At 45.2% G+C, this 57,671-nt stretch carries 63 protein-coding genes, 3 rRNA genes and 1 other annotated feature (1 of these 67 only partly in view); of the genes, 3 read left to right on the forward strand and 63 right to left on the reverse strand.

Annotated features, from left to right (window positions below; translation table 11 throughout):
- The 24 genes in view from map to rpsJ are tightly spaced (at most 60 nt apart) and all read right to left on the reverse strand, a layout consistent with a single transcriptional unit that may run on beyond the window.
- Nucleotides 1–30, reverse strand: partial view of a type I methionyl aminopeptidase gene (gene map, locus NST31_RS10475; protein WP_077111570.1) — the start only. It extends 717 nt beyond the left edge of the window; 30 of the gene's 747 nt are visible here — the first part of the coding sequence; it begins with the start codon at nt 28–30; its stop codon lies beyond the left edge, outside the window.
- Entirely contained in the window at nt 30–680 is a 651-nt protein-coding gene (locus tag NST31_RS10480) for an adenylate kinase (protein WP_077111569.1), read from the reverse strand. The genes map and NST31_RS10480 overlap by 1 nt, the downstream gene beginning before the upstream one ends.
- 46 nt (nt 681–726) lie before the next feature.
- On the reverse strand, nt 727–2,019 hold the full coding sequence (secY, locus tag NST31_RS10485; RefSeq protein WP_077111568.1) for a preprotein translocase subunit SecY: 1,293 nt from the start codon (nt 2,017–2,019) through the stop codon (nt 727–729).
- Nucleotides 2,019–2,459 carry a 50S ribosomal protein L15 gene (gene rplO / locus NST31_RS10490; RefSeq protein ID WP_077111567.1) on the reverse strand — a complete coding sequence of 147 codons (441 nt, stop codon included), beginning with the start codon at nt 2,457–2,459 and terminating at the stop codon, nt 2,019–2,021. Before rplO ends, secY begins: the two co-directional genes overlap by 1 nt.
- 28 nt (nt 2,460–2,487) lie before the next feature.
- The gene (gene rpmD, locus NST31_RS10495; RefSeq protein ID WP_077111566.1) at nt 2,488–2,670 is read right to left on the reverse strand and encodes a 50S ribosomal protein L30; all 183 of its coding nucleotides are present in this window, start codon (nt 2,668–2,670) and stop codon (nt 2,488–2,490) included.
- Between the two features lie 13 nt (nt 2,671–2,683).
- Entirely contained in the window at nt 2,684–3,184 is a 501-nt protein-coding gene (gene rpsE / locus NST31_RS10500) for a 30S ribosomal protein S5 (RefSeq protein ID WP_077111565.1), read from the reverse strand.
- 21 nt (nt 3,185–3,205) lie between these two features.
- Nucleotides 3,206–3,568: a 50S ribosomal protein L18 gene (gene rplR, locus NST31_RS10505; RefSeq protein ID WP_077111564.1), complete on the reverse strand. Its 363-nt coding sequence runs from the start codon at nt 3,566–3,568 to the stop codon at nt 3,206–3,208.
- A gap of 30 nt (nt 3,569–3,598) precedes the next feature.
- Complete coding sequence (gene rplF, locus NST31_RS10510; RefSeq protein ID WP_077111563.1) at nt 3,599–4,135, reverse strand: 50S ribosomal protein L6; 537 nt, start codon at nt 4,133–4,135, stop codon at nt 3,599–3,601.
- A gap of 28 nt (nt 4,136–4,163) precedes the next feature.
- Complete coding sequence (gene rpsH / locus NST31_RS10515; protein ID WP_077111562.1) at nt 4,164–4,562, reverse strand: 30S ribosomal protein S8; 399 nt, start codon at nt 4,560–4,562, stop codon at nt 4,164–4,166.
- Nucleotides 4,563–4,591: 29 nt separating this feature from the next.
- Complete coding sequence (locus tag NST31_RS10520; protein ID WP_077111561.1) at nt 4,592–4,777, reverse strand: type Z 30S ribosomal protein S14; 186 nt, start codon at nt 4,775–4,777, stop codon at nt 4,592–4,594.
- Nucleotides 4,778–4,801: 24 nt separating this feature from the next.
- Nucleotides 4,802–5,341 carry a 50S ribosomal protein L5 gene (gene rplE, locus NST31_RS10525; protein WP_077111560.1) on the reverse strand — a complete coding sequence of 180 codons (540 nt, stop codon included), beginning with the start codon at nt 5,339–5,341 and terminating at the stop codon, nt 4,802–4,804.
- An 18-nt stretch (nt 5,342–5,359) separates the two neighbouring features.
- A complete protein-coding gene (rplX, locus tag NST31_RS10530) occupies nt 5,360–5,710 on the reverse strand; it encodes a 50S ribosomal protein L24 (RefSeq protein ID WP_077111559.1) in 351 nt (116 codons plus the stop codon).
- 35 nt (nt 5,711–5,745) lie between these two features.
- Nucleotides 5,746–6,114: a 50S ribosomal protein L14 gene (gene rplN, locus NST31_RS10535; protein ID WP_077111558.1), complete on the reverse strand. Its 369-nt coding sequence runs from the start codon at nt 6,112–6,114 to the stop codon at nt 5,746–5,748.
- A 48-nt stretch (nt 6,115–6,162) separates the two neighbouring features.
- On the reverse strand, nt 6,163–6,426 hold the full coding sequence (gene rpsQ / locus NST31_RS10540; protein ID WP_077111557.1) for a 30S ribosomal protein S17: 264 nt from the start codon (nt 6,424–6,426) through the stop codon (nt 6,163–6,165).
- An 18-nt stretch (nt 6,427–6,444) separates the two neighbouring features.
- Complete coding sequence (gene rpmC / locus NST31_RS10545) at nt 6,445–6,648, reverse strand: 50S ribosomal protein L29 (protein WP_077111556.1); 204 nt, start codon at nt 6,646–6,648, stop codon at nt 6,445–6,447.
- Nucleotides 6,638–7,072 carry a 50S ribosomal protein L16 gene (gene rplP / locus NST31_RS10550; protein WP_077111555.1) on the reverse strand — a complete coding sequence of 145 codons (435 nt, stop codon included), beginning with the start codon at nt 7,070–7,072 and terminating at the stop codon, nt 6,638–6,640. The genes rpmC and rplP overlap by 11 nt, the downstream gene beginning before the upstream one ends.
- Nucleotides 7,073–7,074: 2 nt before the next feature.
- Entirely contained in the window at nt 7,075–7,731 is a 657-nt protein-coding gene (gene rpsC, locus NST31_RS10555; RefSeq protein ID WP_077111554.1) for a 30S ribosomal protein S3, read from the reverse strand.
- 3 nt (nt 7,732–7,734) lie between these two features.
- Nucleotides 7,735–8,076 (reverse strand): 50S ribosomal protein L22, encoded by a 342-nt coding sequence (rplV, locus tag NST31_RS10560; RefSeq protein ID WP_077111553.1) that lies wholly within the window; start codon nt 8,074–8,076, stop codon nt 7,735–7,737.
- A gap of 20 nt (nt 8,077–8,096) precedes the next feature.
- Nucleotides 8,097–8,375, reverse strand: a complete 279-nt coding sequence (gene rpsS, locus NST31_RS10565) for a 30S ribosomal protein S19 (RefSeq protein ID WP_077111552.1) — start codon at nt 8,373–8,375, stop codon at nt 8,097–8,099.
- Nucleotides 8,376–8,435: 60 nt separating this feature from the next.
- Entirely contained in the window at nt 8,436–9,269 is an 834-nt protein-coding gene (rplB, locus tag NST31_RS10570) for a 50S ribosomal protein L2 (protein WP_077111551.1), read from the reverse strand.
- A 36-nt stretch (nt 9,270–9,305) separates the two neighbouring features.
- Entirely contained in the window at nt 9,306–9,590 is a 285-nt protein-coding gene (gene rplW, locus NST31_RS10575; RefSeq protein WP_339165437.1) for a 50S ribosomal protein L23, read from the reverse strand.
- The gene (gene rplD / locus NST31_RS10580; RefSeq protein ID WP_339165438.1) at nt 9,590–10,213 is read right to left on the reverse strand and encodes a 50S ribosomal protein L4; all 624 of its coding nucleotides are present in this window, start codon (nt 10,211–10,213) and stop codon (nt 9,590–9,592) included. Before rplD ends, rplW begins: the two co-directional genes overlap by 1 nt.
- 30 nt (nt 10,214–10,243) lie before the next feature.
- A complete protein-coding gene (gene rplC / locus NST31_RS10585; protein ID WP_077111548.1) occupies nt 10,244–10,873 on the reverse strand; it encodes a 50S ribosomal protein L3 in 630 nt (209 codons plus the stop codon).
- Between the two features lie 35 nt (nt 10,874–10,908).
- A complete protein-coding gene (rpsJ, locus tag NST31_RS10590) occupies nt 10,909–11,217 on the reverse strand; it encodes a 30S ribosomal protein S10 (RefSeq protein ID WP_018708729.1) in 309 nt (102 codons plus the stop codon).
- Nucleotides 11,218–11,636: 419 nt separating this feature from the next.
- On the opposite strand from rpsJ, the gene NST31_RS10595 reads away from it, so the two are divergent.
- The 3 genes from NST31_RS10595 (at nt 11,637) to NST31_RS10605 (ending at nt 14,568) form a co-directional block, all read left to right on the forward strand.
- Nucleotides 11,637–12,383 carry a metal ABC transporter ATP-binding protein gene (locus NST31_RS10595; RefSeq protein WP_339165442.1) on the forward strand — a complete coding sequence of 249 codons (747 nt, stop codon included), beginning with the start codon at nt 11,637–11,639 and terminating at the stop codon, nt 12,381–12,383.
- Nucleotides 12,383–13,213 carry a metal ABC transporter permease gene (locus NST31_RS10600; protein ID WP_339165444.1) on the forward strand — a complete coding sequence of 277 codons (831 nt, stop codon included), beginning with the start codon at nt 12,383–12,385 and terminating at the stop codon, nt 13,211–13,213. Before NST31_RS10595 ends, NST31_RS10600 begins: the two co-directional genes overlap by 1 nt.
- Before the next feature lie 392 nt (nt 13,214–13,605).
- Nucleotides 13,606–14,568 carry a zinc ABC transporter substrate-binding protein gene (locus NST31_RS10605; protein WP_339165446.1) on the forward strand — a complete coding sequence of 321 codons (963 nt, stop codon included), beginning with the start codon at nt 13,606–13,608 and terminating at the stop codon, nt 14,566–14,568.
- A 730-nt stretch (nt 14,569–15,298) separates the two neighbouring features.
- Here the strand turns inward: NST31_RS10605 and tuf are convergent.
- The 39 genes from tuf to folP form a co-directional block, all read right to left on the reverse strand.
- Nucleotides 15,299–16,486, reverse strand: coding sequence for an elongation factor Tu (tuf, locus tag NST31_RS10610; RefSeq protein ID WP_077111543.1), 1,188 nt, complete (start codon nt 16,484–16,486; stop codon nt 15,299–15,301).
- Between the two features lie 129 nt (nt 16,487–16,615).
- Nucleotides 16,616–18,691, reverse strand: a complete 2,076-nt coding sequence (gene fusA / locus NST31_RS10615) for an elongation factor G (RefSeq protein ID WP_077111542.1) — start codon at nt 18,689–18,691, stop codon at nt 16,616–16,618.
- Between the two features lie 57 nt (nt 18,692–18,748).
- Nucleotides 18,749–19,219 carry a 30S ribosomal protein S7 gene (rpsG, locus tag NST31_RS10620; RefSeq protein ID WP_077111541.1) on the reverse strand — a complete coding sequence of 157 codons (471 nt, stop codon included), beginning with the start codon at nt 19,217–19,219 and terminating at the stop codon, nt 18,749–18,751.
- Nucleotides 19,220–19,266: 47 nt separating this feature from the next.
- Nucleotides 19,267–19,686: a 30S ribosomal protein S12 gene (gene rpsL / locus NST31_RS10625; protein WP_077111540.1), complete on the reverse strand. Its 420-nt coding sequence runs from the start codon at nt 19,684–19,686 to the stop codon at nt 19,267–19,269.
- A gap of 105 nt (nt 19,687–19,791) precedes the next feature.
- Nucleotides 19,792–20,040: a 50S ribosomal protein L7ae-like protein gene (locus NST31_RS10630; RefSeq protein WP_077111539.1), complete on the reverse strand. Its 249-nt coding sequence runs from the start codon at nt 20,038–20,040 to the stop codon at nt 19,792–19,794.
- A gap of 142 nt (nt 20,041–20,182) precedes the next feature.
- Complete coding sequence (gene rpoC / locus NST31_RS10635) at nt 20,183–23,782, reverse strand: DNA-directed RNA polymerase subunit beta' (RefSeq protein WP_205180088.1); 3,600 nt, start codon at nt 23,780–23,782, stop codon at nt 20,183–20,185.
- Between the two features lie 55 nt (nt 23,783–23,837).
- Entirely contained in the window at nt 23,838–27,392 is a 3,555-nt protein-coding gene (gene rpoB, locus NST31_RS10640; protein WP_077111537.1) for a DNA-directed RNA polymerase subunit beta, read from the reverse strand.
- Nucleotides 27,393–27,638: 246 nt separating this feature from the next.
- Nucleotides 27,639–28,241, reverse strand: a complete 603-nt coding sequence (locus NST31_RS10645) for a class I SAM-dependent methyltransferase (protein WP_077111536.1) — start codon at nt 28,239–28,241, stop codon at nt 27,639–27,641.
- Between the two features lie 68 nt (nt 28,242–28,309).
- Nucleotides 28,310–28,675, reverse strand: a complete 366-nt coding sequence (gene rplL / locus NST31_RS10650; RefSeq protein ID WP_077111535.1) for a 50S ribosomal protein L7/L12 — start codon at nt 28,673–28,675, stop codon at nt 28,310–28,312.
- Nucleotides 28,676–28,823: 148 nt separating this feature from the next.
- On the reverse strand, nt 28,824–29,324 hold the full coding sequence (gene rplJ, locus NST31_RS10655) for a 50S ribosomal protein L10 (protein WP_077111534.1): 501 nt from the start codon (nt 29,322–29,324) through the stop codon (nt 28,824–28,826).
- A gap of 31 nt (nt 29,325–29,355) precedes the next feature.
- Nucleotides 29,356–29,503, reverse strand: a sequence feature (ribosomal protein L10 leader region).
- A 46-nt stretch (nt 29,504–29,549) separates the two neighbouring features.
- Nucleotides 29,550–30,251, reverse strand: a complete 702-nt coding sequence (gene rplA / locus NST31_RS10660) for a 50S ribosomal protein L1 (protein ID WP_077111533.1) — start codon at nt 30,249–30,251, stop codon at nt 29,550–29,552.
- A gap of 89 nt (nt 30,252–30,340) precedes the next feature.
- Complete coding sequence (gene rplK, locus NST31_RS10665) at nt 30,341–30,766, reverse strand: 50S ribosomal protein L11 (protein WP_139345628.1); 426 nt, start codon at nt 30,764–30,766, stop codon at nt 30,341–30,343.
- A 131-nt stretch (nt 30,767–30,897) separates the two neighbouring features.
- Nucleotides 30,898–31,431: a transcription termination/antitermination protein NusG gene (nusG, locus tag NST31_RS10670; RefSeq protein WP_077111531.1), complete on the reverse strand. Its 534-nt coding sequence runs from the start codon at nt 31,429–31,431 to the stop codon at nt 30,898–30,900.
- Between the two features lie 154 nt (nt 31,432–31,585).
- Nucleotides 31,586–31,771 (reverse strand): preprotein translocase subunit SecE, encoded by a 186-nt coding sequence (gene secE, locus NST31_RS10675; RefSeq protein WP_077111530.1) that lies wholly within the window; start codon nt 31,769–31,771, stop codon nt 31,586–31,588.
- A 31-nt stretch (nt 31,772–31,802) separates the two neighbouring features.
- Nucleotides 31,803–31,952 (reverse strand): 50S ribosomal protein L33, encoded by a 150-nt coding sequence (gene rpmG, locus NST31_RS10680; RefSeq protein WP_077111529.1) that lies wholly within the window; start codon nt 31,950–31,952, stop codon nt 31,803–31,805.
- A 102-nt stretch (nt 31,953–32,054) separates the two neighbouring features.
- Nucleotides 32,055–32,693 (reverse strand): RNA polymerase sporulation sigma factor SigH, encoded by a 639-nt coding sequence (gene sigH / locus NST31_RS10685; protein WP_077111528.1) that lies wholly within the window; start codon nt 32,691–32,693, stop codon nt 32,055–32,057.
- Nucleotides 32,694–32,775: 82 nt separating this feature from the next.
- The gene (locus tag NST31_RS10690; RefSeq protein WP_077111527.1) at nt 32,776–33,285 is read right to left on the reverse strand and encodes an NYN domain-containing protein; all 510 of its coding nucleotides are present in this window, start codon (nt 33,283–33,285) and stop codon (nt 32,776–32,778) included.
- Nucleotides 33,286–33,289: 4 nt separating this feature from the next.
- Nucleotides 33,290–34,033, reverse strand: a complete 744-nt coding sequence (rlmB, locus tag NST31_RS10695) for a 23S rRNA (guanosine(2251)-2'-O)-methyltransferase RlmB (protein ID WP_077111526.1) — start codon at nt 34,031–34,033, stop codon at nt 33,290–33,292.
- Nucleotides 34,030–34,458 (reverse strand): Mini-ribonuclease 3, encoded by a 429-nt coding sequence (locus NST31_RS10700; RefSeq protein WP_339165524.1) that lies wholly within the window; start codon nt 34,456–34,458, stop codon nt 34,030–34,032. The genes rlmB and NST31_RS10700 overlap by 4 nt, the downstream gene beginning before the upstream one ends.
- A gap of 4 nt (nt 34,459–34,462) precedes the next feature.
- Nucleotides 34,463–35,860 (reverse strand): cysteine--tRNA ligase, encoded by a 1,398-nt coding sequence (gene cysS / locus NST31_RS10705; protein ID WP_077111525.1) that lies wholly within the window; start codon nt 35,858–35,860, stop codon nt 34,463–34,465.
- Nucleotides 35,857–36,510, reverse strand: coding sequence for a serine O-acetyltransferase (gene cysE, locus NST31_RS10710; protein WP_077111524.1), 654 nt, complete (start codon nt 36,508–36,510; stop codon nt 35,857–35,859). Before cysE ends, cysS begins: the two co-directional genes overlap by 4 nt.
- A gap of 402 nt (nt 36,511–36,912) precedes the next feature.
- The gene (gene gltX, locus NST31_RS10715; protein WP_077111523.1) at nt 36,913–38,370 is read right to left on the reverse strand and encodes a glutamate--tRNA ligase; all 1,458 of its coding nucleotides are present in this window, start codon (nt 38,368–38,370) and stop codon (nt 36,913–36,915) included.
- A 96-nt stretch (nt 38,371–38,466) separates the two neighbouring features.
- Complete coding sequence (gene ispF / locus NST31_RS10720; protein ID WP_077111522.1) at nt 38,467–38,946, reverse strand: 2-C-methyl-D-erythritol 2,4-cyclodiphosphate synthase; 480 nt, start codon at nt 38,944–38,946, stop codon at nt 38,467–38,469.
- Nucleotides 38,947–38,958: 12 nt separating this feature from the next.
- The gene (ispD, locus tag NST31_RS10725; RefSeq protein ID WP_077111521.1) at nt 38,959–39,651 is read right to left on the reverse strand and encodes a 2-C-methyl-D-erythritol 4-phosphate cytidylyltransferase; all 693 of its coding nucleotides are present in this window, start codon (nt 39,649–39,651) and stop codon (nt 38,959–38,961) included.
- Nucleotides 39,652–39,668: 17 nt separating this feature from the next.
- A complete protein-coding gene (locus NST31_RS10730; protein WP_339160572.1) occupies nt 39,669–40,766 on the reverse strand; it encodes a PIN/TRAM domain-containing protein in 1,098 nt (365 codons plus the stop codon).
- Nucleotides 40,767–40,960: 194 nt separating this feature from the next.
- Nucleotides 40,961–42,340: a DNA repair protein RadA gene (gene radA / locus NST31_RS10735; RefSeq protein WP_077111519.1), complete on the reverse strand. Its 1,380-nt coding sequence runs from the start codon at nt 42,338–42,340 to the stop codon at nt 40,961–40,963.
- Nucleotides 42,341–42,408: 68 nt separating this feature from the next.
- Nucleotides 42,409–44,844: an ATP-dependent protease ATP-binding subunit ClpC gene (gene clpC / locus NST31_RS10740; protein WP_077111518.1), complete on the reverse strand. Its 2,436-nt coding sequence runs from the start codon at nt 44,842–44,844 to the stop codon at nt 42,409–42,411.
- Nucleotide 44,845: 1 nt separating this feature from the next.
- Nucleotides 44,846–45,928 carry a protein arginine kinase gene (locus NST31_RS10745; RefSeq protein WP_077111517.1) on the reverse strand — a complete coding sequence of 361 codons (1,083 nt, stop codon included), beginning with the start codon at nt 45,926–45,928 and terminating at the stop codon, nt 44,846–44,848.
- Nucleotides 45,925–46,470 (reverse strand): UvrB/UvrC motif-containing protein, encoded by a 546-nt coding sequence (locus NST31_RS10750; protein ID WP_077111516.1) that lies wholly within the window; start codon nt 46,468–46,470, stop codon nt 45,925–45,927. The genes NST31_RS10745 and NST31_RS10750 overlap by 4 nt, the downstream gene beginning before the upstream one ends.
- A gap of 21 nt (nt 46,471–46,491) precedes the next feature.
- Nucleotides 46,492–46,953, reverse strand: a complete 462-nt coding sequence (locus tag NST31_RS10755) for a CtsR family transcriptional regulator (RefSeq protein WP_077111605.1) — start codon at nt 46,951–46,953, stop codon at nt 46,492–46,494.
- 547 nt (nt 46,954–47,500) lie between these two features.
- A 5S ribosomal RNA gene (gene rrf / locus NST31_RS10760) occupies nt 47,501–47,616 on the reverse strand.
- A gap of 192 nt (nt 47,617–47,808) precedes the next feature.
- Nucleotides 47,809–50,739 (reverse strand): 23S ribosomal RNA (locus NST31_RS10765).
- Between the two features lie 574 nt (nt 50,740–51,313).
- Nucleotides 51,314–52,864: ribosomal RNA gene (locus NST31_RS10770) — 16S ribosomal RNA — on the reverse strand.
- Together the 16S, 23S and 5S rRNA genes form the textbook arrangement of a ribosomal RNA operon.
- A gap of 305 nt (nt 52,865–53,169) precedes the next feature.
- Nucleotides 53,170–54,657, reverse strand: a complete 1,488-nt coding sequence (lysS, locus tag NST31_RS10775) for a lysine--tRNA ligase (protein ID WP_213089110.1) — start codon at nt 54,655–54,657, stop codon at nt 53,170–53,172.
- Nucleotides 54,658–54,767: 110 nt separating this feature from the next.
- Entirely contained in the window at nt 54,768–55,760 is a 993-nt protein-coding gene (gene dusB / locus NST31_RS10780) for a tRNA dihydrouridine synthase DusB (RefSeq protein ID WP_077111842.1), read from the reverse strand.
- A gap of 19 nt (nt 55,761–55,779) precedes the next feature.
- Complete coding sequence (locus NST31_RS10785; RefSeq protein WP_077111843.1) at nt 55,780–56,004, reverse strand: helix-turn-helix transcriptional regulator; 225 nt, start codon at nt 56,002–56,004, stop codon at nt 55,780–55,782.
- Nucleotides 55,956–56,483: a 2-amino-4-hydroxy-6-hydroxymethyldihydropteridine diphosphokinase gene (folK, locus tag NST31_RS10790; protein ID WP_077111844.1), complete on the reverse strand. Its 528-nt coding sequence runs from the start codon at nt 56,481–56,483 to the stop codon at nt 55,956–55,958. The genes NST31_RS10785 and folK overlap by 49 nt, the downstream gene beginning before the upstream one ends.
- Nucleotides 56,476–56,841, reverse strand: a complete 366-nt coding sequence (gene folB / locus NST31_RS10795) for a dihydroneopterin aldolase (RefSeq protein WP_077111845.1) — start codon at nt 56,839–56,841, stop codon at nt 56,476–56,478. Before folB ends, folK begins: the two co-directional genes overlap by 8 nt.
- The gene (gene folP, locus NST31_RS10800) at nt 56,834–57,655 is read right to left on the reverse strand and encodes a dihydropteroate synthase (protein WP_077111901.1); all 822 of its coding nucleotides are present in this window, start codon (nt 57,653–57,655) and stop codon (nt 56,834–56,836) included. Before folP ends, folB begins: the two co-directional genes overlap by 8 nt.
- Nucleotides 57,656–57,671: the final 16 nt, after the last annotated feature.

Below are 57,671 nucleotides of genomic sequence, written 5' to 3' on the forward strand. Positions count from 1 at the left end.
AATTTCTCGGGGTGTTTTTGTAATAATCATTATTTCAAATCCTTTAAAAGAGCATCAATGTCAGAGAATACTTGATCAATATGCTGCTGGCCATTGATGTTTTTTAAATAGCCTTTCCCGCGATAGAAATCCAGAAGCGGCTGCACCTGTTTCATGTTAACGTCGAGTCTGTTTTGGACCGTTTCTTCGTTGTCATCTTTGCGCTGATACAATTCTCCGCCGCAACGGTCACATACACCAGGCTCTTTTGGCGGATTAAAGATCAGATGGTAGGTGGTGCCGCATTCCTTACAGATTCGGCGGCCTGTTAACCGCTCTACCAATATATCTGCATCTACATCAATGTTAAAGACATAGTCGATTTTTTTTCCAAGCTCAGACAATATATTTTCAAGGGCTTCTGCTTGTGGCACTGTTCTGGGAAAACCGTCAAGAAGGAAGCCATGTTCGCAATCTGTTTTGCCTAAACGTTCACGAACGATACCAATTGTTACTTCATCGGGAACGAGCTCCCCTTTATCCATAAAGGATTTCGCCTTAAGTCCCAATTCCGTTCCCTCATTCATTGCTGCGCGGAACATATCTCCTGTTGAAATATGAGGAATTTGATATTTGTCAACAATCTTATCGGCCTGTGTACCTTTTCCAGCACCAGGAAGTCCCATTAACACTAAATTCATTCAAATCTCGCCCCTCTGCAACCACTCGGGCTTAACCGCCCGCATGTTATTTAATGAAACCTTTGTAATGGCGCTTTACTAGCTGAGCTTCCAGTTGTTTCATCGTTTCAAGCGCAACACCGACCACAATGAGCAATCCTGTACCGCCGATTTGGGCTGCCTCCGGCAAGCCGGCAAATTTAATAAAAAATACAGGCAGAATGGAAATCACCGCAAGAAACAGCGCTCCGACAAATGTCAGTCTATATAGTACACGCGTCAGGTATTCTTGCGTATTTTTCCCTGGACGTATACCAGGTATATAACCGCCTTGCTTTTTCAGGTTTTCGGAGACTTTTTCCGGATTCACCTGAACAAAGGCGTAAAAATAAGTAAAGGCGATAATCAAAACGACAAAAATAGTCATGCCGATAGGCTTTGTATGATCAAAATAAGATTGGATCGTACTGGCCGTATCACCTGAACCAAAAAATGTCACGACTGTTTGTGGTGCTACTAAAAACGCGCTTGCGAAGATAACTGGAATAACTCCAGCGGCATTCACCTTTAACGGCAAATGTGTATTTTGTCCGCCGACAGGGTTGCGTCCATCCATGCGCTTTGCATATTGGATTGGAATTTTACGCAATGCCTGCTGGACAAATACGACGCCAACAATGATTGCGACGACTGCGAGCAGGATAAGCAGCATGACGACAATTCGAATGAATAGTTGTTCTCCTGCACCTTCAAATTGCGTTGCATAGATCTGGTTTACTGCATTAGGAATGCCCGCGACGATTCCGGCGAAAATAAGAATGGAAATTCCGTTGCCGGCGCCATTTGCCGTAATTTGCTCGCCCAGCCACATCAGGAATGCTGTTCCTGCTGTCAGGACGACGGCAATCGTAACATACGTGCCAAATCCAGGATCCTTTATCAGTTGAAGCTGTGTCATTCGGTTAAAGCCAAAAGACATGCCTATTGCTTGTATAAATGCTAATACAATGGTGAAATAGCGGGTGAATTGTGCCAGTTTACGGCGCCCGACTTCACCTTGCTTGGACCACTCCGTAAATTTTGGCACAACATCCATTTGCAACAGTTGCACGATGATGGATGCTGTAATATATGGCATAATGCCCATCGCAAAAATAGAGAAATTTTGAAGGGCACCTCCACCAAAAATATTCATGAAACCAAACAAACTCGCCTGATCCTGCAATTTAAGCACATCGGCATCTACATTCGGTACGGGGATAAAAGCCCCGATTCGAAACACAACCAGCATTAACAGCGTAAAAATGATCTTTTTTCTAATATCCTTTACACGCAACAGGTTGGAGATTGTCTGGAACATTAAATCACCTCAGTAGTACCGCCTGCTGCTTCAATTGCTTCTTTGGCGGCAGAGGAGAATTTATTTGCTTTTACAGTCAACTTTTTCTCGATATTGCCTTTTGCAAGGATTTTAACTCCAGACTTTTCGTTGCGGACGACTCCTGTTTCAATGAGGAGCTCCGGCGTCACTTCCGTGCCTTCTTCGAAACGATTGAGTACATCAAGATTCACAATCGCATATTCCTTGCGGTTAATATTTGTGAAACCGCGCTTTGGTAAACGTTGGAATAAAGGTGTTTGGCCACCCTCAAATCCCGGCCGTACTCCGCCGCCTGAACGGGCATTTTGTCCTTTATGTCCTCTGCCGGCTGTTTTTCCGTTGCCAGAGCCAATTCCGCGCCCAACCCGGTTGCGTTCTTTGCGGGCTCCTTCAGCAGGTTTTAACTCATGCAATTTCATTCTGGACACCTCCTTCTTCCTTTTGCTCTTACTGTTCTTTGACCGTTACAAGATGGGAAACTTTGTTAATCATTCCCCTGATCGCCGGATTGTCATTATGCTCTACTGTTTGGTTGATTTTGCGCAAACCGAGCGCTTCGACAGTGTCACGCTGATCTTTCGTACGGCCGATCAAGCTGCGAGTGAGGGTGATTGTTAATTTTTGAGCCATGATCTTCCCCTCCTTAACCTAACAATTCTTCGACTGATTTGTTACGTAACTTCGCTACGTCTTCAGCTCGTTTTAGATTTTTAATTCCTTCGATTGTTGCTCGAACCATATTAATCGGCGTGCTGGAACCAAGAGATTTTGAAGTGATATCAGCAATGCCGGACAATTCTAATACCGCACGAACCGGTCCGCCGGCAATTACTCCCGTACCTTCGTTGGCAGGTTTGAGAAGAATTTGTCCTCCGCCGTAACGTCCGATAATTTCATGTGGAATCGTAGAACCAACGAGAGGCACTTCGATCATATTCTTTTTCGCATCTTCGATCGCTTTGCGGATTGCTTCAGGAACTTCCTGGGCTTTACCAGTACCGAATCCAACGTGACCATTTTTGTCACCGACAACAACAAGCGCGGTAAAGCGGAAGCGCCGTCCACCTTTCACAACTTTTGCGACACGGTTTACTGTAACTACACGTTCTTCTAAATCAAGTTTGTTCGCATCAATTTGACGCATGTAGTTCGTCCCTCCTTTTAATTAGAATTCTAGGCCATTTTCACGAGCAGAATCAGCCAATGCTTTTACACGTCCATGGTACAAATAACCACCGCGGTCGAATACGACTGACTTGATGCCCTTTTCAACTGCGCGTTTGGCAATGAGCTCTCCTACTTTTTGCGCGGCTTCCACGTTACCCGCCGCTTCGAGGCCGAGGTCTTTTTCTTGCGTAGAAGCACTGGCAATTGTTACTCCCTTTTCATCATCGATCAATTGGGCATAAATATTTTTATTGGAACGATACACGCTTAAGCGCGGGCGCTCTGCTGTACCGCTTAATTTCACACGGACACGCGCATGTCTTTTCTTGCGTACTTTATTCTTATCGAGCTTGGTAATCATGCGAGTCACTCCTTTCAGTACCTAGCGGCTTTATTTACCTGTTTTTCCTTCTTTGCGGCGGACGTATTCACCTTCGTAACGAATACCTTTGCCTTTGTACGGCTCAGGCGGGCGTACCGCACGGATGTCAGCAGCCAAGGCTCCTACTCTTTCTTTATTGTAACCTTTAACGACTACTTTTGTGTTGGATGGAACATCAATTTCGATGCCATCTTCCGGATTGAATTCAACAGGATGTGAATAACCTACGTTTAATACGAGCTTTTTACCTTGTTTTTGGGCACGGTATCCAACTCCGACCAGTTCAAGCGACTTTTCAAAGCCCTTTGATACTCCTTCCACCATGTTCGCAAGCAAAGAACGGGTTGTTCCGTGCATGGAGCGATGGTCTTTTGCATCAGATGGACGGGAAACCGTGATCGTATTATCTTCAATGTTGATGTTCATTTCGGAATGAAAGTTATTTGTAAGCTCACCTTTTGGACCTTTGACAGTAACTTTATTTCCGTCCTTTGTCACTGTTACGCCAGAAGGGATTTCAATTGGTTTGTTACCAATACGGGACATTTTTACACCTCCGTTCTTGTATGAGAAATTACCAGACGTATGCGAGTACCTCGCCGCCAACTTGTTTTGCTCTCGCATCTTTATCGGACAATACGCCTTGAGACGTAGAAACAATCGCAATTCCAAGGCCGTTTAATACTTTTGGCACTTCATTCGCTTTTGCATATACGCGAAGGCCTGGTTTGCTGATGCGTTTTAGTCCGGTAATAACGCGCTCGTTATTAGCTCCGTATTTAAGGAAAATGCGAAGGATACCTTGCTTGTTATCTTCTATAAACTCAACGTCACGAATGAAACCTTCTTTTTTCAATATTTCTGCGATTTCTTTCTTGATGTTGGAAGCAGGAACCTCCAAAGTTTCGTGACGAACCATATTCGCATTGCGAATTCTTGTCAGTAAATCTGCTATCGGATCAGTCATTACCATTTATATTTACCTCCTTCCCAGTTTCGGTCTTACCAGCTGGCTTTTTTGACGCCAGGAATTTGACCTTTGTAGGCCAACTCGCGGAAACAAATCCGGCATAGTTTAAATTTGCGAAGGACAGAGTGCGGACGGCCGCATCGTTCGCAACGAGTGTATTCTTGCACTTTGAATTTTGGTGTGCGTTTTTGCTTCACAACCATAGATTTTTTAGCCACTATTTCGCCTCCCTTTTATTTTGATTACTTTTGAAACGGCATTCCGAATCCGGCAAGAAGTTCACGAGCTTCTTCGTCCGTTTTAGCCGTAGTGACGATCACAATATCCATACCACGAACTTTGCTGACTTTATCGTAATCAATTTCTGGGAAAATGAGTTGTTCTTTAATGCCTAATGTATAGTTGCCGCGTCCGTCAAATGCTTTTTTGGAAATTCCACGGAAGTCGCGTACACGCGGAAGCGAAACGGAAACGAGTTTGTCGAAAAAGTCATACATGCGTTTGCCACGAAGCGTAACCTTCGCGCCGATCGGCATGCCTTCCCGTAGGCGGAAGCCCGCAATAGATTTTTTTGCTCTTGTGACAACCGGCTTTTGTCCTGTGATCAAAGCCAATTCTTCAACGGCGTTATCGAGCAATTTTGCATTCTGAACAGCATCGCCAACACCCATGTTCACAACGATCTTTTCAATTTTAGGTACTTCCATTACAGATTTATAGTTAAACTTGCTCATGAGAGCAGGAGTGATTTCTTTTTGAAATTTTTCCTTTAGGCGGCTCATGTCGTGTACCTCCCTTCACTAAACAGTTTTTACGTCATCTAATATTTCGCCTGATTTTTTGGCTACACGAACACTTTTTTCTTTTTCGCTGCCATCTTTCATTTTAATTGTTACTCTTTTATAGCCGACTCTTGTCGGTTCATTCGTTTTTGGATCAATGACCATTACGTTAGACACATGGATTGCTGCTTCTTTTTCAAAGATCCCGCCTTGAGGATTGTCTTGGGAAGGTTTGGCGTGTTTTTTCACAATGTTGACGCCTTCTACAAGTACACGTTCCTTTTTAGGGAATGCGGCAAGCACGGTGCCTGTTTTTCCTTTGTCTTTTCCAGTAATAATCATTACTTTATCGCCTTTTTTGACATGCATTCAAGCGCACCTCCTTATGACCTAAATGTAATTCCTTAAAGAACTTCAGGAGCCAAAGATATGATTTTCATGAAGTTTTTATCGCGAAGTTCGCGGGCAACCGGTCCGAAGATACGAGTTCCTCGAGGCGCTTTATCATCACGGATAATGACACATGCATTTTCGTCGAATTTGATGTAAGAACCATCCGGACGACGGGCTCCACTTTTTGTCCGTACAATAACAGCCTTTACGACGTCGCCTTTTTTGACAACGCCCCCAGGTGTTGCATTTTTCACTGTGCACACGATGACATCCCCAATATTAGCCGTTTTACGGCCGGATCCGCCAAGCACTTTAATGGTTAATACTTCACGGGCGCCAGAGTTGTCAGCCACCTTTAAACGGGATTCTTGTTGAATCATCTCATTTTACCTCCCTTCGGAAATCGTATATATCCGAAAAAATGTTGATTATATAATGACGGCTTTTTCTACGACCTCTACGAGGCGGAAGCGTTTTGTAGCCGATAGCGGGCGAGTTTCCATAATCCGGACGATGTCCCCTACTTTTGCTTCGTTTTGCTCATCATGAGCCTTGAGCTTTTTCGAGTACTTCACGCGTTTGCCGTACAAAGAGTGCTTTTTATACGTTTCGACCATTACTGTGATGGTTTTATCCATCTTGTCGGAAACAACCCGGCCAGTATACACTTTACGTTGGTTGCGTTCACTCATATCGCAAACCTCCTATCATTATCGATTGTTAACCCCAATCTCTCTTTCGCGGACGATTGTTTTCATCCGAGCGATATCTTTGCGTACTTCTCTGATGCGGGCGGTATTTTCAAGTTGCCCAGTCGCCAGTTGAAAGCGAAGGTTAAATAGTTCTTCTTTTAAAGACTTAATATTTTGTTCTATTTCGGCAGTGGTTAATTCACGTATTTCATTAGCCTTCATCTCGTTCACCACCAATTTCTTCTCGTTTAACAAACTTGCACTTTACTGGAAGTTTGTGAGACGCCAGACGAAGTGCTTCACGCGCAACTTCTTCAGGTACCCCGGCAATTTCAAACATGATTTTTCCTGGTTTTACAACAGCTACCCAGCCTTCTGGAGCCCCTTTACCGGAACCCATGCGGACCTCCAATGGCTTTGCAGTATAAGGTTTGTGCGGGAAAATTTTAATCCATACTTTACCGCCACGTTTCATGTAACGGGTCATGGCAATCCTGGCAGCTTCAATTTGGCGGTTTGTGATCCAAGAAGCTTCCAAAGCCTGTAATCCATATTCGCCAAAGCTTACTTCCGTGCCGCCTTTTGCCTGGCCACGCATTTTTCCGCGATGCTCGCGGCGATACTTTACACGTTTAGGCATTAACATGATTATTTTCCTCCTTCCTCGGACTTTTTCTTTTCTGGAAGGACCTCTCCACGGTAAATCCATACTTTTACGCCAAGCTTGCCGTAAGTTGTGTCGGCTTCCGCATGTGCATAATCGATATCTGCGCGAAGTGTATGAAGTGGGACTGTTCCTTCGCTATAATGTTCAGAACGGGCAATATCTGCTCCGCCCAAGCGCCCGGAAACCATTGTTTTGACTCCTTGTGCGCCTGCACGCATTGTCCGTTGAATCGCTTGTTTTTGAGCACGGCGAAACGAAATCCGGCTTTCAAGCTGACGAGCGATGTTCTCTGCGACAAGTTTTGCATCCAAGTCCGCTTTTTTAATTTCAACAATATTGATGTGTACCCGTTTGTTTGTTAATTTGTTTAATGCTTTACGAAGTGCTTCTACTTCACTTCCACCTTTACCAATCACCATTCCAGGTTTGGCAGTGTGGACCGTAATATTGAGGCGGTTTGCAGCGCGCTCGATTTCAACACTGGAAACAGATGCATCCGCAAGCCGATTTTCGATATACTCACGCACCTTTATATCTTCGTGCAATAAAGTTGCGAATTCCTTGTCAGCGTACCATTTAGATTCCCAATCACGAATGATGCCAATTCGCATTCCGATCGGATTAACTTTTTGACCCACGATTTATCCCTCCTTCTTTTCTGATACCACAATCGTAATGTGGCTTGTGCGCTTATTGATCTGGCTTGCCCGTCCTTGCGCACGCGGTCTGAAGCGTTTCATTGTCGGACCTTCGTCTACGTAAGCTTCGGATATTAAAAGATTGTCAATGTCCATATCATAGTTATGCTCTGCATTTGCTACAGCGGATTTCAAAAGCTTTTCCACGATGGGAGAGGCGGCTTTTGGTGTCAGCTTCAAAATGGCAACTGCTTCGCCTACTTGCTTTCCTCGAATTAAATCGACGACAAGGCGTGCTTTACGAGGAGCAATACGAACTGTTCTGGCAACAGCTTTTGCTTGCATCAGGGGGTTCCCTCCTCTCATTAGCGTCTAGTTTTTTTGTCATCTGCGGCATGGCCCCGATAAGTTCTTGACGGAGCAAATTCACCCAATTTATGGCCTACCATATCTTCACTGATATAGACCGGAACATGCTTGCGTCCATCATATACCGCAATGGTATGTCCGATGAATGATGGAAAAATGGTAGAACGGCGTGACCACGTTTTAATGACTTGCTTTTTATTATCTTCATTTAGCTTTTCGATTTTTTTCAATAAATGATCATCTGCAAAAGGCCCTTTTTTCAGGCTGCGTCCCATGCTAGTACCTCCCTTCGTGATTGCGCTACGGTCCGGCGATTGAACCGTAGGACAATCCCGTTACTTTTTGCGTCGGCGTACAATGAATTTATCCGACTTGTTTGTTTTCTTCCGTGTTTTGTAACCGATCGTTGGTTTGCCCCAAGGTGTAACCGGAGATTTAAGTCCGATTGGCGTTTTGCCTTCACCACCGCCATGCGGGTGATCGTTAGGGTTCTTAACGGAACCGCGAACGTGAGGTCTTTTGCCCAACCAGCGGGAACGGCCGGCTTTACCTACTGTTACGAGCTCGTGTTGTTCATTTCCCACTTGACCGATTGTTGCGCGACAAGCGGCTAAAATCATGCGTACTTCACCTGAATTCAAACGGACAAGAACGTATTTTGTTCCTTCTTTACCAAGAACCTGCGCAGAAGTGCCCGCTGAACGTACCAACTGCCCGCCTTTGCCAGGCTTCATTTCAATGTTGTGAACGACCGTACCGACAGGAATATTTGCCAAAGGCAAAGCATTTCCGACTTTAATGTCTGCATCCGGTCCGGACATGACTTCCATGCCCACCTGTAAATTTTTTGGTGCTAAGATGTAGCGTTTTTCACCATCAACATAGTGGATCAACGCGATGTTTGCGGAACGGTTCGGATCATATTCGATTGTAGCAACGCGTCCAGGTATACCATCTTTGTTGCGTTTAAAGTCGATGACCCTGTATTGACGCTTATGACCGCCGCCGCGATGACGAACTGTAGTCCTACCTTGATTATTGCGGCCGCCTTTTCTATTAAGAGGCGCAAGCAATGATTTTTCCGGGGTATCTGTTGTGATCTCGGAAAAATCCAAACTTGTCATCCCGCGACGTCCGTTGGAGGTAGGTTTGTATTTTTTGATCGCCATGTTTTTCCCTCCTCTTCTATTATTGGAAAAGCTCTATTAGGCTTCGAAAAAGTCGATTTCTTTGCTGTCTGGTGTTAACGTGACAACTGCTTTGCGACGTTTTTTCGTATAGCCCGCAAATCGGCCTACACGCTTGTATTTGCCTTTATAATTCATTACGTTCACTTTTGCCACTTTTACGTCAAAAATGTTTTCTACCGCATCTTTTACTTGCGTTTTATTCGCTTTGACGTCTACTTCAAAAGTATATTTTTTGTCTGCCGTCAAATCCATAGAACGTTCAGTGATGATGGGGCGCTTAACTATATCACGTGCATCCATTACCCAAGCACCTCCTCCACTTTTTCAACTGCAGCTTTCGTCAAGACCAATGAGTTATGGCCAACGACATCGAGTACGTTGAGACTGTCTGCATCAATCACTGTTACTCCTGGAATATTCCGCGCTGATAAAGCTACGTTCTCTTCTGTTCTTTCCGTTACGAACAATGCTTTTTTGCCAACTGGAAGATTATTGAGCACTTTTACAAATTCTTTTGTTTTCGGCGCGTCAAACGATAATGCCTCGACAACGAGTACATTTTCTTCCTGTGCTTTCGCGGATAAAGCCGACTTGATAGCTAGACGGCGCATCTTTTTAGGCAATTTATAGCTGTAGCTGCGTGGAGCAGGACCAAATACAGTTCCGCCTCCGCGCCATTGTGGCGAACGAATCGATCCCTGGCGTGCCCGCCCGGTTCCTTTTTGGCGCCATGGCTTTCTTCCTCCGCCTCGCACTTCCGAACGTGTTTTTACTTTTGCAGTTCCTTGTCTTAATGAAGCTCTTTGCATGATGATTGCTTCGAACAAGACATGATTGTTTGGTTCGATTCCAAAGATGGCATCGTTGAGATCAACCTCCCCAACCTTGGAACCTTCTTGATTAAAAAGGCTTGCTTTTGGCATGCTTTATTCCTCCTTTCTTCCAATTTAGCTTTATTTCGCTTTTACTCCGGATTTAACTTCCAACATCGCTTTTTTCGGACCTGGAACGTTTCCTTTGACTAAAATCAAGTTGCGTTCAGCATCTACTTTAACGATTGGAAGGTTTTGAACTGTAACTTTTTCGCCACCCATACGGCCAGGGAGCGCTTTTTGTTTAAATACTTTAGCGGGGTCAACAGGACCCATTGATCCCGGACGGCGATGGAAACGGGAACCGTGCGTCATTGGCCCGCGGGCCTGCCCGTGGCGTTTGATGACACCTTGGAAACCTTTCCCTTTAGAAATTCCTGTTACATCTACCAAATCGCCTTCTGCGAATATATCAACTTTAATCTCCTGACCAACTTCGAACTCACTTATATTAACTCCGTTCAACTCACGGATGAAGCGCTTAGGTGCAGTATTTGCTTTTGCAACATGCCCCTTCTCAGGTTTGTTGGCAAGCTTTTCACGCTTATCTTCAAAGCCAATCTGAATGGCTTCGTAACCGTCTGATTCAACCGTTTTCTTTTGAAGAACCACATTTGGAGCCGCCTCAATTACTGTTACAGGGATCAAACGTCCATCTTCAGCAAAAATTTGCGTCATACCAATTTTTCTTCCTAAGATTCCTTTGCCCATGAGTCACACCTCCTGTATGAATTTCAATTTTTTCCTTATAATTTAATTTCAATGTCCACTCCGGACGGCAAATCAAGTCTCATCAGTGAATCTACCGTTTGTGGTGTAGGACTGATAATATCGATTAAACGCTTATGTGTGCGCATTTCAAATTGCTCGCGGGAATCTTTATATTTGTGTACCGCGCGCAAGATTGTGTAGACAGATTTTTCAGTTGGAAGCGGGATAGGCCCCGAAACATTCGCACCTGAACGTTTTGCCGTTTCTACAATCTTCTCTGCTGACTGGTCCAAAATTCTATGATCATATGCTTTTAATCTGATTCTGATCTTTTGTTTTGCCATTACTTTCCCTCCTTTTCGCCTATTTTTCAAAAATAGACTTGCTCCATGAAAATTTCCCCACACACTCGCCATGGCAAAGCGGCCGGGTGTATCGGCAACCTTCCACATCATTGCAGTCAAAAACCAACATTATACATTATACATATAATAATTGGTCAATGCAATATGAAATTAAAAAACAGCCACTTAAAATAAGAACTGTTTCATTATACAGGTGTTCAAAGCATTTTTCAAACACCCGGGCATTTTAAAAAGTAAGGAATATATCTCAAGACTGTTTTATTAAAATGTATAAGGTGTTTACAAAAGAGCAGAGTTTGTATATGCTGGTTAATAAGTTTACCAAGGGAAACTTTTTTTACCGAACGAACAATTCTGACGCTATTTATAAATATCAAATACAAAGGAAGGTGAAGGTTATGGCGGATCAAGTTGTATCCGTGCGTAATCTGTCTGTATCTTATTACGGGAAGGAGGTTCTCAAAAATATTAATTTTACGTGCGAACGCGGAAAGCTCATAGGTATTATCGGACCAAACGGCGCGGGAAAATCAACGTTGATCAAAGCATCTCTGGGCTTGATTCCCAAAAGCAGTGGACAAGTCACCATTGGCGGGAGGCCGCTGAAGGAAGTGAGAAATAAAATTGCCTATGTTCCACAGCGGGCAAATATTGACTGGGATTTCCCAATCATTGTCAAAGATACCGTTCTATTAGGAACATATCCAAATCTGGGACTTTTCCGCCGTCCGTCGAAAGCGGACAAAAAATGGGCTTTGGAATGCCTGGAAAAAGTGGGGATGGAAGACTTTACAAAAAACCAGATCGGAGAACTGTCAGGAGGTCAACAACAACGGGTATTTCTGGCACGGGCGCTCGCACAGCGCGCTGAATACTTCTTCCTTGACGAGCCCTTTGTCGGGGTTGATGTGGCAAGTGAGGAAGTCATTGTCAATATCTTAAAATCATTGAGGGATGAAGGAAAAACCGTATTCGTCGTTCACCACGATTTGACAAAAGTGGAAAGCTACTTTGATGACCTTATTCTCATTAATAAAGAATTAATTGGCGCTGGGCCTGTTGATCGGATCTTCCGACCCGAGTTGATGCAGGCAGCTTACAAGTCTCCTGTCCATATGTTTGAAAGTTTGGGGGTCGGCATGTAATGGCGTTTATTCAAGATTTAATGACGTATGAATTTTTACAGAAGGCCTTTATTACTTCCATTATAGTGGGCATCATTTGTGGAGTAATTGGAAGTTTCATTGTTTTGCGCGGAATGGCATTAATGGGTGATGCCATTGCGCACGCTGTTTTACCTGGAGTCGCGATTTCGTACATGCTTGGTATCAATTTTTTCTACGGTGCCGTAGCAACTGGCGCTTTGACATCACTAGGCATCGGACTGATAAGCCAAAACAGCCGTATTAAAAATGACTCTTCGATCGGCCTTGTCTTTTCAGCCGCATTTGCCTTGGGAATTATTTTAATCACTTTAGCCCAAAGTGCGACGGACTTGACACAGATCCTGTTCGGAAATGTATTGTCGGTCAGAGCTTCTGACATGTGGGTCACACTCATTATCGGAGCCGTGGTCGTTCTTGTTGTTGTTTTGTTTTACAAAGAATTGCTTGTCTCAAGCTTTGATGAAACGATGGCTGCTGCTTATGGGCTCAAAACGAGACTGATCCATTATTTGATCATGGTACTTCTTACACTTGTCACTGTCGCTTCCTTGCAGACCGTAGGTGTCGTTCTTGTTGTATCCATGTTAATTACTCCGGCATCTACTGCCTATCTGCTGACAAACCGGCTGTCAACCATGATTCTACTTGCCGCAATATTTGGAGCACTGTCTTCGATTATCGGATTATATTTTAGTTTTGTTTATAACCTGCCTTCCGGACCCGTGATCGCACTGGCGACAACAGCGATTTTTCTTGTTGCATTTCTGTTGTCTCCCAAGCAAGGAATTCTGTGGAGGAAGATAAAGTGAAACTTCATTCAGTAGGAGTTTTCTTCCATCTCCTACTGAATGTTAGTTGAACCAATCGGGCATTTAGGTGCCGTTTTCTCACACTTGGACCTTTTGTATTCACTCAAGATTTTGAAGTGGGAGTCTTACGGCACCTTATATGCGGGATAAAGTGAAACTTCATTCAGTAGGAGTCCTACTGAATGTTAGTTGAACCGATCGGGCATTTAGGTGCCGTTTTCTCACACTTGGATCTTTTGATATTCACTCGAGATTTTGAAGTGGCAGCCTTACGGCACCTTATATGCGGGAAAAAAATGAACAGGCAGAAAGCTTCGCTAGGCTATTGCATGGGAGCAACCGGAAACAGGTATCACATAAGAAATATTTTATTTGAAAAGGAGTTTTGCAGATTGAGGAAATTATTGAAATGGATTGGACTGGCGAGCATAGCGGCTTTGTTGCTTACGGCTTGTGGAAATGAAAAACCGGCATCAGAGGCGGGCGGAAAACCGGCATCCAAAAAGGACGAACCCTTAAAGATTGTCACTTCCTTTACAATAATTCAAGACCTTGCAAAGGAAATTGGCGGAGAGGATGTCGAGGTGCACAATTTAGTTCCAACAGGCACGGATCCCCATGAATATGAGCCGCTGCCGGAGGACATTAAAAAGGCTACTGATGCGGATGTGCTCTTCTATAACGGTTTGAATCTGGAAGGAGGCAAGGACGGCTGGTTCTATAAAATGGTAGATTCTGTTGGGCAGAAGGAGGAAAATGTGTTCAATTTGACAGAAAGCATAGAACCGATGTATATCAGCAGTAAAGATGGCAAAGAAGAGGAAATGAATCCACATGCCTTTATCGATCCCAATGTAGGAATCCAAATGGCTGAGGCGATGAGGGACGCTTTAATCGAAGTAGACTCTGATAATAAGGAGAAATATGAAAAACGCGGGAATGAGTACATTGAAAAGTTGAAGGAGATTGAACAGAAGTACTCAGAGGAAATTGAAAAGATCCCTGAAGAAGATCGCATTTTAGTAACGAGTGAGCGCGCATTCCAATATATGGCCAAACGTTACGGGTTAAAAGAGGCCTATATATGGGCAATTGACACAGAGGAAAACGGCTCGCCCTCACAGATTAAGTCACTTGTTCAATTCATTAAAGAGCATAATGTGCCTGTTCTCTTCCTTGAATCTAACGTTGACCCGCGTCCGATGGAGACTGTTTCAAAAGAATCCGGAATCCCTATTTATGAAAAACCAATCTATTCCGATGAGATTGGCAAGCCTGGTGATGAAGTTGATACTTATATCAAGTATTTGGAATACAATATTAACATCATTGCTGATGGCCTGAGCAGATCATAAGTGATGAAAAAAGCAAAGCGCTAAAGTCGATTCGCACTGGCATAACTCAAATATTGAGGCGGCTACCTCGTTGAGCCGCCTCAACAAAACTGCTTCCTTTCTTTGTTAAAAAGCTCCCAAGTTTCATCAAGGGAGTGTGGGTGATGACCGTTTTTTCGTTTATCTGCGCTGACCAGGCGCGATACTACTGGTCTAATGACGATCTTTTTTCATTTGTCTCCGCTGTTCGAACACGACTCCAGCGGTCTGATGACCGTTTTTCATTTATCCCCGCTGTCTTTTGAACAGATGATCTTCCACTGGAATTCAGTACGTAAGAAATACAAAGGCAAAGCACCCCTTGAATATGAAAAACACACAAAGTCAATGCCTACGATTAATTGTTCCGCAGGATCTGAAGGTGAGCCTGAGAAATTCCGTGTGGAGTTTGGGGCCGTGGCTATGGATCACAAGCGGGCATCCGTCAATACTTTCGAGAGCGGATTTCATAAATAAAAATCAGATGGGTGACCTATGGGTCGGTTTTTCGGCCCATAGGTCACCTCTTCTTCTATGTAAAAACGTTGTGCTACCAACATTTGTGAATTTCATTTTTTTAGACAGCTCTTAATAAGTCTTGGCCGGGTTAATGATGAAAAGGGACAACACCCATTTTTTTGCACAAAAAAGAGCAGGGAGTGATCAGTTCCCTGCTCTATATTTGTTTTTTATTTGCCCTTTAGGCAATGCATTACTTTTCGATAGATGCAACGACGCCCGCGCCTACAGTACGCCCACCTTCACGAATTGAGAATTTGGTTCCTTCTTCAATCGCGATTGGGGAGATAAGCTCAACAGTCATTTCGACGTTATCGCCAGGCATAACCATTTCTACTCCATCAGGAAGGTTGATGATTCCAGTTACGTCCGTTGTACGGAAGTAGAACTGTGGACGGTAGTTCGAGAAGAATGGAGTGTGACGTCCACCCTCTTCTTTAGAAAGAACATAAACTTCCGCTTTAAATTTTGTATGGGGAGTAATGGAACCTGGTTGAGCCAACACTTGGCCACGCTGAATTTCGTCACGGGAAACACCGCGAAGAAGGGCACCGATGTTGTCTCCAGCTTCAGCATAGTCAAGAAGCTTACGGAACATTTCAACTCCGGTAACAATTGTTTTCTTGGATTCATCAGCAAGACCAATGATCTCTACTTCATCGCCAACTTTTACTTGACCGCGCTCTACACGACCCGTTGCAACTGTTCCACGTCCAGTAATAGAGAATACGTCCTCAATCGGCATCATGAACGGTTTGTCAGTTTCACGCTCTGGAGTTGGGATATAAGAGTCAACTGCATCCATTAATTCAACAATTTTATCTTCCCACTCAGCTTCGCCTTCAAGAGCTTTAAGAGCTGAACCTTTGATAACAGGAACGTCATCGCCAGGGAAATCATATTCGGAAAGAAGATCGCGGATCTCCATTTCTACCAATTCTAATAGTTCTTCATCGTCAACCATGTCACATTTGTTCATGAATACAACGATGTAAGGAACGCCAACTTGACGGGAAAGAAGGATATGCTCACGAGTTTGCGGCATTGGACCATCCGCTGCAGACACAACAAGAATTGCGCCGTCCATTTGGGCAGCACCAGTGATCATGTTTTTAACATAGTCAGCGTGTCCTGGGCAGTCTACGTGTGCATAGTGGCGTTTGTCAGTTTCATACTCCACGTGGGATGTAGAGATAGTAATTCCACGCTCGCGCTCTTCAGGAGCGTTGTCGATCATGTCATAACCTTTTGCTTCACCGCCGCCGCGTTTAGACATAACAGTTGTAATTGCAGCAGTCAAAGTTGTTTTACCATGGTCAACGTGTCCGATTGTACCAATATTCGCATGTTCTTTGGAACGATCAAATTTTTCCTTAGCCATTAGGAAATCCTCCTTTATAATTAAAAAATATTAAGTATGATAGAGCGCCTTAAAGCCGGGAGGATTCCCGTCTTTAAAGCTGCCCGGACATCTATAAGTAGTTATACTTGATAGACGTTGTAAAATCAATTATTCACCGCTATTTTTTTTGATAATCTCTTCAGCAATTGATTTAGGTACTTCTTCATAGTGATCAAAGTGCATTGTATACGTTCCACGCCCTTGTGTGTTAGAACGAAGGGTTGTCGCATATCCGAACATTTCGGAAAGAGGGACAAATGCTCTTACAACCTGTGCATTTCCTCTTGCTTCCATTCCTTCAACACGGCCGCGGCGGGAAGTAACGTCACCCATAATATCACCTAGATATTCTTCAGGTACAATGACTTCAACTTTCATGATTGGTTCCAAGATAACCGGGTTACATTTTTTCGCAGCATTTCTTAAAGCGAGTGAAGCTGCGATTTTAAAGGCCATTTCACTTGAGTCAACATCGTGGTATGAACCATCGTACAATTTGGCTTTTATGTCGATGAGCGGGTATCCCGCCAAAATTCCGTTGCTCATCGCATCTTCCAGGCCGGCCTGAACCGCTGGAATATATTCACGAGGAACAACACCCCCGACGATGGCATTTTCAAATTCAAAGCCTTCGCCTTCTTCAAGCGGTGAAAACTCGATCCAGACGTGCCCGTACTGGCCGCGTCCACCAGATTGGCGTACAAATTTTCCTTCCACTTGAGCTGTGGAACGGAAAGTTTCACGATAAGAAACTTGCGGCGCACCAACATTTGCTTCAACTTTAAACTCCCGCTTTAAGCGGTCAACGATAATGTCAAGGTGAAGCTCACCCATTCCGGCAATAATAACTTGGCCTGTCTCAGGGTTCGTTTCTGCACGGAAAGTCGGGTCCTCTTCTTGAAGTTTGGCAAGAGCAGCGCCCATTTTGTCTTGATCGGCCTTTGACTTGGGTTCGATCGCAACTTCAATGACCGGCTCTGGGAATTCCATGGACTCCAAGATAACGAGGTTTTTCTCGTCACAAAGAGTGTCGCCTGTGCTCGTATCTTTTAAGCCTACTGCCGCGGCAATATCACCGCTGTAAGCAGTTGAAATTTCTTCACGGTGGTTCGCATGCATTTGCAGGATGCGTCCGATCCGTTCGCGTTTGCCTTTTGTTGAGTTTTGAACGTAAGAGCCGGACTCAAGCGTTCCGGAATATACCCGGAAGAATGTAAGGCGTCCTACATATGGGTCTGTCATGACTTTAAATGCAAGAGCGGAAAAAGGTTCGTTGTCATCGGCATGACGCTCTACCTCTTCCTCCGTTCCCGGCACAATTCCTTTAATGGACTCGATATCCGTAGGAGCTGGCAAGTAGTCAATAACTGCATCAAGAACTGGCTGAACGCCCTTATTTTTGAAGGCTGTTCCGCAAAGAACAGGATAGAATTCAACTTTTAGTGTTGCAGCACGAATAGCTGCTTTCAACTCTTCAGTCGTAATTTCTTCGCCCTCAAGATATTTCATCATGAGTTCTTCATCAAAATCGGATACGGCTTCTATTAAGTTGGCGCGCATTTCCTCTGCTTTATCTTTCAAGTCATCAGGAATTTCAGATTCGGTTGCATCTAGCACGTCGCCTTCATAAATCCACGCCTTCATTTCCACAAGGTCCACTATACCCCTAAAATTGTCTTCTGCACCTATAGGAAGCTGAATTGCATGGGCATTTGCCTGTAATCGGTCATGGATTGTTTTGATCGCATACTCAAAGTCAGCGCCAATTTTGTCCATTTTATTTACAAAGACGATACGTGGTACACCGTAAGTTGTCGCCTGCCGCCAAACTGTTTCTGTTTGCGGCTCGACACCTGACTGGGCGTCAAGAACAGTTACGGCGCCATCAAGGACCCGCAAAGAACGTTCAACTTCAACTGTGAAGTCTACGTGGCCAGGAGTATCGATAATGTTGACACGGTAACCTTTCCACTCTGCCGTTGTAGCAGCGGATGTAATCGTAATACCGCGTTCCTGTTCCTGCTCCATCCAGTCCATTTGCGAGGCACCTTCGTGAGTCTCACCCACTTTATGAATGCGTCCCGTATAGAAAAGTATGCGCTCTGTTGTTGTTGTTTTACCGGCATCAATGTGAGCCATGATTCCGATATTACGAGTCTTTTCTAAGGAGAACTCTCTAGGCATCTCGTATTTCTCCTTCCTGGAATGTATAAATGATTAGTGGTAAAAATCTTTTTATGCTTACCAGCGATAATGAGCAAACGCTCTGTTCGCTTCCGCCATTTTATGAGTGTCTTCACGCTTTTTAACTGAAGCGCCGCTGTTGTTGGCAGCATCAAGAATTTCATTCGCCAAACGCTCTTCCATTGTTTTTTCTCCACGAAGGCGGGCGTAGTTTACTAACCAGCGCAATCCAAGCGTAGATCGGCGCTCTGGGCGTACTTCTATCGGCACTTGGTAGTTGGCGCCACCAACACGGCGAGCTCTTACTTCCAATACAGGCATGATGTTTTTAAGCGCCTGTTCAAACACTTCCATTGGGTCTTTGCCGGATTTTTCTTGAACAATATCGAATGCTGAATATAGGATAGACTGTGCTTTTCCTCTTTTTCCGTCTATCATAAGTTTGTTGATCAAACGAGTAACAAGCTTAGAGTTATAGATCGGATCAGGGAGAACATCCCTCTTGGGAACAGATCCTTTACGTGGCATTGAGTTTCCTCCTTTCGCGATTCGTTAAAACATTGTAGAATGATCGATTATTTTTTGTCTTTAGGGCGTTTTGTTCCGTATTTCGAACGGCTTTGTGCACGGTTTTCCACGCCAGCAGTGTCAAGAGCACCGCGTACAATATGGTAACGTACACCTGGCAAGTCTTTAACACGTCCGCCGCGGATCAACACAACGCTGTGTTCTTGCAGGTTATGCCCTATTCCAGGAATGTATGCAGTTACCTCAATTCCATTAGTCAAACGGACACGGGCATATTTACGAAGTGCAGAGTTCGGCTTTTTAGGCGTCATTGTTCCTACACGAGTACATACACCGCGTTTTTGAGGGGATGATACGTCAGTCGTTGTTTTCTTAAAGCTGTTGTATCCTTTATTCAGCGCAGGAGAGTCAGAAGTAGTTACTTTAGACTTTCTTGGCTTACGAACCAATTGATTGATTGTAGGCACTGTTTGCTCCTCCTTTCATGATTTTACTAGTCCCACACATCCAGGTGGTTCTTTTTTAGGCAAAAAACAAGTTTTTGCAGATATTGGTTTCCTGCAAAAACACCATTAGTGAGTAATAGCAACGGTTGCCGCTCCCACTTCAATTCCGCACGCTTTGCCCAACCGTTTCATCGAGTCGACTTTTGTAACGGGCACATTCGCTTCGTTGGCGGTTTGAATGATGTTTCCGATGATGCGCGGATCTGCATCCTCGGCGACAATTACTTCAATCACGTGTCCGGACTTCAGAGCTCTCAACGTTTGCTTTGTTCCTATAATTACATTTGTAGCCTGTGACACTTTTTCATAAGACAATGTGTATATCCTCCAAAGTAACAGGTTAATGATAGGATCACCTTGAATATATTATCATCTGATATTTTCAATGTCAACATAAATCAGAGAAATTTATTGATATAACCCGCCAGCCTGAAAGCTGGCGGATTGTTGTTATTGATTATTGTGATTCCACGTTTACTGTTTCTTCCCGCTCCTCAACTACGGCTCTTGCTTTCCTGTAACGCTGCATGCCTGTTCCTGCAGGAACGAGTTTTCCAATAATGACATTTTCTTTTAACCCGAGCAGTTCATCCCGCTTGCCTTTGATGGCGGCATCGGTCAGGACTCGTGTCGTTTCCTGGAAGGAAGCGGCAGACAAGAATGAATCAGTTTCAAGTGATGCTTTCGTAATACCAAGCAAAATCGGACGGCCGATTGCCGGCGTTTTCCCTTCCAAGAGGGCTTTTTCATTTGCATCTGTAAACTGATGAATGTCAAGAAGCGTTCCAGGCAGTACGTCTGTATCCCCTGCGTCGGTTACTCTGACTTTGCGGAGCATTTGCCGCACCATTACCTCAATATGCTTATCCCCAATTTCAACACCTTGCATACGGTAAACCTTTTGTACTTCAAGCAACAGATATTCTTGTACTGCGGCAACATCGCGCGCGCGCAGAAGTTCTTTAGGATCAATCGACCCTTCAGTCAATTCCTGCCCTCGCTCCACGCGATCATTGACGGCAACACTCAAGCGGGCCGTATAAGGAGCATTGTACGTTTTGCTTTCGATTTCGCCTTGGACGACGATTTCGTGCTGACGGTCACGACCTTCGTTAATGGCAGTAACAACGCCGCTGATTTCCGAGATAACCGCCTGCCCTTTCGGATTTCTCGCTTCAAACAACTCTTGAATACGAGGAAGACCTTGCGTGATATCGTCCCCCGCCACACCCCCGGTATGGAATGTTCTCATTGTTAGCTGGGTACCAGGCTCACCAATCGATTGGGCAGCGATGATTCCGACCGCTTCTCCCACATCAACAACAGAACCGGTGGCCAGGTTGCGGCCATAACATTTTTTACATACACCGTGGCGCGTGTTACACGTAAATGCAGAGCGAATCCATACTTTTTCAATGCCTGCGTTGACGATTTCCTTGGCCGAATCCTCGGTAATCAACGTATTTTCTCTCATGATGACTTCTCCTGTTTCAGGATGAACGATCTTCTTGCGAGAAAAGCGGCCAATCAACCTCTCTTCCAGGGACTCAATTTCTTCGGATCCGTCTTTTAGTGCCCCTACGAGAAGTCCGCGGTCTGTTCCACAGTCATCCTCACGAACAATGACGTCTTGAGCTACATCGACGAGACGCCTTGTCAAGTATCCGGAGTCGGCAGTCTTAAGCGCTGTATCCGCCAAACCTTTACGAGCTCCGTGTGTTGAAATAAAGTACTCGAGTACCGTCAATCCTTCACGGAAGCTTGATTTGATCGGAAGTTCAATGATTCGTCCAGCCGGGTTCGCCATCAGCCCGCGCATTCCTGCCAGCTGGGTAAAGTTGGACGGGTTACCACGGGCACCGGAATCACTCATCATGTAGATCGGGTTCAGGTTATCAAGAGATTCCATCAATTTATCTTGTATATCGTCTTTCGCTGCGCTCCAAATGGAAATAACACGGTCATAGCGCTCTTCATCTGTAATCAAACCACGCTTGAATTGCTTCATGACATTATCGACTTTCTTTTGAGCCTCTTCCAAAATCGTCTCTTTTTCTGCCAAAACAACAATGTCAGAAACACCAACAGTAATTCCGGCTTTTGTAGAATATCTGAAGCCGAGATTCTTCATCCGGTCAAGCATTTTGGAGGTTTCGGTAATCTTGAATCTCTTAAAGATTTCCGAAATGATGTTACCGAGTATTTTTTTCTTGAACGGCTGCACGATCGGTTGCTTTTTAATATATTCACGAACGTTCTCTGTTGGAGAAACAAAGTATTTGTCAGGGGTATTTCCTTCCAAATTCTCGATCGTCGGTTCGTTAATGAACGGGAACGAAGGTGGTAAAATCTCGTTGAAAATGACTTTCCCGACAGTTGTAATAAGCAATTTCTTACGCTGTTCGTCTGTAAACCTTTCGTTCTTCAGCGCCTCGGCATGAATGGCGATCCGGGAATGAAGATGTACGTAACCGTTATGGTACGCAAGAAGCGCCTCATTCTGATCGGTAAAAATCATTCCTTCGCCCATGGCACCTTCACGCTCAAGTGTCAAATAATAGTTGCCGAGAACCATGTCTTGTGATGGCGTAACGACCGGTTTTCCGTCCCTTGGATTCAGGATGTTTTGGGCCGCGAGCATCAGCAACCTTGCTTCAGCCTGCGCTTCAGCCGAAAGCGGCACGTGTACAGCCATTTGGTCGCCATCAAAGTCCGCATTGTAAGCCGTACAAACAAGTGGGTGAAGGCGAATAGCTCTGCCTTCTACAAGTGTCGGCTCAAATGCTTGGATTCCAAGTCTGTGTAATGTCGGCGCGCGGTTCAATAGAACCGGATGTTCCCGAATTACTTCCTCAAGTACATCCCAAACCTCGGGATGAACTCGTTCGATTTTGCGTTTTGCGCTTTTTATATTGTGTGCAAGACCTTTTTCCACAAGCTCTTTCATGACAAAAGGTTTGAACAGTTCAAGAGCCATTTCTTTCGGAAGCCCGCACTGGTACATTTTCAGGTTCGGGCCTACAACAATAACCGAACGTCCTGAGTAGTCAACACGCTTACCGAGCAAGTTTTGACGAAAACGTCCTTGCTTTCCTTTCAACATGTGGGAAAGTGATTTAAGCGGGCGGTTTCCAGGCCCCGTTACCGGGCGCCCTCTTCGGCCGTTGTCAATCAAAGCATCTACCGCTTCTTGAAGCATCCGCTTTTCATTTTGTACGATAATACCCGGAGCGCCCAAATCTAATAGCCGTTTTAGGCGATTATTTCGGTTAATAACCCGCCGGTATAAATCGTTCAAATCTGAAGTTGCAAAGCGGCCGCCCTCCAGCTGCACCATGGGGCGCAGTTCAGGAGGAATAACCGGTAGCACATCGAGCACCATCCAGTCCGGATGATTTCCGGAATGTCGAAAAGCTTCCAGTACCTCAAGACGCCTGATGGCGCGCGTACGACGCTGGCCCTGCGCCGTTTTCAGCTCTTCTTTTAGTTGATCCACTTCTTTGTCAAGATCGATATCCTGCAAAAGCTTTTTGATCGCTTCTGCGCCCATGGATGCATGGAATTGCGTTCCATATTTTTCACGGTACGCACGGTATTCCCTTTCAGATAAAAGTTGTTTCTTTTCTAGAGTCGTATCTCCCGGATCTGTCACAACATAAGATGCGAAGTAAATAATTTCTTCCAACGCTCTTGGTGACATATCAAGGAGAAGCCCCATTCGGCTCGGAATCCCTTTAAAATACCAAATGTGAGAGACGGGAGCGGCGAGCTCAATATGGCCCATGCGCTCGCGGCGAACTTTCGCCCTTGTTACTTCAACGCCGCACCGATCACAAACAACGCCTTTGTAACGTACACGCTTGTATTTACCGCAATGACACTCCCAATCCTTCGTCGGTCCGAAAATACGCTCACAGAAAAGGCCGTCTTTTTCTGGCTTAAGTGTTCTATAGTTGATCGTTTCCGGCTTTTTCACTTCCCCATACGACCATGAACGAATCTTATCTGGTGAAGCAAGGCCTATTTTCATATACTCAAAATTGTTTACATCCAACAAGGGGCCTACCTCCCTTTTCCTATCAGGTTTAACCCTTATTGCCTTGACGAATTGATTATTCCTTTGTCGCAGCTGTTTCTTCCACTTTGGTTTCCGGGGCAATGTTTAACGTATCTGCTTGATGAACGTCATCTTCATCCTCAAGCTCGCGCATTTCAATCTCCTGTTCGTCACCCGATAAAATTTTGACGTCCATTCCGAGGCTTTGCAATTCTTTGATCAATACTTTGAATGATTCAGGGACGCCCGGTTCCGGTACATTCTCCCCCTTAACAATTGCCTCATATGTTTTAACGCGACCGACAACATCGTCGGACTTGACTGTCAAGATTTCCTGAAGCGTATAAGCAGCTCCATATGCTTCCAGTGCCCATACTTCCATCTCGCCGAAACGCTGGCCGCCAAATTGGGCCTTACCGCCGAGCGGCTGCTGTGTAACGAGTGAGTATGGCCCGGTGGAACGGGCATGCAGTTTGTCGTCAACCATGTGAGCCAATTTCAGCATATACATGACACCGACGGAAACTCTCGTATCAAACGGTTCTCCCGTCCTTCCATCGTATAGGACTGTTTTTGCGTCAGAAGCCATACCGGCTTCTTCAATCGTATCCCAAACGTCTTCTTCAGTGGCTCCATCAAAAACGGGTGAAGCCATGTGCAGGCCGAGATTTCTTGCCGCCATTCCCAGGTGTAGTTCCAATACTTGTCCGATGTTCATCCTTGATGGAACTCCGAGCGGGTTAAGCATGACATCCACTGGGGTGCCGTCAGGCATAAACGGCATATCCTCTTCAGGCAATATTCGGGAAATGACCCCTTTGTTTCCGTGGCGTCCAGCCATTTTATCTCCTTCGGAGATCTTTCTCTTCTGGACAATGTACACTCTAACAAGCTGGTTTACTCCAGGAGCCAATTCGTCACCGTCTTCACGGTTGAAAACTTTTACATCAAGAACAATCCCGCCTCCGCCGTGCGGTACTCTGAGTGACGTATCGCGGACTTCACGCGCTTTCTCCCCAAAAATGGCATGAAGGAGGCGTTCCTCAGCGGTTAATTCGGTAACGCCTTTTGGGGTCACCTTGCCGACGAGCAAATCGCCGTCTTTGACTTCCGCACCAATGCGGATAATACCGCGTTCATCGAGATTTTTAAGAGCCTCTTCCCCAACATTTGGAATGTCTCTTGTCATTTCTTCGGGGCCAAGTTTCGTATCGCGGGCCTCGGATTCATATTCTTCAATATGAATGGATGTATATACATCGTCTTTTACAAGACGTTCACTCATAATAATGGCATCCTCATAGTTGTAGCCTTCCCATGTCATGAATGCGACTAGGACGTTGCGGCCAAGGGCGAGTTCCCCTTGATCCATGGAAGGTCCGTCTGCAAGGATTTCGCCTTTCGTTACATGATCGCCGACACTTACAATTGGGCGCTGATTGTAACAAGTTCCCTGGTTGGAACGGATAAACTTAAGCAGGCGATATTTATCAAGGTCGCCTTTGACTTCTACGCCGTCGAGTGTTTGAATGCGACGCACCCAGATTTCCCGCGCTTCAATATGTTCGACAACGCCGTCATGTTTACAAATAACGGCCGCGCCCGAATCTTTTGCTGAAACATATTCCATTCCAGTTCCGACAAGCGGAGCTTCCGGCTTCATAAGCGGAACAGCTTGCCTCTGCATGTTCGCACCCATCAACGCGCGGTTGGAGTCATCGTTTTCCAAGAACGGGATACACGCTGTTGCAGCAGATACAACTTGTTTTGGAGAGACGTCCATATAGTCGACACGCTCTCTTTTAACAACTGTATTTTCTCCACGGAAACGGGCAATCACTTCCTCATTGACAAAGGCGCCATTTTCATCCAGTAGAGCATTTGCTTGTGCAACAACGTAGTTGTCCTCTTCATCGGCTGTCAAATAATCAATGCGATCCGTGACAAGCCCCGTCTCGGGATCGATCCGGCGGTACGGTGTTTCAATAAAACCGAAGCGGTTGACTTTCGCATAAGTGGAGAGCGAGTTGATTAAGCCGATGTTCGGGCCCTCAGGCGTTTCAATCGGACACATGCGTCCATAGTGGGAATAGTGGACATCTCGGACTTCCATGCCCGCACGCTCACGGGTTAAACCACCTGGTCCAAGTGCCGACAGCCTGCGCTTATGCGTTAATTCCGCAAGCGGATTCGTCTGGTCCATGAATTGTGATAACTGGGAGCTTCCGAAAAATTCTTTAATAGAAGCAATGACCGGGCGTATATTGATTAATTGCTGTGGGGTGATCGTATTAATGTCCTGTATGGACATACGCTCGCGTACAACTCGCTCCATACGGGACAAACCGATTCTGAATTGGTTTTGAAGCAATTCTCCGACAGACCTTAAACGCCGGTTTCCCAAATGGTCAATATCGTCCGTATCGCCGACACCATACAGCAAATCAAAGAAATAGCTGATGGATGCAATAATATCGGCAGGCGTAATATTTTTGATTTCTTCTTCAATAAAGGCATTTCCTATTACATTAATGACTTTTTCTTCGTCATCGTTAGGAGCATATATTTTAACTGTTTGCACGATGATATCATCTTCCACTACGCCGCCATGACTATTGTATGTTTTAAATCCTGCTCCCTTTTCAAGGAATGGGATCAATTTATCCAACGTGCGGCGGTCAAGGATCGCTCCTTTTTCCGCGATGATTTCACCTGTTTCCGGATCGGCAAGCGTTTCGGCGAGCCGTTGTCCGAACAATCGGTTCTTTATATGGAGTTTTTTATTGATTTTATAACGTCCAACATTCGCCAAGTCGTATCTTTTTGGATCAAAGAAACGGGAGATCAGCAAGCTTTTGGCATTTTCCACTGTTGGGGGCTCGCCTGGACGAAGGCGTTCATAAATTTCGAGAAGCGCTTTTTCCACGCTCTCCGTATTGTCTTTTTCAAGCGTATTTCTTAAATAGTCATTATCTCCGATTAGTTCGATGATTTCTTGATCAGAACCAAAACCAAGTGCGCGCAAAAGAACCGTTACCGGCAATTTTCTTGTCCGATCAATCCGGACATACACTACATCTTTTGCATCTGTTTCATACTCGAGCCATGCTCCGCGGTTTGGTATGACCGTGGCCGTAAACCCTTTTTTGCCGTTTTTGTCAATTTTGGCGCTATAATAAACGCTCGGTGACCGAACGAGCTGAGAAACAATGACACGTTCTGCTCCATTGATGATAAATGTTCCCATTTCTGTCATCAACGGAAAGTCACCCATGAAGACATCCTGGTCTTTTACTTCGCCTGTTTCTTTATTTAAAAGGCGCAATTTGACCCGAAGCGGCGCAGAGTATGTGGCATCACGCTCTTTTGCTTCCTCTACGGAGTATTTCTGTTCGCCGAGACTATAATCAATAAATTCCAAAGATAAGTTCCCGGCAAAGTCTTCGATTGGGGAGATGTCTTGAAACATTTCCTTTAAGCCCTCATCAAGAAACCATTGATAGGATGAAGATTGGATTTCAATTAGATTTGGCAGCTCCAATACTTCACTAATGCGGGCAAAGCTTCTGCGTTTGCGGTGCCGTCCGTACTGAACAAGTTGACCTGTCAACTGTTTCACCCCTCAAATCATGCATTTTAATGATTGATTTCCAACCAAAAAGACTGGAAGATACAAATCATCAGACAAAAAGAAAAATGGTTTTGCTTTGAAAACCACAATTTACCCGAGACAAACTTATATTTATTCATTTTTTCCATAAAAGCCATTGATTATACGTCAAAATTATCTTTTTGGCCATTTTATGGAGAACAGTATATTGGCATTTTACAATGCTATCATAAAAGTGGTGAAGAATCAAATTTTTATTGCTTTAAAAATAAAATATCCTTTTTTCTTGGCGACAACTTCCACAGCGCCAAAAAGCTCTTCTAATTTTACTTTTGTGGAAGGTGCGCCTTGCTTCTTTTGGATCACGACCCACAGCTCCCCGCCTGGCGCCAAATGAGAGAAACTGCCTTCAAATATGGCAAACACGACTTGCTTTCCGGCCCTAATAGGCGGATTCGTCAAAATGGCGGCAAAGTTTTTTTCCTGTATACTTTGAAAACCGGAGCTCTCATATATTTTCACATTTTCAATGTGATTTGCTTGGGCATTCTCTTTGGCTAATCTGAGCGCCCGCTCGTTTACATCAATCATGTGAACATGTCTTCCGGGATACTCCTTTGCGATGCTCAATCCAATCGGACCATAGCCGCAACCGACATCAAGCAAAGGCCCTTCTATTTCAGGCATGGAAAAAGAATCGACGAGCAACCTGGAACCAAAATCGACTTCATTTTTGGAAAAAACACCCCGGTCTGTTTGGAAGTGAAATTTATGCCCTCGCAATACCGCTGTCCAAACGGTTGGTTCACTCTCCGTTTCCGGCGTGCGCGAATAATAATGATCCGTCATTTGGCTACCTCCGTGAACGTGCGAAAAAAGCCCGCCTTAAATGGACGAGCTTTTCCCCAACACAATCATTACTTAACTTCCACTTCAGCTCCAGCTTCTTCAAGCTTCGCTTTCAGTTCTTCTGCTTCTTCTTTAGATGCACCTTCTTTGACTGGTTTAGGCGCGTTATCAACAAGCTCTTTCGCTTCTTTCAGGCCAAGACCTGTAATTTCACGAACCGCTTTGATTACTTTGATTTTTTGTCCTCCAGCGTTTGCTAGGATTACATCAAACTCAGTTTGTTCAGCAGCAGCTTCACCAGCAGCAGCTCCACCCGCTACAGCAACTGGAGCAGCGGCTGTTACACCAAACTCTTCTTCAATGGCTTTTACTAATTCATTTAATTCAAGAACTGTCATTTCTTTGACAGCTTCAATAATTTGTTCTTTCGTCATGATTTTTTTCCTCCATCATTTGATTTAAATCGTTTGTATTCCGTACCCATTTCTTGGCGCTATCAGCGGTTCCATTCATGAGGTTCCTAATGATAACCTCTCTGGTTGACGCAAAATGCTTCGCCGATCGCAAAGCGCCCTTACTTTTTTACGCACCTTGCTCTTCTTTTTGCTCCGCAACAGCTTTTGTAGCAAGCGCGAGGTTGCGAACCGGAGCTTGAAGAACGCTAAGCAACATAGAAAGTAAGCCTTCGCGGGAAGGAAGATTTGCAAGTGCCTTAATGTCTTCGACAGTAGCAATGTTTCCTTCTATGACCCCTGCTTTGATTTCCAGAGCTTCATGGTCTTTTGCGAAATTATTTAAAATTTTCGCAGGTGTTACAACATCTTCTGTACTGAACGCAATTGCATTCGGACCAACCAATGTTTCATTTAGCTCAGCCAGACCGGCAGCTTCTGCGGCACGACGAGTCATTGAGTTTTTATAAACTTTATATTCGACTCCAGCATCACGCAACTGTTTGCGAAGTTCTGTTACTTCGGCAACGTTCAATCCGCGGTAGTCAACAATGACTGTAGATACACTCGCTTTTAATTTCTCGGTAATTTCATCAACTATTTGTTTCTTTTGTTCAATTACTTTGCTCACCTTTACACCTCCCAAAGTTCAGATGAACATTTATACCATAAAAAAACCTCCAAGCGGCAGACTGGAGGTTTCAATGCGTTCAATCATTTCGGACAGATTGAAAAAATATATCGCAATGACCTCGGCAGGAAATTAAGCTTATCGGCACCTGCTGTCTACGGTACAAATGTTTTCATTCAATTTTTCAGCAAAAATATTCTACCAAATTCACTGTTTATTGTCAACTTATGCTTTGACAGAAACAGATGTCGGGTCAATTTTAATGCCAGGGCCCATTGTCGAAGTGATCGTTACATTTTTCATGTAAGTGCCTTTGGCGGCAGCCGGCTTCGCTTTTAAGAGCGTGTCAAAAATGGTAACGAAGTTTTCTTCCAATTTGGCGGAATCAAAGGACACTTTGCCGATTGGAACGTGGATAATCCCAGCTTTATCCAAACGATACTCTACTTTACCCGCTTTGATTTCATTAACCGCTTTGCCTACATCAAATGTAACAGTTCCTGTTTTCGGGTTAGGCATTAAGCCTTTGGGACCGAGTGTGCGTCCAAGTTTGCCCACTTCACCCATCATATCAGGCGTTGCGACAACGACATCAAAGTCGAGCCAGCCTTGGTTGATTTTATTGATGTATTCTGCGTCTCCGACATAATCAGCTCCAGCAGCTTCTGCTTCCTTCGCTTTTTCGCCTTTGGCAAAGACGAGCACACGTTGCGTTTTACCAGTGCCGTTAGGCAGTACAACAGCACCGCGAATTTGCTGATCCGCTTTTTTCGGGTCTACCCCGAGGCGGAATGCCACTTCTACTGTCGCGTCAAATTTTGCATGATCTGTTTTTTTGACGAGTTCAATCGCTTCGGAAACTGCATAAGCTTTTGAACGGTCGACAAGCTTTAAAGCTTCAATATATTTCTTGCCTTTTTTAGCCATTATAATATCCTCCTATATTGTGGTTATAGCGGAATAACCTCCCACGAAGAAGGTTGCAGATTGATATAAAATCCTGCAACCACCAACAATCAGTCTTCTATCTTGATTCCCATGCTGCGCGCAGTGCCTTCAACCATGAGCATTGCCGCTTCCACATTCGCCGCATTTAAATCCGGCATTTTTAATTCAGCGATTTCTCTCACTTTATCACGTTTAATGACAGCCACCGTATTCTTGTTTGGTTCACCGGAACCAGAGTCGATACCTGCTGCTTTTTTAAGCAAAACAGCCGCCGGTGGAGTTTTTGTAATGAATGTAAAAGAACGATCCTCAAACACTGTGATTTCAACAGGAATAATAAGTCCTGCTTGATCTTGTGTACGGGCGTTAAACTCTTTACAGAAGCCCATGATGTTCACACCTGCCTGACCGAGCGCCGGTCCGACTGGCGGTGCGGGATTCGCTTTTCCAGCAGGGATTTGCAATTTAACAACCTTAATGACTTTTTTAGCCACGAGACACACCTCCTTAAGTCCGTGATGTGGTAATAGGGTTTTCCCCTCCCACTCATAAAGCTGTCTTTTTAAAGACAGACTAACCTAAAGAATATTACCACTTTTAACAGCAAAATTCAAGCTGTTGAAAATCATATTTTTTCAATTTGGGTAAAATCGAGTTCCACGGGCGTTTCCCTGCCAAACATGTTGACAAGAACTCTCGCTTTCCCCTTATCTTGATCCAATGACTCTATCTTTCCAGTATAACTGGCAAACGGGCCTTCTTTTACCGTAACCGTTTCCCCTTGTTCAAACTGGACATCAACCTGGGTCTTTTCGAGGCCCATTCTTTTTAATATATAGTTGATTTCTTCAGGCAACAGCGGCGTCGGCTTTGATCCTGAACCAGCAGAACCGACAAACCCCGTCACACCCGGAGTGTTCCGAACAACATACCATGAGTCATCCGTCATAATAATTTCCACGAGTACATAACCGGGAAAAACTTTTTTCTTGACTGTTTTCTTTTTGCCGTTTTTCATGGCCGTTTCTTCATCTTCGGGAACGATGACACGGAAAATCTTGTCTTGCATCCCCATAGATTCTACCCTTTTTTCCAAATTTGCCTTTACCTTATTCTCGTATCCCGAATAAGTGTGGACAACATACCAATTTTTTTCCATGGATTAGGACTGTTCGTCCTTCCCTCCCTATTAATTGTAAAATGTAAGCCAAATGAAAAAACCCGTCGATCGGGCTTTGATGTACGGTGCAATATAGGATTGATAACATTATACCATGCGGTGTTTGCTTATATACAGTTTATCGATTAATTATTTATAAATCGAGAATAAGGCGAATCGATTTGGAAATGACTAGATCAATACCGGCAAAAAATAAGGCAAGTATAATAACAGTTGAAATAACGGTGATGGTATATCCCGTAAGTTCTTTCCGCTTCGGCCAGCTTACTTTTCTCATCTCTGAGCTGACGTTACGGAAAAATTGAGTTATGCTTGACATGGATCAAACCTCCAACATGAAATGCGACGGATTACTTCGTTTCTTGATGAAGCGTGTGGGCGTTGCAATGCCGGCAATGCTTCTTCAATGTTAACCGCTTGTCTGAACCGTCTTTTGAATTGTCCGTGGTATAGTTTCGCAAGCCGCACTCGGTGCAGGCCAATGTGATTTTTTTCTTCATGTATGATAGCACCTATAATCTCGATATATCTCATAAAAAATACCATAGAGAAATAAGGCTGTCAACATGACAGCCGGGTTTTACATAGTTTTTACAGAGTTTTTACAGACTAATTTCACGCAATTCCATATAGCGTTCCAGCTTCCGTTTGACTCTTTGAAGAGCATTGTCTATCGACTTTACGTGACGGTCGAGTTCATCAGAGATTTCCTGATATGTCCTTCCATCCAAATAAAGCGCCAGCACTTTTCTCTCAAGATCGCTTAAAAGCTCGGTCATTTTATCTTCAATACTATTAAACTTCTCCCGATGAATGAGCAACTCTTCGGGATCCATATTTTTGGCGCCAGAAATAACGTCCATCAGCGTACGGTCAGAATCTTCATCATAAATTGGCTTGTCCAAGGAAACGTAGGAGTTAAGTGGAATATGTTTTTGACGAGTGGCAGTTTTGATAGCGGTAATAATTTGCCGTGTAATACATAGCTCCGCAAAAGCTTTAAACGAGGTGAGCTTTTCTTCCTTATAATCCCTAATTGCTTTGTAAAGACCGATCATACCTTCCTGAATAATATCTTCACTGTCCGCTCCTATTAGAAAATAAGAGCGTGCTTTAGCCCTGACGAAGTTACGATATTTTTTGATAAGGTAATCAAGTGCTTCGCTTTCTCCTTTGTGGACTAATTCTATTAAAGCCTCATCTTCTAGCAAATCGAACCCGACATCTTGATCAATTTTCATGTATGAGATCACTCTTATCCCCCGTCCTTTAAACCGTCGATTAGAAATATTATACATGACTGAAAATTCTAACGTCAACTGGTCATTTTTTTCCCCGCCGCCACTTTTCGAAGATTTCTGTCAGATCTTGACTAAGAATGATTTTTCCAGTTGGTGCTTGAACTCGAGTTTTTTCGATTCTGCTTTCTATTTTTCGCTCGGTATCTTCTATTTCTTTTAACAGTTCCCTAGCGGAAATGCGCAAGGCTCCCTGACCAAAAATCACCCATTGCTCTGTAAAATCGGACGTCGCCACGTAAATTTTATTGCGGATATGATGTAGCTCCATCGCCAGCTTTTCTATTCTCTCATCTGCGGTTTCTTCCGATTTTGTATAAATGACCTCCACCTTATGGTTCAAGTATTTCTTTTCATTGCCGCGTACATGGTAAGCATCAAAGACGACAATGACTTTCAAACCGGTAAACCCCTGATAATCAGCCAGCAATTCAATAAGCCGGTCCCGGGCCGCTGCAAGATCCTTCTTTTTTAATTCAATGAGTTCAGGCCATGCTCCGATCATGTTGTAACCGTCAACAATAAGGATGTCCATTCCTTCACCCCCGCAGCGGCTGTCGCTTCCGGTATACTTCATACATTAGCAAAGCGGCCGCCACTGAAGCATTCAATGAAGTGACATGCCCAGCCATTGGCAAATGAATGAAAAAGTCACATTTTTCCTTTACAAGGCGGCCTATTCCTCTTCCTTCACTTCCAATGACGAGCGCAAGAGGAAGAGAGGCATCCATCATGCGGTAATCTTGACTCTTCTTTGCTTCTGTTCCAAACACCCAAACCCCGCGGTCTTTCAACTCATCAATCGTACGAGCGATATTCGTTACACGGGCGACCGGCACATGCTCAATCGCACCAGTTGAGAGCTTGGCCACCGTGGCGGTCAAGCCAACCGCCCGCCTTTTCGGAATGATGATGCCGTGGACCCCCGTTGCATCGGCTGTCCTTAAAATGGACCCCAAATTATGTGGATCCTCCAGTTCATCCAAGATGAGAAAAAAAGGATCTTCACCTTTTTCTTCCGCACGCTTAAACAAGTCGTCAATCTCCGCATATTGATAAGCGGCCACTTCAGCGATGACACCTTGGTGATTTTCTTTTGTCATTTGATCTAGTTTTTGTTTTGGAACAAATTGAATCTGGACCTTTTTTTCATTTGCTAGTTGGATGATCGGCCTCATCTGCCCTTTTTGGGAGCCTTCGGCAATCCAAATTTTATGCATATCGCGACCGGATTTTAAAGCTTCCAAAACTGGGTTTTTTCCGGCAATCCATTGCCCGCTCATGCCAGGCCGCCTCCTTTTTTCTCTTTTTCAACACTCTTGATGGCCATTTGGACAATTTCAAAAAGCCGCTCCCGCTCATCCGCCAAATACAGCCATCCGATTAGCGCTTCAAAAGCCGTGCTGTGCCTGTATGTTTGGACATCGGTGTTTTTCGGGATTGTTCCAGACTTGGCGTTTCGGCCGCGTCTGATGATCTCTAATTCCTGTTCCCTCAGGCATCCATTATCGACCAAGGTTTTCAACGTGGCGGCCTGCGCTTTTGCTGACACGAAGCGGGTGGCTTCTGAATGAAGCCGATGAGGCCTTGTTTTTCCGCTTGCAATCAAGTGCCGTCTGATAAATACGTCGTAAATAGCATCCCCCATATAGGCAAGAGCCAGGCTGTTTAGTTGTTTATAATCTATATTTTGCTGCGGGAGCTGCATCATGTTATCCTCGCTTCCATCTAGTACCTTGTGCGGTATCTTCCAAAATAATGTTCATATCCTTTAAACGGTCGCGTATTTCATCGGCGAGCTTGAAATTGCGTTCTTTCCGCGCCTCATTTCGCTGCTTAATCAACTGTTCAATTTCCTCATCCAGCAATTCTTCGGTTTCCAGTTCCAATCCGAGCACGGAAAAAAGTTCCTCAAATTCCTTCATGAAGGCCTCTATGACAGTTGTTGAGGTGTTTTTCTCCCTCAAATAGTAATTGGCGTGTTTGGCCAGTTCAAACAGGACAGAAATACCATCTGCCGTGTTAAAGTCGTCGTCCATCTTTTCGATAAACTCATCATGGAGCGCTTTGATCTGATCAAGCCACTTCTGATCGCCATCCGCCAAATTGGCGCTGACCCCATGGCGGTGCTTCAAGTTTTGATACGCTGTTTTCAGCCTTTCCAATCCTGCTCCCGCATTGGCAAACAATTCTTCGGAGTAGTTAATAGGGTTGCGGTAATGGACAGACAGCATGAAAAACCGTAAGACTTGTGGATCATGTTCCCTAATAATATCATTGACGAGGACAAAGTTGCCGAGAGATTTTGACATTTTTTCATTCTCGATATTAATATACCCGTTATGCATCCAGTAGCGAGCAAACATTTTCCCCGTCAGCGCTTCGGATTGGGCGATTTCATTTTCATGGTGAGGGAATGTCAAGTCCTGGCCGCCGGCATGAATATCAATCGTATCTCCCAAATACTTTCTCGCCATGGCGGAACACTCGATATGCCAGCCCGGACGGCCTTTTCCCCAGGGGCTATCCCAACTGATTTCCCCTTCTTTTGCCGCTTTCCATAACGCAAAATCAAGTGGATCCTCTTTTAACTCCCCCGGTTGAATACGCGCGCCAACTTTTAAATCGTCAACCGATTGGTGGGAAAGCTTCCCGTATCCATCAAACTCTCTTGTTCTAAAATATACATCGCCGCCGGACTCATAAGCATATCCCTTTTCGATAAGCGCCTCAATAAACTGGATAATCTCATCCATATTTTCGGTTACGCGCGGATGAGCATCCGCTTTCTTACAGCCGAGCGCTGATGTATCTGCAAAAAATGCCTCGATAAAACGCTCGGCCACCGTTATAGCGTCCACCCCAAGCTCCTTGGCGGCCTTGATAATTTTGTCATCGACGTCCGTAAAATTCGATACGAAGTGTACTTCATAGCCGCGGTATTCCAAGTAGCGGCGAACTGTGTCGAAAACTATTGCAGGCCGGGCATTCCCGATATGAATATAGTTATAAACGGTCGGCCCGCAAACGTACATTTTTACTTTTCCTTCTTCTAACGGAATGAATGTCTCTTTCTTTCGTGTTAGTGTATTATAAATTTTAATTGTCATCCCGAATGGCTCCTCTCCCGTTTCATTGCAGCAATTTCGGACTGCAGACGTTCAATTTCCTTTTCCATGGCTGAACAGCGGTCCGCAATGGGATCCGGCAAATCACTGTGGTTAAGATCCCTTTTCAGCCTTACCCCATCCTGTATGACGACCCGTCCAGGTATTCCGACAACCGTTGAGTTGGGCGGCACGTCTTTCAACACGACCGATCCGGCTCCCACTTTTGAATACTCTCCAATTGTAATATTCCCCAGCACCTTCGCTCCAGTCGCAATTAAGGCATGATCTTTGATCGTCGGGTGCCGCTTTCCTTTTTCCTTCCCTGTTCCTCCAAGCGTTACTCCTTGATATACCGTTACATCATCACCAATTTCACAAGTTTCCCCAATGACAACCCCCATGCCATGGTCTATAAAAAATCTGCGGCCTATTTTCGCTCCCGGATGTATTTCAATCCCTGTAAAAAATCGGTTGATTTGAGAAATGAGCCGCGCGATAAAAAACATCTTTCTTTTGAAGAACATGTGGGCGATCCTATGCGCCCAAACAGCATGCAAACCGGAATATGTTAACACAACCTCCACGACCGACCGGGCCGCCGGATCTTGATCAAACACCGTATTAATATCTTCCTTCATTCGCTTGAACATCGACTTCACTCCTCTCTATAAGTGCGTGTATTGAACCCTTGCCATCGACAATGAAACTTGCTCCCATACCCAATCGCACTCTATTGATAAGCTTGCCGCTAAGAAACACAAAAAACGCCTCCGATCAATCAGAGACGCTTTTTTCGCGCGGTTCCACTCTGGTTGGATTCCAGCAATCAAATTGCTTTACACCCCAGCTCTTCCTTTATAACGGCAAGGGGACCCGCTTGGACCTACTGGGAATTTCCGTTCGGCACAAGGCTCAGAGGGGCATTTTCAAAAATCGAGTGGCTTGAACCGTTCTCAGCCGGCGGCGGTTCTCTCTGATCAGCATCGACTTTTTACTTTTCCTCTTCAACGCTTTTTTCTATAACTTTAATATATTACATTTTGAGCATTTTGTTAAAAAATCAAACGCTCCAACCGTCTTTTTACTTTTTCCTTTCCTAAAAGCTCAATGGCATTCGGTAATTCAGGGCCGCGGGTAGCACCCGTAACGGCGACCCGAATCGGCATAAATAGCTTTTTCCCTTTATGGCCAGTTGCTTTTTGGACGTTCTTCATTGCCTGTTTAATCCCGGCCGCTTCAAATGGTTCCAGAACCGAAATTTGATCATAAAATGCTTGGAGAACTTCCGGCACCTGCTCTTCTTCCAACACAGCTTTGGCATCATCATCAAACTCTATGTCATTTTGGAAAAATTGTTTAGACAGTTCAACAATTTCTGCACCATAGCTCATTTGCTCCTGATACAGGGCAACCAGTTTTCTTGCCCAATCCATTTCTTCTTTAGTAGGCTTTTCGCTTATAAAGCCTGCTTTTTGAAGATGTGGCAAAGATAATTCGACTACTTTCTCCAAATCCAGCTTTTTCATATATTGGTTATTCATCCAGGCAAGTTTGTGCTTGTCGAATAATGCTGGAGATTTCGACAATCGACTAGCGTCAAAAATGTCGATAAATTCTTCTTTCGAAAAGATTTCCTCTTCCCCTTCGGGAGACCAGCCAAGCATCGCAATAAAATTAAATAATGCTTCCGGCAAATAACCTAATTCGGCGTATTGTTCAATAAACTGGATGATCGACTCATCCCGCTTGCTTAATTTTCTCCGGCTTTCATTAACGATCAACGTCATATGCCCAAATACCGGAGGTTCCCAGCCAAATGCTTCGTAAACCATCAACTGCTTCGGAGTATTGGAAATATGGTCGTCTCCGCGCAACACATGACTGATTTCCATTAAATGATCATCAACAGCAACCGCGAAGTTATAAGTCGGAATGCCATCTTTTTTCACAATGACGAAATCACCGATTCCATCAGAATCGAAAGAAACCTCGTCTTTTACCATATCTTTAAAAGTATACGTTTTTCCGGGTAGAACTTTAAAGCGGACACTCGGCTTTCGCCCCTCGGCTTCAAGCTGTTTCCGTTGTTCATCTGTTAAATGGCGACATTTCCCGGAATAGCGCGGCATCTCTTTGCGGGCGATTTGCGCTTCGCGCTCCGCTTCCAATTCTTCTTCCGTACAGTAGCATTTATAAACCAAGCCCTGTTCCAAAAGAGTATTATAATATTCTTCGTATATGTGATTCCTCTCGGACTGCCGATAGGGACCATATCCCCCGTCTTTATCAATGCTTTCGTCCCAGTCAATGCCTAACCATTTTAAATATGTAAGCTGGCTTTGCTCGCCACCTTCTATATTTCTTTTCTGGTCCGTATCCTCAATTCTGATAATAAATTTTCCGCCCTTGTTGCGGGCAAACAAATAATTAAATAATGCTGTACGCGCGTTTCCGATATGAAGATGTCCCGTCGGACTCGGCGCATAGCGTACCCGTATGTCATTTGACATCACTTGCTGCCTCCTCAAAGTTCCAAATCAAGTTTGAAACTCTTCATTCTTCTTATATTTTACAACAGTTTAGCCTTTGTTGAAAGGTGGCGTGCTTTAATTGTTTTTTTGAATCAATAAAACAGCCATGGCGGCAATTCCTTCCCCGCGCCCTACAAAACCAAGCTTTTCCGTCGTCGTTGCTTTTACATTGACACGGGCTTTGTCCGCCTCCAACAAACCGGCGATCCGCTCTCTCATCTGTTCAATATAGGGCGCCATTTTCGGTTTTTGCGCCATAATGGTACAGTCAACATTTACAAGATCGTAACCCTTTTGTTTGACAAGCCGCCAAACATCTTCAAGCAGAAGGGCGGAATCCAAATCTTTATTCGCCATATCAGTGTCCGGAAAATGCCTGCCAATATCTCCTTCTCCAATGGCTCCCAGTGCTGCATCCGCAATCGTATGGAGAAGAACATCTGCATCTGAGTGGCCAATTAACCCTTTTTCATAAGGAATTTCAATTCCGCCAATGATGAGCGGCCGTTTGTCGGCAAATTGATGTACATCAAAACCTTGTCCAATTCTTAACATATAAGCCTCTCCCTATCCATCAAGTTGTGCGCGTTTTTCTAAAATGGCTCTGGCAAAATATAAATCCTCAGGGGTCGTAATTTTTATATTATCGTAATCACTTTTAATGATTTTAATCGAAATATCCCCTTTTTTTTCAACAAGCGATGCTTCATCCGTGCCCAAGTACCCTTCAGCTCTCGCCCATTCGTGAGCCTGCTGCAAAATGGGCAAACGAAAAGCTTGTGGTGTTTGTACTTGCCACAAGCTGCTACGGTCAATGGTTTGAACAACTTCATGGTCAACCGCTTGTTTAATCGTATCTTTTACAGGCACCGCTGCGATGGCCGCGCCGGAACGCACCGCCTCACTCACAAGTTGTTTAATGACCGGGCGGCGGATAAATGGGCGGGCGCCGTCATGGACTAAAACAATGCCCGTCGATACAGCTTTTAAACCATTATAAACGCTATGCTGCCGCTCTGCCCCACCATACACAAACGCCAGTTTTTTTTCATAAGGCGAACCCACTGTCATTTCCCGAAAAATCTTTTCTTCCTTGGGTTGTATCACTACAATCATTTTGGAACAATCCGGTTCTCCTGCAAACACCTCGAGTGTATGCAAAATAATCGGACGCTCATTTAATTCCAACAATAATTTGTTTTTCCCCGCTCCCATTCTTGTACCCGATCCGGCAGCGGGGATGATGACATCATACTCCACCTAGTCCAAACCCCTGTCTATAGCGCTTTTTCCAGTAATTTAGGCTTCGCAAAAATCATTCGCCCAGCCGATGTTTGCAATACGCTTGTTACAACCACGTCAATTCTTTTGCCAATGTAGTCTCTTCCTTCTTCTACGACAATCATCGTTCCGTCGTCAAGATAGGCCACACCCTGGTTATACTCTTTTCCGTCCTTGATGACCTGAACATTGAGTTCTTCTCCTGGCAAGACGACTGGTTTTACCGCGTTTGCCAAATCATTTATGTTCAAAACAGAAACGTTTTGAATCTCACATACTTTATTTAAGTTAAAATCGTTTGTTACAACGATGCCGTTCAATAGTTTTGCCAGTTTGACAAGCTTGCTGTCCACTTCCTGAACATCTTCAAAGTCGCCTTCATACATCTCGACCTCAATTTCGACTTCCTTTTGTATCCGATTCAGGGTATCTAAACCGCGCCTTCCCCTATTTCTTTTCAAAGCATCGGATGAATCGGCTATATGCTGAAGCTCCGCCAACACAAAATGGGGGATAACAAGAGTTCCTTCCAAAAATCCTGTTTGGCAAATATCGGCGATTCTCCCATCAATAATGACACTCGTATCGAGGATTTTCAACCTTTTTGATGCATGTTCTTGATCTTCACCCAGGTCACCGGCAGCTTTCTTTTTGCCGGATCGGTTGAACGAAAATAAGTTCGTCAGTTCATCGCGCTTTTTAAACCCGACTTGAAATCCGAGATAGCCGAGCAACAGCGTAAGTAAAATCGGAACAAACTCGTTCACAATGGGTATCTCAATATGATTGATGGCCAGTCCGGCCAAAAATGCAACGATCAATCCGAAAGTAAGACCCAAACTTCCAAACAATATATCAGTGACCGGAGCCTTTACAATCCGGTCTTCAAACCATTTGACCAAGTTGACCACATGGTCAACTGCCCAAAATGTAATGATATAAAAAATAATAGCACCCAAAATAGCAGTAACAAACGTATTATTTATCCAAATAATTTCGTCAAGAGATGCCAATTTTAAAAGTTCGGGAACTAGAAAAATGCCAAGCATTCCTCCAAAAAGCAAAAAACATGCCTGGACAATTCGCTTTAACATGCTTTCACCTCCTTGTTTTAATTATAAGCAAATTAAGCGATTTAAAAACGTGACGAATTGATTATTTTACGAATTCAAAAGCAAAATGGTTTCAAATATTATACTTAAATAGCTTTAAGACCTATCTTTTCTTCATTTTTACTTTAACAAAAGTATGGTACATCTCCATTTCAGACATATGACAATTAGGTAAATTATGAAGGTAGAAATGCTTGCTGTAATGCTTCCTCCACCGTATCTACACCAATAAGCCGAATCCCTTCCGGAACCTTCCAGCCTCCGATATTTTTGGCGGGAACCAATATCCGGGTGAATCCCAGCTTTGCAGCTTCCTGTACCCGCTGCTCAATTCGGGATACGCGCCTTACCTCCCCTGTTAAACCAACTTCTCCAATCAGGCAATCTGCGGGTCTGGTAGGCTGATCGCGAAAACTCGATGCAATACTAACCGCTACCGCCAGGTCAATTGCCGGCTCGTCTAGTTTTACTCCTCCAGCCACTTTGAGATAAGCATCCTGGTTTTGCAATAAAAGGCCTACCCGCTTTTCCAAAACGGCCATCAGCAGCGAAACGCGATTATGGTCAATACCTGTTGCCATTCGGCGGGGATTTCCATAGCTTGTAGGAGAAATCAGGGCTTGAACCTCTACAAGGACAGGCCTTGTCCCCTCCATCGAAGCAACTACGGTTGAACCAGATGCTCCTTTTGAACGTTCTTCCAGGAAAATTTCCGAAGGATTTTCCACTTGCTCTAATCCCGACTCTTTCATTTCAAAAATCCCTATTTCATTCGTAGAACCGAACCTGTTTTTGACGGCCCGCAAAATCCTGTATGTGTGGTGGCGTTCTCCTTCAAAATAGAGAACAGTATCAACCATATGCTCCAAAAGACGCGGCCCCGCAATCGCTCCTTCTTTCGTTACATGTCCAACGATAAAAATCGCGATTCCTTTCGTTTTTGCTATTTTCATTAATTCGCCGGTACACTCACGGACTTGCGAAACGCTGCCTGGTGCAGAAGTTACTTCAGGATGATAGACGGTTTGAATCGAATCCACCACTACAAAATCTGGAGATAAATTTAAAATGGTTTGATGAATCAACTCCAAATTCGTTTCAGCAAAAAGGTAAAGCTCTGATGAAGTGACATGTAGCCGGTTGGCTCGCAATTTTGTTTGTTTCACCGATTCCTCTCCGGATATATATAGAACTTTTTTATTCAATTCAGCCAGTTGGGAAGAAGTTTGGAGCAGAAGGGTCGATTTGCCAATTCCTGGATCTCCCCCGATCAGGACGAGCGAGCCGGGAACGACACCTCCGCCCAAAACGCGGTTGAATTCTGTTGACTTTGTCTCAACGCGGGGCTCTATGTCTGTTTGAATGGAGGTAATAGGCGAAGGTTGAGAAGTCGTATCCGAGGCAGTATGATGGAGTGCTCCCCGTCTCGTTTTTCCGGTTATATTGACTTCTTCCACCATTTGGTTCCACTCGCCACAGCCTGGGCAGCGGCCCATCCATTTTGGTGATTCATAGCCGCAACTTTGGCACATGAACTTTGTTTTTCTTTTCGCCATAGTTTCTCCTCCCTAGCAGTCATACAAAAGATGGGGTACAAGATTGATCTCTATGTACCCCCGTTTCATTAAGACAATGACTCTTCTTTTGTTTTAACGACAAATTCGTCGTCCTCAACATCAATCAGTACATGTTGACCTATTTTAATTGTTCCTTTCAACAGTTCTTCTGAGAGACGGTCTTCAACGAACTTTTGAATTGCTCTTCTAAGCGGCCTTGCACCATATTCTGGATCAAACCCTTCTTCGGCAATTTTTTCCTGGGCCCGTTCAGTTAATTCAAGATCCATTTCCTGTTCCTTCAAACGCTTGATAAGCTGATTAACCATGAGAGTGGCAATTTTCTTCAAGTGTGTTTTCTCCAAAGCATGGAATACAATCATTTCGTCGATCCGGTTTAAAAATTCGGGGCGGAACGCTTTTTTCAATTCCTCTAACACTTGGCCTTTCATGTCCTTGTAGCTTTGCTCCCCATCTTGGACTGCGAAACCGACATATTTATTCCGCTGCAAAGCCTGTGCTCCGACGTTTGACGTTAGGATGAGCACTGTATTCCGGAAGTCGACTGTCCTACCTTTGGAATCGGTCAACCGCCCATCTTCCAGAACTTGAAGCAAAATATTAAAAACATCAGGATGTGCTTTTTCTATTTCATCGAGCAAGATAACCGAGTACGGCTTTCTTCGAACTTTTTCTGTCAACTGTCCGCCCTCTTCAAAGCCGACATATCCCGGAGGCGAACCAACAAGCCTAGAGGTGGAATGTTTCTCCATATATTCGGACATATCCAGACGGATGATGGCATCCTCATCGCCGAACATAGCTTCCGCCAATGCGCGGGCCAGTTCCGTCTTTCCGACACCTGTTGGGCCAAGGAAGATAAAAGATCCAATCGGCCTTTTGGGATCTTTCAATCCTGCACGCGCTCTTCTAACCGCTTTGGCAACCGCTTTTACAGCCTCTTCCTGGCCAATCACACGAGAATGGAGGATTTCCTCTAAATTAAGCAATCTTTCCGTCTCGGTAGAAGCAAGCTTCGATACAGGAACCCCCGTCCAGCTTGATACGACTTGGGCAATGTCTTCCACCGTGACTTCTGTATTTTCCTGTCCTTGTTTTTCTTTCCAAGACTTCTTCGTTTCCTCCAATTCTTCGCGGAGTCTTTGTTCTGTATCCCGCAATGATGCAGCCTTTTCAAATTCCTGGCTTTGGACAGCCGCATCTTTCTCTTTACGGATCATTTCAAGCTTTTGCTCGAGCTCTTTTAAATTGGGAGGTGTCGTATAGGAACGAAGTCGCACTTTTGAACCGGCTTCATCGATCAGATCGATGGCTTTATCCGGCAGAAAACGGTCTGAAATATAGCGGTCAGACAATTTTACCGCGGCTTCAATCGCTTCGTCTGTAATAGAAACACGGTGATGCGCTTCATAACGGTCGCGTAGGCCTTCCAAAATTTGAATGGATTCTTCGACTGTTGGTTCATCAACCTGTATTGGCTGAAAGCGCCGCTCAAGTGCTGCATCTTTTTCAATATACTTTCGGTATTCATCCAATGTTGTAGCACCAATGCACTGCAACTCTCCGCGAGCCAAAGAAGGTTTCAAAATATTGGAAGCGTCTATCGCTCCTTCAGCTCCACCGGCACCAATCAATGTATGAAGTTCGTCAATAAATAAAATAATATTGCCTGCCTGCCTAATTTCATCCATCACTTTTTTCAAGCGGTCTTCAAACTCGCCACGATATTTTGTCCCCGCAACAACTGTTCCCATATCCAGTGTCATGACTCTCTTGTCACGGAGCGTTTCAGGCACTTCGTTATTGATAATTTGCTGAGCAAGACCTTCAGCGATCGCTGTTTTCCCTACGCCTGGCTCTCCGATAAGAACCGGGTTATTTTTTGTCCGCCTGCTGAGTACCTCAATGACGCGTTGGATCTCCTTGTTCCGGCCGATCACCGGGTCCAGGCTCCCTTCCCTGGCTATTGCTGTTAAATCGCGGGCCAAACTGTCCAGTGTCGGCGTATTGGCGCTAGAAGCATTTCCACCGCCATGTGTGCTGGCCTCATTGCTCCCTAAAAGTTGGAGAACTTGCTGTCGCGCTTTGTTGAGGCTGACACCCAGATTATTTAAGACTCGCGCCGCTACACCTTCACCTTCACGAATTAGTCCAAGCAAAACATGTTCCGTGCCCACATATGAATGGCCGAGTTTTCTTGCTTCATCCATCGAAAGCTCCATTACTTTTTTGGCCCGTGGGGTATAGTGGATCGTCTGAGACGTATCTTTTCCGCGTCCAATCAAGTTTTCAACTTCTTTTTGAATTTTTTCTGGACCGAGACCAAGTCCGTATAACGCCTTGGCTGCAATTCCTTCCCCTTCTCTGACAAGACCGAGTAAAATATGCTCAGTGCCAATATTTCCATGGCCCAAGCGAACTGCCTCTTCCTGGGAAAGGGCCAATACTTTTTGTGCTCTCTCTGTAAAACGACCAAACATCATGCTAATCTCCTCCTGTCCGTTTCTCTTCAAGCTTTAAACGTTCCCTGATTAACGCCGCTCTTTTTATATCCCGTTCAACAGGTCGAAGCGGCCCTCCTGCATATTGTTGTAAAAATCCTGGTTGTGTCAAAATCATGAGTTCATTTAATATGTTTCTTGAAAGATGAGTAATATATCCTGTATCTATGCCCAATCTGACGTCAGATAAACATTCTGCCGCCTCTTTTGTTTCAATAATTCTGCAATTGGCCAAGATCCCGTATGATCGGAACACTTTGTCTTCTAATTGTATGTTTGATGTTTTCACTAATGCTTCACGGGCTGCCCTTTCTTGGGCCACAATTTGATGAACAACACCTATTAGGTCGCCCACAATATCCTCTTCAGACTTCCCTAATGTAATTTGGTTGGAGATCTGGAATATGTTTCCCAGAGCCTCACTGCCCTCTCCATATATTCCCCTCACGACAAGTCCCAACTGGTTGATGGCTGGGATAATCTGATTCATTTGACGAGTAAGAATCAGAGCAGGCAAATGAACCATGACGGATGCGCGCAATCCAGTTCCAACATTAGTCGGACATGTAGTTAAGTAGCCAAACTGCTCATCAAACGCATAATCAACATGTTCTTCCAACAGGTCATCAATTTTACTTGCGCGTTCCAATGCCTCCATAATTTGCAAGCCCGGATAGAGGCATTGTATCCTGATGTGATCTTCCTCATTGATCATAACGCTGACGTCTTCTTTTTCGGAAAGGAAGACTGCTCCATGGGTTGCTTGCTCCGCCAACCTTGGACTAATCAAATACTTTTCCACGAGCACTCTTTTTTGCAAATCTTTTAATCCGTCAATTTCCAAAAATTCCAATGCACCGTAGTCGCGGAAAGCATGTACTTGGATCGTTTCATTTATTTTATGAATAATTTCCCTCGCTTCCTCATTGCTAAACAACGTAGGAAACTTATAATTTCGCAGATTTCGGGCCAATCTGATGCGGGAGCTTAAAATAATATCCGAATCAGGGCCTTCCGAACTCATCCAAGAACTGAGAGCTTGATTAAGAAACTTTTCGAGACTCATTCGCTTTTATCCTCCCCTTCATGCAATTTTTTTTCAAGGGAGCGAATTTGATCGCGTACTTCTGCGGCTTTTTCAAATTCTTCCTGCCGAACCAAAAAACCGAGTTTCTCTTTTAACAACTCTATTTCTTTTTTCAAATGCAAAGATCCGCCAATCCTTGTAGGCACTTTCCCTCCATGTGCCATATTCCCACTGTGCAGTCTTTTAATGATGGGGGCAAGCTGGTGCCGAAATGTTTTATAACAGTTTGCACATCCGAATCGCCCAACCTTGGCAAATTGCGGGTAAGTCATCTTGCAAACTTCACACTGAAGCACTCCTCCGGAAATCGATTCCGGAGCCGCTTGCTGATAAGCGGGATCAATATTCAATAGTCCGGCAAGCATATCGTTGATCGAAAAGCCGGTCCCTCCTTGAAGCAAATAAAGTTCCCCTTTTTCCTGTGCACAGCGCTCACACAGCTGAATAACGGTTTTCTCCCCATTCACAACTTTCGTAAAATGCAGGGAGGCCGGCCTTTCTTTACACTCTTGACAAACCATAATAGCCATCCTCCTTTTCCCCTAATCATATTTAATCGACAACAGCATCGCTTTTAACATACGAGCGCGCAGCTCGTCTCTTTCCGGTAAATCGATGTGTAATACTGTCCGGTCAATCACGTTTAGCATTAATTTTGCCTCGCGTTCGTTCAGTATTTTTTCCTCCAATAGTCGCATAATAACATCTTCCGCTCTTGTTTGAGAGATCTTTTTCCCAATCAGCACTTTTAATTGATCAATTAGATGGGCCTGATTATGAATTTTCACCCTGGAAATTCGGATATAACCGCCTCCCCCCCGCTTGCTCTCTACCATATATCCTCTTTCCATCGTAAAACGGGTGTTAATCACATAATTAATTTGCGAGGGAACACATTGAAACTTATCAGCCACCTCGCTTCTCTTTATTTCTACGATTTCGCCTTCACTAAGTTCCAATACTTTTTTTAAATATTCCTCGATAATATCTGACACATTCCGCATCATCAAGCCGCCTCCCTGACTTTATGCTTGACTTTGACTATATTTGACTTAAATTATACACGAAAAAAAGCCTCTTTTGCAATCAGATCGGTCATCTATATTTTTGCCTTTTTCCGACAAAATAAAACCAAAGCAAAAAAATGGCTATTTCGGAATAAAACAGAAAAAACATAGAGCGTATCCACTCTATGTTTTCGCTTGCCCGGCAACGTCCTGCTCTCACAAGGGGAAGCCCCTCATTACCATCGGCGCGCGAACTTAACTTCCGTGTTCGGGCTGCGGATCATGATGACCGGCGAATCTCTTCGTCATCTGCACTCGCTCGATTCTCATGGGCATTGCCCATTGCGAGTCTCTCTCCCTTGATTCCTCGATCTTCTTGGTCCTTCTGATCCTCGCTTACATTGAGTTTCTTTCAATACTTTCTTAAACATTCCGCATCATCAAGCCGGCTCCCTGACTTTATGCTTGACTTTGACTATATCCTTTCGGCTCTCAATGCTTTTTAAAAATCAAAAAGACACCCATTAATATGGATGTCCTGTTTGCCCGGCAACGTCCTGCTCTCACAAGGGGAAGCCCCTCATTACCATCGGCGCTGAAGAACTTAACTTCCGTGTTCGGGATGGGAACGGGTGTTGCCTCTTCGCTATCGTCACCAGACATATGTTGTTGTGAGATTCATTCTCTCAAAACCAGGATACATGAGAAGATTTCCGAGAACCGTTTTTGTTCAATCCAGCACCGGACGCTATCGCTTTGCGTCACTTCGCTTCTTCTGGCAAAGTCGATTGACTTTTCCGCCAGAAGCTCCAGTGAGCTACAGCGATGGACGAGCGTCCTACGCTTTTTCGTTTGATTAAGTCCTCGATCGATTAGTATCCGTCAGCTCCATGTGTCGCCACACTTCCACACCGGACCTATCTACCTGATCATCTTTCAGGGATCTTACGTTGCCTGGCAAGCCAGACAATGGGAAATCTCATCTTGAGGGGGGCTTCATGCTTAGATGCTTTCAGCACTTATCCCTTCCGCACATAGCTACCCAGCTATGCCTCTGGCGAGACAACTGGTACACCAGCGGTGCGTCCATCCCGGTCCTCTCGTACTAAGGACAGCTCCTCTCAAATTTCCTGCGCCCGCGACGGATAGGGACCGAACTGTCTCACGACGTTCTGAACCCAGCTCGCGTACCGCTTTAATGGGCGAACAGCCCAACCCTTGGGACCGACTACAGCCCCAGGATGCGATGAGCCGACATCGAGGTGCCAAACCTCCCCGTCGATGTGAACTCTTGGGGGAGATAAGCCTGTTATCCCCGGGGTAGCTTTTATCCGTTGAGCGATGGCCCTTCCATGCGGAACCACCGGATCACTAAGCCCGACTTTCGTCCCTGCTCGACTTGTAGGTCTCGCAGTCAAGCTCCCTTCTGCCTTTACACTCTGCGAATGATTTCCAACCATTCTGAGGGAACCTTTGGGCGCCTCCGTTACCTTTTAGGAGGCGACCGCCCCAGTCAAACTGCCTGCCTGACACTGTCTCCCAACCCGATCAGGGTCGCGGGTTAGACGGTCCATACAGCCAGGGTAGTATCCCACCGTTGCCTCCACGGAAGCTGGCGCTCCCGTTTCCATGGCTCCTACCTATCCTGTACAAGCTGCACAGACAGTCAATATCAAGCTACAGTAAAGCTCCACGGGGTCTTTCCGTCCTGTCGCGGGTAACCTGCATCTTCACAGGTACTATAATTTCACCGAGTCTCTCGTTGAGACAGTGCCCAGATCGTTGCGCCTTTCGTGCGGGTCGGAACTTACCCGACAAGGAATTTCGCTACCTTAGGACCGTTATAGTTACGGCCGCCGTTTACTGGGGCTTCAATTCGAAGCTTCGCCTAAGCTGACCTCTCCTCTTAACCTTCCAGCACCGGGCAGGCGTCAGCCCCTATACTTCGCCTTACGGCTTCGCAGAGACCTGTGTTTTTGCTAAACAGTCGCCTGGGCCTATTCACTGCGGCTTCTCAGGGCTATTCACCCTAAAAAGCACCCCTTCTCCCGAAGTTACGGGGTCATTTTGCCGAGTTCCTTAACGAGAGTTCTCTCGCTCACCTTAGGATTCTCTCCTCGCCTACCTGTGTCGGTTTGCGGTACGGGCGCCTATTGCCTCGCTAGAAGCTTTTCTCGGCAGTGTGGAATCAGGAACTTCGGTACTTTTTTTCCCTCGCCATCACAGCTCAGCCTACACGGTAAGCGGATTTGCCTACTTACCGGCCTTACTGCTTGGACGCGCTTTTCCAGCTGCGCGCTTGCCTTATCCTCCTGCGTCCCTCCATCACTCAAACGGCAATGAGGCGGTACAGGAATCTCAACCTGTTATCCATCGCCTACGCCTTTCGGCCTCGGCTTAGGTCCCGACTTACCCTGAGCGGACGAGCCTTCCTCAGGAAACCTTAGGCTTTCGGTGGAAGGGATTCTCACCCTTCTTTCGCTACTCATACCGGCATTCTCACTTCCAAGCACTCCACCGCCTCTTTCAAGACGACTTCGCCGCGCTTGGAACGCTCTCCTACCATTGCTATTGCAATCCACAGCTTCGGTGATACGTTTAGCCCCGGTACATTTTCGGCGCAGAGTCACTCGACCAGTGAGCTATTACGCACTCTTTGAATGGTGGCTGCTTCTAAGCCAACATCCTGGTTGTCTAAGCAACTCCACATCCTTTTCCACTTAACGTATACTTGGGGACCTTAGCTGGTGGTCTGGGTTGTTTCCCTCTCGACTACGGATCTTATCACTCGCAGTCTGACTCCCAAGGATAAGTATTTGGCATTCGGAGTTTGTCTGAAGTCGGTAACCCGATGAGGGCCCCTCGTCCAAACAGTGCTCTACCTCCAATACTCTCACCTTGAGGCTAGCCCTAAAGCTATTTCGGAGAGAACCAGCTATCTCCAGGTTCGATTGGAATTTCACCCCTACCCACACCTCATCCCCGCATTTTTCAACATACGTGGGTTCGGGCCTCCAGTCAGTGTTACCTGACCTTCACCCTGGACATGGGTAGATCACCTGGTTTCGGGTCTGCGACCTCATACTCTTGCGCCCTATTCAGACTCGCTTTCGCTGCGGCTCCGTCTTTTCAACTTAACCTTGCATGAAATCGCAACTCGCCGGTTCATTCTACAAAAGGCACGCCATCACACTTATTGTGCTCTGACTACTTGTAGGCACACGGTTTCAGGTTCTATTTCACTCCCCTCCCGGGGTGCTTTTCACCTTTCCCTCACGGTACTGGTTCACTATCGGTCACTAGGGAGTATTTAGCCTTGGGAGATGGTCCTCCCGGATTCCGACGGGATTTCTCGTGTCCCGCCGTACTCAGGATCCACTCGGGAGGGAACGACGTTTCAACTACAGGGCTGTTACCTTCTTTGGCCGGCCTTTCCAGGCCGCTTCGTCTACGCCGTTCCTTTATCACTCCACTTTGAGTGTCCTACAACCCCGAAAGGCAAGCCTTTCGGTTTGGGCTCTTCCCGTTTCGCTCGCCGCTACTGGGGGAATCGATTTTTCTTTCTCTTCCTCCGGGTACTTAGATGTTTCAGTTCCCCGGGTATGCCTTCCATTCCCTATGGATTCAGAAATGGATACTGCCTCATTACTGGCAGTGGGTTTCCCCATTCGGAAATCTCCGGATCAGCTTGCTTACAGCTCCCCGAAGCATATCGGTGTTCGTCCCGTCCTTCATCGGCTCCTAGTGCCAAGGCATTCACCGTGCGCCCTTATTAACTTAATCTTTTTCGGTCAACGATTAGCATCGAATCTCTGTGTCAGCTCCCTCATTCACGTCATCACGCACTCGTAGTGCGCTCTGGCGCTCATTCGGTCGCTTCCTTGATCTTCTCGCTTCTCGTTGCCCTTGGTTGAGTGATACTGACACTCAAACCTAAAGGTTTTACACTTCTTATGGTTGCTCCATAATGGATCATCCATAAGGTGAACGATTCTCGGTTTGTTTCTTCTCATGTTATCCGGTTTTCAAAGAACGAAGTTGCTGACTTCCATCACATCATGTGATTCATCAGCGCTAATGCTTCATGCAGCTTTGCGACGAGGTGAAGTTCCTCGAACACGCTGTACCGCAAGAGCACATGTTTTGAGAGTTGTTTCTCATAAAGAGAGAAAGGTTTGACCTCTCAAAACTAAACGAAACGAAAGCGTCAAGTTGTATCTATTTGGAAATGTCCAGTTGCGGCTCCTGGCTGCTCGAGGTCGCTTCGCTTCTTCTGTAAAGTCCTGCGGACTTTTCGTCAGAAGTTCCAGCGCTGGTCGCAGCCGAGCAGTCGCCTCCACATTTCAATTATCCTTAGAAAGGAGGTGATCCAGCCGCACCTTCCGATACGGCTACCTTGTTACGACTTCACCCCAATCATCTGTCCCACCTTCGGCGGCTGGCTCCAAATGGTTACCCCACCGACTTCGGGTGTTACAAACTCTCGTGGTGTGACGGGCGGTGTGTACAAGGCCCGGGAACGTATTCACCGCGGCATGCTGATCCGCGATTACTAGCGATTCCGGCTTCATGCAGGCGAGTTGCAGCCTGCAATCCGAACTGAGAATGGTTTTATGGGATTCGCTCCACCTCGCGGTCTCGCGGCCCTTTGTACCATCCATTGTAGCACGTGTGTAGCCCAGGTCATAAGGGGCATGATGATTTGACGTCATCCCCACCTTCCTCCGGTTTGTCACCGGCAGTCACCTTAGAGTGCCCAACTTAATGCTGGCAACTAAGATCAAGGGTTGCGCTCGTTGCGGGACTTAACCCAACATCTCACGACACGAGCTGACGACAACCATGCACCACCTGTCACCGATGTCCCCGAAGGGAAAACTTTATCTCTAAAGCGGGCATCGGGATGTCAAGACCTGGTAAGGTTCTTCGCGTTGCTTCGAATTAAACCACATGCTCCACCGCTTGTGCGGGCCCCCGTCAATTCCTTTGAGTTTCAGCCTTGCGGCCGTACTCCCCAGGCGGAGTGCTTAATGCGTTTGCTGCAGCACTAAGGGGCGGAAACCCCCTAACACTTAGCACTCATCGTTTACGGCGTGGACTACCAGGGTATCTAATCCTGTTCGCTACCCACGCTTTCGCGCCTCAGCGTCAGTTACAGACCAGAGAGCCGCCTTCGCCACTGGTGTTCCTCCACATCTCTACGCATTTCACCGCTACACGTGGAATTCCGCTCTCCTCTTCTGCACTCAAGCCTCCCAGTTTCCAATGACCCTCCACGGTTGAGCCGTGGGCTTTCACATCAGACTTAAGAAGCCGCCTGCGCGCGCTTTACGCCCAATAATTCCGGACAACGCTTGCCACCTACGTATTACCGCGGCTGCTGGCACGTAGTTAGCCGTGGCTTTCTGGTCAGGTACCGTCAACGCATCGGCAGTTACTCCGATGCGGGTTCTTCCCTGATAACAGAGTTTTACGATCCGAAGACCTTCATCACTCACGCGGCGTTGCTCCGTCAGACTTGCGTCCATTGCGGAAGATTCCCTACTGCTGCCTCCCGTAGGAGTCTGGGCCGTGTCTCAGTCCCAGTGTGGCCGATCACCCTCTCAGGTCGGCTACGCATCGTTGCCTTGGTAGGCCGTTACCCCACCAACTAGCTAATGCGCCGCGGGCCCATCTGTAAGTGACAGCAGAGCCGTCTTTTATCCTTTCTCCATGCGGAAAAAGAAATTATCCGGTATTAGCCCCGGTTTCCCGGAGTTATCCCAGTCTTACAGGCAGGTTGCCCACGTGTTACTCACCCGTCCGCCGCTGACTAAAAAGGAGCAAGCTCCTCTTTTGTCCGCTCGACTTGCATGTATTAGGCACGCCGCCAGCGTTCGTCCTGAGCCAGGATCAAACTCTCATGTAAAAGTTTGGTTAGCTCATAATTAAAGCTGACTAATCAATTATTGATTGACGTTTCGTTTCGTTCAGTTTTCAAAGATCAAACTTGGCGCCGCTCTTTTGAGCGACTTTATTAGTATATCAATCTGACGAGAAGATGTCAACAACTTTTTAAAATCTTTTTTATCGCGACGCTCTCGCTCGTTCAGACAACGATTATTAATATAACACCTTTTCACTTGCTTGGCAATAGGTTTTTTGAAATTTTATTTTAAAAATGATATGAAGAGGAAAGAACCCTAACGTATAGGGTTCTTTCACAAGGCCATCTTAATCTCTCTGTCTCATTAAAGGGAAGAGCAGAACATCTCTGATAGAGGGAGAGTTCGTTAATAGCATGACCAGCCGATCAATTCCTATTCCGAGACCACCTGTCGGCGGCATTCCATATTCAAGCGCTTCTAGGAAGTCTTCATCCATTTCATGCGCTTCATCATTTCCAAGTTCACGCTCCTGAAGCTGAGCTTCAAACCGCTGCCGTTGATCAATCGGATCATTCAGCTCTGTAAAGGCATTTGCATGTTCACGGCCTACGATAAATAATTCAAAGCGGTCTGTAAATCTCGGGTCTTCTTCGTTTTTCTTCGCAAGTGGTGAAATTTCTACCGGATGCCCGTATATAAATGTTGGTTGGATTAATTTTTCTTCTACGAGTTGCTCGAAAAATTCATTGACAATATGCCCATAAGTCATATGATCCGTAATTTCCACATTATGCTCTTTTGCAAGTCGAATGGCTTCCTCATCCGTCATTTCACGCCAAAAATCCACGCCTGTATATTCTTTGACCGCATCCACCATATGGAGACGCCGCCATTTCGGTTCCAAATTTACATCGTGATCGCCGTATTTTATGGATACTGTTCCCAAAACTTCCTTGGCGATAGAGGCAATCATATTTTCAGTAAGCTCCATAATATCATTGAAGTCGGCATACGCTTCGTATAATTCTATCATCGTAAACTCCGGGTTATGCCTTGTAGAAATTCCTTCATTCCGAAATACCCGGCCAATTTCATATACTTTTTCCATTCCGCCGACAATAAGGCGCTTTAAGTGAAGTTCAATAGCGATCCTTAAGTAAAAAGGCATGTCCAGTGCGTTATGATGTGTTTTAAAAGGACGTGCCGCTGCTCCGCCTGCTATGGCATGAAGCATAGGCGTCTCCACTTCCAAGAACCCTTGACCATCTAAATAGCGCCGCATCGCCTGAATGATCTTACTTCTGGCAATAAATGTTTCTTTGCTTTCTTCATTGGTGATTAAATCTAGATAACGCTGGCGGTACCGCTGTTCCACGTCTTTTAAGCCATGGAATTTTTCAGGAAGCGGGCGGAGCGCTTTTGTTAGGAATATAAATTGCTGTGCTTTAATCGACAACTCGCCAACTTTTGTTTTAAATACAGTGCCAGTTACGCCAACAATATCACCAAGGTCGGCAGATAAAAATAGATCGTATTGTTCTTCTCCTACCGCATCTTTTCGTACATATATTTGAATTTGTCCGGCAAGATCTTGAATATGTGCAAAGCCTGCTTTTCCTTTTCCGCGCTTTGTCATAATGCGGCCGGCAATCGTAACCGACTTGGCAAGCTCGTCCAGCTCTTCTTTCGTTTTTTCCCCATATAATTCTATAACTTCGTCTGTCAGCCCCGTACGCTCAAATCGTTTGCCAAACGGATCTATTCCTTTTTCCCGCAAAGCGCCCATTTTATCGCGCCGGACTTGAATTTGATCATTCAACTCTTCATGGCTCATTTTTTCCACTCCATTCTCCATAATACCCTCATTTTACATAAAATTAATGTCAGGAACACCCTCTATGAAAAAAACTGCCATTAGCTGGCAGTAAAAATAAGGTCCATTCTTTATCCCGCTTTTCTCTCTCTGCCTTCCACTTCGTCCACAAGTGTGTCAAGCAAGCGGACAAGCTCGTCTCTTTTATTGCATTCATTTACTGCATTTCTCACTTTGCCGCTCCCACGGATGCCTTTCAGATACCACGCAGCGTGTTTGCGCATTTCCCGCACTGCTACCTCTTCTCCTTTTAACGCTATCAGGCGATCGAGATGGAGTTTGCATACATCAATCTTTTCTTTAACCGTCGGATCTCCCATAAGTTCGCCCGTTTCCAAATACTTGACCGTCCGGTATATCATCCAGGGATTACCCAATGCCGCGCGGCCGATCATAACCCCGTCCACTCCAGTCTCTTCCAACATTCTCTTGGCATCTTGCGGGGTTTTTACATCTCCGTTTCCAATCAACGGAATGTTAATGGACTGCTTCACTTCTCGTATAATGTCCCAATTCGCTTCCCCTTCGTACATTTGAACGCGGGTTCGCCCATGCATGGATACGGCGGCGCCCCCTGCCCGCTCGACGGCTTGGGCATTTTCCACGGCAAAAATATGTTCATCATCCCAGCCGATCCGCATCTTTACTGTAACAGGTTTTTCAACTGCATCTACTACGGCTGCAACCATATCATAAATTTTATTGGGTTCCAAAAGCCATCTGGCTCCTGCTTCGCAACGAATAATTTTATTGACGGGGCATCCCATATTGATGTCGATAATATCCGCATTCGTATTTTTATCAACAAATTTGGCTGCTTCAACAAGGGTTTCTTTCTCACCGCCAAATATTTGCAGGGATAGCGGCTTTTCCCTTTCATCAATATAAAGCATATTCATCGTTTTTTCATTTTTAAATACAATTCCTTTGTCACTGATCATTTCAGCGCAAACAAGTCCGGCTCCAAATTCTTTCACCGTCAGACGAAAAGCGGAGTTACAAACTCCTGCCATTGGTGCCAGCACAACAGGATTCTTCATTTTAATATTTCCAATCTTTAACATTACATACATCCTCCTTTCTTTAGTTTTCATCGCCCAATTCATCTGGAGGCGTTAATTCCTCGACAGAAACGTTCAGTAACTCTGAAATTTGGACAAGTATATGATCGGAAGGCAAACGGCTGCCTCTTTCAATTTCTCCCAATACCGAAACGGAAACACCGATATCTTTCGCAAGACCCTCTTGCGTGTAACCTTTTAATTTTCGAAAAGCGCGGATGCGCCTTCCCCATTTATCTGTTTCCATAAGCGAACACCTTCTTTGTCAGGTATTTCGTCCAATCGTTTAGCTAAAGAAACATCGTTGTTTGGAAGTTCTAATGTTCCATCAATCTCCAATAACGGAACGAGGACAAATGCTCTTTCCGTCATTCGAGGGTGAGGGATTTGTAAAACCTCCATCTCAATATTTTCGGTATTATATAATAAAATGTCAAGGTCGATTTTTCTGGGACCCCATTTGTATTTACGCACCCGTCCCAGCGTTTTCTCTATGAAAAGACACTTGGATAACAACTCCTCTGGCGAAAGGGACGTCGCGATTTTGACGGCCATGTTTAAAAAAGGGGCTTGGTCTGTGTAGCCAACCGGATCGGTTTCATAGATGGAAGAAACTTGCTTAACACAAATGCCTTCCGTATTCTTTAATTCCCTTACAGCATCCAGAAGGAATTTTTCCCTTTCACCTATATTTGAACCCAAGGATAAATAAGCGATGTTATCCATGGCGCCTCCTTGTAATTTCCACGGCAACTGATTCGTAAATCCCCGGGATGGGCGGATTTGGCTTGATGACTTTAATAGTTGTGCTATGCGCCATTGTGAAACTGTCCAGGATTGCAGCAGCAATCTGTTCCGCAACAGCTTCAATTAATTGGTATCGTTTGCCTTCCACAATCTCCTTGCACAAGTCATATACTTCAGCATAATTAATCGTTTTTTCCAAAGCGTCCGACAATCCAGCGGGCTGCAAGTCCGTTTCAATCACCACGCTGACCCTAAATCGCTGTCCAAGCTTGGCTTCCTCCGGAAAAACACCATGGTATCCATAAAGCTCCATTTCATTCATGAAGATTTTATCCATTCCACTCTCCCTTTCCGACAAGTGCGTCCATCATGGCCGCCATCCGGCTCATCTCTTTTACATCATGAACCCGCATGATGTGGCACCCTTTTTGAATTCCGTAACAAACTGTAGCGCCCGTTCCTTCCATACGTTCCCCTACAGGCAGATCTAAAACCGTTCCGATCATCCGTTTACGCGAAGTTCCAAGGAGAACAGGAAAGCCGAGGCCAACAAGCTTATCCAAATTGCGCATCATTTCTATATTTTCGTGGATGTCTTTGGCAAATCCGATCCCCGGATCAAGAATAATGTGCGAGTCAGGGACCCCCGCTTTTTTAGCAATAGAAATACTTTCATAAATGTCGGTCAAAACATCTCTTACAAAGTTTGTATATTGTCGATTGTCCCGGTTATGCATCAAGATGATCGGGACATTTTCTTCAGCAGCAACCGCCGCTATTTCCGGGTCCTTTTTGGCTCCCCATATATCATTGATCATATGAGCGCCAGCCAGAACAGCCGCTTGAGCTGTTTCCGCTTTGTACGTATCAATTGAAACTGGAACTGGAACACTTGAAGCAATAGCTGTAACGGTCGGTATGACACGCGAAATTTCTTCCTCTGCGGAAACAGGTTCATGACCCGGACGCGTCGATTCCCCGCCAATGTCGATGATATCGGCACCGTTCCTTACCATTTCCTTGGCATGCTCTACCGCCAAGGTGGAATTCTCATAGCGGCCGCCATCCGAAAACGAATCCGGCGTTACATTTAATATTCCCATTATGTATGTTTTTTTTGTAAAATCCAGTGTATATGGTCCACATTCCATCACTGCCACTCACATC

The sequence above is a fragment of the Siminovitchia sp. FSL W7-1587 genome, assembly GCF_037963795.1.
GTDB lineage: Bacteria > Bacillota > Bacilli > Bacillales > Bacillaceae_C > Siminovitchia > Siminovitchia thermophila.

Coding starts and splice junctions, on each gene's coding strand:
- NST31_RS10480 (WP_077111569.1), bottom strand. CDS start 680: ATGAATTTAGTGTTAATGGGACTTCCTGGTGCTGGAAAAGGTACACAG.
- secY (WP_077111568.1), bottom strand. CDS start 2,019: ATGTTCCAGACAATCTCCAACCTGTTGCGTGTAAAGGATATTAGAAAA.
- rplO (WP_077111567.1), bottom strand. CDS start 2,459: ATGAAATTGCATGAGTTAAAACCTGCTGAAGGAGCCCGCAAAGAACGC.
- rpmD (WP_077111566.1), bottom strand. CDS start 2,670: ATGGCTCAAAAATTAACAATCACCCTCACTCGCAGCTTGATCGGCCGT.
- rpsE (WP_077111565.1), bottom strand. CDS start 3,184: ATGCGTCAAATTGATGCGAACAAACTTGATTTAGAAGAACGTGTAGTT.
- rplR (WP_077111564.1), bottom strand. CDS start 3,568: ATGATTACCAAGCTCGATAAGAATAAAGTACGCAAGAAAAGACATGCG.
- rplF (WP_077111563.1), bottom strand. CDS start 4,135: ATGTCCCGTATTGGTAACAAACCAATTGAAATCCCTTCTGGCGTAACA.
- rpsH (WP_077111562.1), bottom strand. CDS start 4,562: ATGGTAATGACTGATCCGATAGCAGATTTACTGACAAGAATTCGCAAT.
- rplE (WP_077111560.1), bottom strand. CDS start 5,341: ATGAGCCGCCTAAAGGAAAAATTTCAAAAAGAAATCACTCCTGCTCTC.
- rplX (WP_077111559.1), bottom strand. CDS start 5,710: ATGCATGTCAAAAAAGGCGATAAAGTAATGATTATTACTGGAAAAGAC.
- rplN (WP_077111558.1), bottom strand. CDS start 6,114: ATGATTCAACAAGAATCCCGTTTAAAGGTGGCTGACAACTCTGGCGCC.
- rpsQ (WP_077111557.1), bottom strand. CDS start 6,426: ATGAGTGAACGCAACCAACGTAAAGTGTATACTGGCCGGGTTGTTTCC.
- rpmC (WP_077111556.1), bottom strand. CDS start 6,648: ATGAAGGCTAATGAAATACGTGAATTAACCACTGCCGAAATAGAACAA.
- rplP (WP_077111555.1), bottom strand. CDS start 7,072: ATGTTAATGCCTAAACGTGTAAAGTATCGCCGCGAGCATCGCGGAAAA.
- rplV (WP_077111553.1), bottom strand. CDS start 8,076: ATGCAAGCAAAAGCTGTTGCCAGAACAGTTCGTATTGCTCCTCGTAAA.
- rpsS (WP_077111552.1), bottom strand. CDS start 8,375: ATGGGACGCAGCCTGAAAAAAGGGCCTTTTGCAGATGATCATTTATTG.
- rplB (WP_077111551.1), bottom strand. CDS start 9,269: ATGGCGATCAAAAAATACAAACCTACCTCCAACGGACGTCGCGGGATG.
- rplW (WP_339165437.1), bottom strand. CDS start 9,590: ATGGATGCACGTGATATAGTTAAGCGCCCCATCATCACTGAACGTTCT.
- rplD (WP_339165438.1), bottom strand. CDS start 10,213: ATGCCAAAAGCAAGCCTTTTTAATCAAGAAGGTTCCAAGGTTGGGGAG.
- rplC (WP_077111548.1), bottom strand. CDS start 10,873: ATGGGCAAAGGAATCTTAGGAAGAAAAATTGGTATGACGCAAATTTTT.
- rpsJ (WP_018708729.1), bottom strand. CDS start 11,217: ATGGCAAAACAAAAGATCAGAATCAGATTAAAAGCATATGATCATAGA.
- NST31_RS10595 (WP_339165442.1), top strand. CDS start 11,637: ATGGCGGATCAAGTTGTATCCGTGCGTAATCTGTCTGTATCTTATTAC.
- NST31_RS10600 (WP_339165444.1), top strand. CDS start 12,383: ATGGCGTTTATTCAAGATTTAATGACGTATGAATTTTTACAGAAGGCC.
- tuf (WP_077111543.1), bottom strand. CDS start 16,486: ATGGCTAAGGAAAAATTTGATCGTTCCAAAGAACATGCGAATATTGGT.
- fusA (WP_077111542.1), bottom strand. CDS start 18,691: ATGCCTAGAGAGTTCTCCTTAGAAAAGACTCGTAATATCGGAATCATG.
- rpsG (WP_077111541.1), bottom strand. CDS start 19,219: ATGCCACGTAAAGGATCTGTTCCCAAGAGGGATGTTCTCCCTGATCCG.
- NST31_RS10645 (WP_077111536.1), bottom strand. CDS start 28,241: ATGACGGATCATTATTATTCGCGCACGCCGGAAACGGAGAGTGAACCA.
- rplL (WP_077111535.1), bottom strand. CDS start 28,675: ATGACGAAAGAACAAATTATTGAAGCTGTCAAAGAAATGACAGTTCTT.
- rplA (WP_077111533.1), bottom strand. CDS start 30,251: ATGGCTAAAAAAGGCAAGAAATATATTGAAGCTTTAAAGCTTGTCGAC.
- nusG (WP_077111531.1), bottom strand. CDS start 31,431: ATGGAAAAAAATTGGTATGTTGTCCACACTTATTCGGGATACGAGAAT.
- secE (WP_077111530.1), bottom strand. CDS start 31,771: ATGTCAAGCATAACTCAATTTTTCCGTAACGTCAGCTCAGAGATGAGA.
- rpmG (WP_077111529.1), bottom strand. CDS start 31,952: ATGAAGAAAAAAATCACATTGGCCTGCACCGAGTGCGGCTTGCGAAAC.
- sigH (WP_077111528.1), bottom strand. CDS start 32,693: ATGAAAATTGATCAAGATGTCGGGTTCGATTTGCTAGAAGATGAGGCT.
- NST31_RS10690 (WP_077111527.1), bottom strand. CDS start 33,285: ATGGACATCCTTATTGTTGACGGTTACAACATGATCGGAGCATGGCCT.
- rlmB (WP_077111526.1), bottom strand. CDS start 34,033: ATGAGCGGGCAATGGATTGCCGGAAAAAACCCAGTTTTGGAAGCTTTA.
- NST31_RS10700 (WP_339165524.1), bottom strand. CDS start 34,458: ATGCAGCTCCCGCAGCAAAATATAGATTATAAACAACTAAACAGCCTG.
- cysS (WP_077111525.1), bottom strand. CDS start 35,860: ATGACAATTAAAATTTATAATACACTAACACGAAAGAAAGAGACATTC.
- cysE (WP_077111524.1), bottom strand. CDS start 36,510: ATGTTCAAGCGAATGAAGGAAGATATTAATACGGTGTTTGATCAAGAT.
- gltX (WP_077111523.1), bottom strand. CDS start 38,370: ATGTCAAATGACATACGGGTACGCTATGCGCCGAGTCCGACGGGACAT.
- ispF (WP_077111522.1), bottom strand. CDS start 38,946: ATGTTAAGAATTGGACAAGGTTTTGATGTACATCAATTTGCCGACAAA.
- NST31_RS10730 (WP_339160572.1), bottom strand. CDS start 40,766: ATGTTAAAGCGAATTGTCCAGGCATGTTTTTTGCTTTTTGGAGGAATG.
- radA (WP_077111519.1), bottom strand. CDS start 42,340: ATGGCGAAAAGAAAAACAAAGTTCATGTGCCAAAGTTGCGGCTATGAA.
- clpC (WP_077111518.1), bottom strand. CDS start 44,844: ATGATGTTTGGTCGTTTTACAGAGAGAGCACAAAAAGTATTGGCCCTT.
- NST31_RS10745 (WP_077111517.1), bottom strand. CDS start 45,928: ATGAGTCTCGAAAAGTTTCTTAATCAAGCTCTCAGTTCTTGGATGAGT.
- NST31_RS10750 (WP_077111516.1), bottom strand. CDS start 46,470: ATGGTTTGTCAAGAGTGTAAAGAAAGGCCGGCCTCCCTGCATTTTACG.
- NST31_RS10755 (WP_077111605.1), bottom strand. CDS start 46,953: ATGCGGAATGTGTCAGATATTATCGAGGAATATTTAAAAAAAGTATTG.
- lysS (WP_213089110.1), bottom strand. CDS start 54,657: ATGAGCCATGAAGAGTTGAATGATCAAATTCAAGTCCGGCGCGATAAA.
- dusB (WP_077111842.1), bottom strand. CDS start 55,760: ATGTTAAAGATTGGAAATATTAAAATGAAGAATCCTGTTGTGCTGGCA.
- NST31_RS10785 (WP_077111843.1), bottom strand. CDS start 56,004: ATGGAAACAGATAAATGGGGAAGGCGCATCCGCGCTTTTCGAAAATTA.
- folK (WP_077111844.1), bottom strand. CDS start 56,483: ATGGATAACATCGCTTATTTATCCTTGGGTTCAAATATAGGTGAAAGG.
- folB (WP_077111845.1), bottom strand. CDS start 56,841: ATGGATAAAATCTTCATGAATGAAATGGAGCTTTATGGATACCATGGT.
- folP (WP_077111901.1), bottom strand. CDS start 57,655: ATGGAATGTGGACCATATACACTGGATTTTACAAAAAAAACATACATA.